57 protein-coding genes, 3 tRNA genes and 1 other RNA gene (2 of these 61 running past the window's edge) are annotated in these 55,868 nt (G+C 47.9%); 39 read left to right on the top strand and 22 right to left on the bottom strand.

Annotated features, from left to right (window positions below; genetic code table 11):
* Both V4534_03720 and V4534_03715 read right to left on the bottom strand, forming a co-directional pair.
* Nucleotides 1-213, bottom strand: partial view of an acyl-CoA dehydrogenase gene (locus tag V4534_03720; GenBank protein MES2503965.1) — the 5' portion only. It extends 918 nt beyond the left edge of the window; 213 of the gene's 1,131 nt are visible here — the first part of the coding sequence; its start codon is at nucleotides 211-213; its stop codon lies beyond the left edge, outside the window.
* Nucleotides 206-988, bottom strand: coding sequence for a 3-hydroxyacyl-CoA dehydrogenase NAD-binding domain-containing protein (locus V4534_03715; GenBank protein ID MES2503964.1), 783 nt, complete (start codon nucleotides 986-988; stop codon nucleotides 206-208). Before V4534_03715 ends, V4534_03720 begins: the two co-directional genes overlap by 8 nt.
* Nucleotides 989-1,066: 78 nt before the next feature.
* Here V4534_03715 and V4534_03710 point away from each other — a divergent pair, with 78 nt between their 5' ends.
* Genes V4534_03710 through V4534_03645 form a run of 14 tightly spaced genes read left to right on the top strand, consistent with a single transcriptional unit; the run spans nucleotide 1,067 to nucleotide 14,576 of the window.
* Nucleotides 1,067-2,782, top strand: a complete 1,716-nt coding sequence (locus tag V4534_03710; GenBank protein MES2503963.1) for a family 16 glycosylhydrolase — start codon at nucleotides 1,067-1,069, stop codon at nucleotides 2,780-2,782.
* 36 nt (nucleotides 2,783-2,818) lie between these two features.
* The gene (locus V4534_03705) at nucleotides 2,819-4,828 is read left to right on the top strand and encodes an anthranilate synthase component 1 (protein ID MES2503962.1); all 2,010 of its coding nucleotides are present in this window, start codon (nucleotides 2,819-2,821) and stop codon (nucleotides 4,826-4,828) included.
* A complete protein-coding gene (gene trpD, locus V4534_03700) occupies nucleotides 4,825-5,799 on the top strand; it encodes an anthranilate phosphoribosyltransferase (GenBank protein MES2503961.1) in 975 nt (324 codons plus the stop codon). The genes V4534_03705 and trpD overlap by 4 nt, the downstream gene beginning before the upstream one ends.
* On the top strand, nucleotides 5,750-7,114 hold the full coding sequence (gene trpCF / locus V4534_03695) for a bifunctional indole-3-glycerol-phosphate synthase TrpC/phosphoribosylanthranilate isomerase TrpF (GenBank protein ID MES2503960.1): 1,365 nt from the start codon (nucleotides 5,750-5,752) through the stop codon (nucleotides 7,112-7,114). The genes trpD and trpCF overlap by 50 nt, the downstream gene beginning before the upstream one ends.
* A 58-nt stretch (nucleotides 7,115-7,172) precedes the next feature.
* Entirely contained in the window at nucleotides 7,173-7,481 is a 309-nt protein-coding gene (locus V4534_03690) for a hypothetical protein (protein MES2503959.1), read from the top strand.
* 46 nt (nucleotides 7,482-7,527) lie between these two features.
* Nucleotides 7,528-8,388, top strand: a complete 861-nt coding sequence (cyoE, locus tag V4534_03685; protein MES2503958.1) for a heme o synthase — start codon at nucleotides 7,528-7,530, stop codon at nucleotides 8,386-8,388.
* Entirely contained in the window at nucleotides 8,373-9,158 is a 786-nt protein-coding gene (locus tag V4534_03680) for an ABC transporter ATP-binding protein (GenBank protein MES2503957.1), read from the top strand. The genes cyoE and V4534_03680 overlap by 16 nt, the downstream gene beginning before the upstream one ends.
* Nucleotides 9,155-9,925, top strand: coding sequence for an ABC transporter permease (locus V4534_03675; GenBank protein MES2503956.1), 771 nt, complete (start codon nucleotides 9,155-9,157; stop codon nucleotides 9,923-9,925). Before V4534_03680 ends, V4534_03675 begins: the two co-directional genes overlap by 4 nt.
* On the top strand, nucleotides 9,910-10,347 hold the full coding sequence (locus V4534_03670; GenBank protein MES2503955.1) for a GreA/GreB family elongation factor: 438 nt from the start codon (nucleotides 9,910-9,912) through the stop codon (nucleotides 10,345-10,347). Before V4534_03675 ends, V4534_03670 begins: the two co-directional genes overlap by 16 nt.
* Nucleotides 10,344-11,519 (top strand): phosphoserine phosphatase SerB, encoded by a 1,176-nt coding sequence (gene serB / locus V4534_03665; protein ID MES2503954.1) that lies wholly within the window; start codon nucleotides 10,344-10,346, stop codon nucleotides 11,517-11,519. The genes V4534_03670 and serB overlap by 4 nt, the downstream gene beginning before the upstream one ends.
* Nucleotides 11,491-12,492 (top strand): bifunctional diaminohydroxyphosphoribosylaminopyrimidine deaminase/5-amino-6-(5-phosphoribosylamino)uracil reductase RibD, encoded by a 1,002-nt coding sequence (gene ribD, locus V4534_03660; GenBank protein MES2503953.1) that lies wholly within the window; start codon nucleotides 11,491-11,493, stop codon nucleotides 12,490-12,492. The genes serB and ribD overlap by 29 nt, the downstream gene beginning before the upstream one ends.
* Complete coding sequence (gene rplS, locus V4534_03655; protein MES2503952.1) at nucleotides 12,485-12,829, top strand: 50S ribosomal protein L19; 345 nt, start codon at nucleotides 12,485-12,487, stop codon at nucleotides 12,827-12,829. The genes ribD and rplS overlap by 8 nt, the downstream gene beginning before the upstream one ends.
* On the top strand, nucleotides 12,816-13,403 hold the full coding sequence (locus tag V4534_03650) for a ribonuclease HII (protein ID MES2503951.1): 588 nt from the start codon (nucleotides 12,816-12,818) through the stop codon (nucleotides 13,401-13,403). The genes rplS and V4534_03650 overlap by 14 nt, the downstream gene beginning before the upstream one ends.
* Nucleotides 13,404-13,451: 48 nt before the next feature.
* Nucleotides 13,452-14,576, top strand: a complete 1,125-nt coding sequence (locus V4534_03645) for an ATP-binding protein (GenBank protein ID MES2503950.1) — start codon at nucleotides 13,452-13,454, stop codon at nucleotides 14,574-14,576.
* Here V4534_03645 and bamA read toward each other — a convergent pair.
* A complete protein-coding gene (gene bamA / locus V4534_03640) occupies nucleotides 14,554-17,268 on the bottom strand; it encodes an outer membrane protein assembly factor BamA (protein MES2503949.1) in 2,715 nt (904 codons plus the stop codon). The genes V4534_03645 and bamA overlap by 23 nt on opposite strands.
* 190 nt (nucleotides 17,269-17,458) lie before the next feature.
* Here bamA and V4534_03635 point away from each other — a divergent pair, with 190 nt between their 5' ends.
* The gene (locus V4534_03635; protein MES2503948.1) at nucleotides 17,459-17,836 is read left to right on the top strand and encodes a hypothetical protein; all 378 of its coding nucleotides are present in this window, start codon (nucleotides 17,459-17,461) and stop codon (nucleotides 17,834-17,836) included.
* Here V4534_03635 and hutG read toward each other — a convergent pair.
* Both hutG and V4534_03625 read right to left on the bottom strand, forming a co-directional pair.
* Nucleotides 17,824-18,642 (bottom strand): formimidoylglutamase, encoded by an 819-nt coding sequence (gene hutG / locus V4534_03630; GenBank protein MES2503947.1) that lies wholly within the window; start codon nucleotides 18,640-18,642, stop codon nucleotides 17,824-17,826. The genes V4534_03635 and hutG overlap by 13 nt on opposite strands.
* Nucleotides 18,643-19,042: 400 nt before the next feature.
* Nucleotides 19,043-19,132: transfer RNA gene (locus tag V4534_03625), tRNA-Ser, on the bottom strand.
* A 107-nt stretch (nucleotides 19,133-19,239) separates the two neighbouring features.
* Here V4534_03625 and V4534_03620 point away from each other — a divergent pair.
* Entirely contained in the window at nucleotides 19,240-21,042 is a 1,803-nt protein-coding gene (locus V4534_03620; GenBank protein MES2503946.1) for an acyl-CoA dehydrogenase, read from the top strand.
* On the opposite strand, the gene V4534_03615 is transcribed toward V4534_03620, so the two are convergent.
* Nucleotides 21,039-21,530 (bottom strand): hypothetical protein, encoded by a 492-nt coding sequence (locus tag V4534_03615; GenBank protein ID MES2503945.1) that lies wholly within the window; start codon nucleotides 21,528-21,530, stop codon nucleotides 21,039-21,041. The two genes, V4534_03620 and V4534_03615, sit on opposite strands and share 4 nt — an antisense overlap.
* Nucleotides 21,531-21,567: 37 nt before the next feature.
* Between V4534_03615 and V4534_03610 the strand changes: the two genes are divergently transcribed.
* The 4 genes from V4534_03610 to V4534_03595 are packed head-to-tail and all read left to right on the top strand — an operon-like array spanning nucleotide 21,568 to nucleotide 24,339.
* Nucleotides 21,568-22,143 (top strand): 2,3-diphosphoglycerate-dependent phosphoglycerate mutase, encoded by a 576-nt coding sequence (locus tag V4534_03610; protein MES2503944.1) that lies wholly within the window; start codon nucleotides 21,568-21,570, stop codon nucleotides 22,141-22,143.
* Nucleotides 22,140-22,733 carry an ATP-dependent Clp endopeptidase proteolytic subunit ClpP gene (gene clpP / locus V4534_03605; protein ID MES2503943.1) on the top strand — a complete coding sequence of 198 codons (594 nt, stop codon included), beginning with the start codon at nucleotides 22,140-22,142 and terminating at the stop codon, nucleotides 22,731-22,733. Before V4534_03610 ends, clpP begins: the two co-directional genes overlap by 4 nt.
* Nucleotides 22,733-23,965 (top strand): ATP-dependent Clp protease ATP-binding subunit ClpX, encoded by a 1,233-nt coding sequence (gene clpX / locus V4534_03600; protein MES2503942.1) that lies wholly within the window; start codon nucleotides 22,733-22,735, stop codon nucleotides 23,963-23,965. Before clpP ends, clpX begins: the two co-directional genes overlap by 1 nt.
* Nucleotides 23,966-24,024: 59 nt before the next feature.
* On the top strand, nucleotides 24,025-24,339 hold the full coding sequence (locus V4534_03595) for a hypothetical protein (GenBank protein ID MES2503941.1): 315 nt from the start codon (nucleotides 24,025-24,027) through the stop codon (nucleotides 24,337-24,339).
* Nucleotides 24,340-24,344: 5 nt separating this feature from the next.
* On the opposite strand, the gene V4534_03590 is transcribed toward V4534_03595, so the two are convergent.
* The 4 genes from V4534_03590 to V4534_03575 all read right to left on the bottom strand — a co-directional run bounded on the left by V4534_03590 (nucleotide 24,345) and on the right by V4534_03575 (nucleotide 27,935).
* The gene (locus V4534_03590; protein MES2503940.1) at nucleotides 24,345-26,330 is read right to left on the bottom strand and encodes a thiamine pyrophosphate-dependent enzyme; all 1,986 of its coding nucleotides are present in this window, start codon (nucleotides 26,328-26,330) and stop codon (nucleotides 24,345-24,347) included.
* The gene (locus V4534_03585; GenBank protein ID MES2503939.1) at nucleotides 26,327-26,824 is read right to left on the bottom strand and encodes a hypothetical protein; all 498 of its coding nucleotides are present in this window, start codon (nucleotides 26,822-26,824) and stop codon (nucleotides 26,327-26,329) included. Before V4534_03585 ends, V4534_03590 begins: the two co-directional genes overlap by 4 nt.
* The gene (locus tag V4534_03580) at nucleotides 26,818-27,846 is read right to left on the bottom strand and encodes a DNA recombination protein RmuC (protein ID MES2503938.1); all 1,029 of its coding nucleotides are present in this window, start codon (nucleotides 27,844-27,846) and stop codon (nucleotides 26,818-26,820) included. Before V4534_03580 ends, V4534_03585 begins: the two co-directional genes overlap by 7 nt.
* Nucleotides 27,847-27,848: 2 nt before the next feature.
* Nucleotides 27,849-27,935 (bottom strand) — tRNA-Leu (locus tag V4534_03575).
* 87 nt (nucleotides 27,936-28,022) lie between these two features.
* On the opposite strand from V4534_03575, the gene xseA reads away from it, so the two are divergent.
* From xseA to V4534_03560, 3 genes are read left to right on the top strand one after another with little or no spacing between them, the layout of a single operon-like run.
* Complete coding sequence (gene xseA / locus V4534_03570; GenBank protein MES2503937.1) at nucleotides 28,023-29,210, top strand: exodeoxyribonuclease VII large subunit; 1,188 nt, start codon at nucleotides 28,023-28,025, stop codon at nucleotides 29,208-29,210.
* On the top strand, nucleotides 29,200-29,394 hold the full coding sequence (gene xseB / locus V4534_03565; GenBank protein ID MES2503936.1) for an exodeoxyribonuclease VII small subunit: 195 nt from the start codon (nucleotides 29,200-29,202) through the stop codon (nucleotides 29,392-29,394). The genes xseA and xseB overlap by 11 nt, the downstream gene beginning before the upstream one ends.
* A 1-nt stretch (nucleotide 29,395) precedes the next feature.
* Entirely contained in the window at nucleotides 29,396-30,031 is a 636-nt protein-coding gene (locus V4534_03560; GenBank protein ID MES2503935.1) for a polyprenyl synthetase family protein, read from the top strand.
* Here V4534_03560 and V4534_03555 read toward each other — a convergent pair.
* Entirely contained in the window at nucleotides 29,986-31,467 is a 1,482-nt protein-coding gene (locus V4534_03555) for an ATP-binding protein (GenBank protein MES2503934.1), read from the bottom strand. The two genes, V4534_03560 and V4534_03555, sit on opposite strands and share 46 nt — an antisense overlap.
* 71 nt (nucleotides 31,468-31,538) lie before the next feature.
* On the opposite strand from V4534_03555, the gene V4534_03550 reads away from it, so the two are divergent.
* The gene (locus V4534_03550) at nucleotides 31,539-31,934 is read left to right on the top strand and encodes a hypothetical protein (GenBank protein MES2503933.1); all 396 of its coding nucleotides are present in this window, start codon (nucleotides 31,539-31,541) and stop codon (nucleotides 31,932-31,934) included.
* Here V4534_03550 and V4534_03545 read toward each other — a convergent pair.
* Complete coding sequence (locus V4534_03545) at nucleotides 31,866-32,216, bottom strand: hypothetical protein (GenBank protein ID MES2503932.1); 351 nt, start codon at nucleotides 32,214-32,216, stop codon at nucleotides 31,866-31,868. The genes V4534_03550 and V4534_03545 overlap by 69 nt on opposite strands.
* A 70-nt stretch (nucleotides 32,217-32,286) precedes the next feature.
* Between V4534_03545 and murI the strand changes: the two genes are divergently transcribed.
* The 4 genes from murI to ssrA all read left to right on the top strand — a co-directional run bounded on the left by murI (nucleotide 32,287) and on the right by ssrA (nucleotide 36,024).
* The gene (gene murI / locus V4534_03540; protein ID MES2503931.1) at nucleotides 32,287-33,084 is read left to right on the top strand and encodes a glutamate racemase; all 798 of its coding nucleotides are present in this window, start codon (nucleotides 32,287-32,289) and stop codon (nucleotides 33,082-33,084) included.
* The gene (bamD, locus tag V4534_03535) at nucleotides 33,081-33,749 is read left to right on the top strand and encodes an outer membrane protein assembly factor BamD (protein MES2503930.1); all 669 of its coding nucleotides are present in this window, start codon (nucleotides 33,081-33,083) and stop codon (nucleotides 33,747-33,749) included. Before murI ends, bamD begins: the two co-directional genes overlap by 4 nt.
* Nucleotides 33,750-33,781: 32 nt before the next feature.
* Nucleotides 33,782-35,608 (top strand): hypothetical protein, encoded by a 1,827-nt coding sequence (locus V4534_03530; GenBank protein ID MES2503929.1) that lies wholly within the window; start codon nucleotides 33,782-33,784, stop codon nucleotides 35,606-35,608.
* Nucleotides 35,609-35,657: 49 nt separating this feature from the next.
* Nucleotides 35,658-36,024: a transfer-messenger RNA gene (gene ssrA, locus V4534_03525) on the top strand.
* A 6-nt stretch (nucleotides 36,025-36,030) separates the two neighbouring features.
* Here ssrA and V4534_03520 read toward each other — a convergent pair.
* On the bottom strand, nucleotides 36,031-36,387 hold the full coding sequence (locus tag V4534_03520) for a DoxX family protein (protein ID MES2503928.1): 357 nt from the start codon (nucleotides 36,385-36,387) through the stop codon (nucleotides 36,031-36,033).
* Between the two features lie 33 nt (nucleotides 36,388-36,420).
* On the opposite strand from V4534_03520, the gene V4534_03515 reads away from it, so the two are divergent.
* Nucleotides 36,421-37,464, top strand: coding sequence for an NAD(P)-dependent alcohol dehydrogenase (locus V4534_03515; GenBank protein ID MES2503927.1), 1,044 nt, complete (start codon nucleotides 36,421-36,423; stop codon nucleotides 37,462-37,464).
* A 5-nt stretch (nucleotides 37,465-37,469) separates the two neighbouring features.
* On the opposite strand, the gene V4534_03510 is transcribed toward V4534_03515, so the two are convergent.
* The gene (locus V4534_03510) at nucleotides 37,470-37,883 is read right to left on the bottom strand and encodes a hypothetical protein (protein MES2503926.1); all 414 of its coding nucleotides are present in this window, start codon (nucleotides 37,881-37,883) and stop codon (nucleotides 37,470-37,472) included.
* A 119-nt stretch (nucleotides 37,884-38,002) separates the two neighbouring features.
* On the opposite strand from V4534_03510, the gene V4534_03505 reads away from it, so the two are divergent.
* Nucleotides 38,003-38,989 (top strand): DUF3078 domain-containing protein, encoded by a 987-nt coding sequence (locus V4534_03505; GenBank protein ID MES2503925.1) that lies wholly within the window; start codon nucleotides 38,003-38,005, stop codon nucleotides 38,987-38,989.
* A 13-nt stretch (nucleotides 38,990-39,002) separates the two neighbouring features.
* Entirely contained in the window at nucleotides 39,003-39,485 is a 483-nt protein-coding gene (locus V4534_03500; GenBank protein ID MES2503924.1) for a DoxX family protein, read from the top strand.
* Here the strand turns inward: V4534_03500 and V4534_03495 are convergent.
* Complete coding sequence (locus tag V4534_03495) at nucleotides 39,449-40,336, bottom strand: prolipoprotein diacylglyceryl transferase (GenBank protein ID MES2503923.1); 888 nt, start codon at nucleotides 40,334-40,336, stop codon at nucleotides 39,449-39,451. The two genes, V4534_03500 and V4534_03495, sit on opposite strands and share 37 nt — an antisense overlap.
* Nucleotides 40,337-40,384: 48 nt before the next feature.
* Here V4534_03495 and dusB point away from each other — a divergent pair, with 48 nt between their 5' ends.
* Both dusB and V4534_03485 read left to right on the top strand, forming a co-directional pair.
* Nucleotides 40,385-41,383, top strand: coding sequence for a tRNA dihydrouridine synthase DusB (gene dusB / locus V4534_03490; GenBank protein ID MES2503922.1), 999 nt, complete (start codon nucleotides 40,385-40,387; stop codon nucleotides 41,381-41,383).
* Between the two features lie 9 nt (nucleotides 41,384-41,392).
* Nucleotides 41,393-41,788 carry a TraR/DksA C4-type zinc finger protein gene (locus V4534_03485; protein MES2503921.1) on the top strand — a complete coding sequence of 132 codons (396 nt, stop codon included), beginning with the start codon at nucleotides 41,393-41,395 and terminating at the stop codon, nucleotides 41,786-41,788.
* On the opposite strand, the gene V4534_03480 is transcribed toward V4534_03485, so the two are convergent.
* Entirely contained in the window at nucleotides 41,737-43,035 is a 1,299-nt protein-coding gene (locus tag V4534_03480) for an FAD-binding oxidoreductase (GenBank protein ID MES2503920.1), read from the bottom strand. The two genes, V4534_03485 and V4534_03480, sit on opposite strands and share 52 nt — an antisense overlap.
* Nucleotides 43,036-43,091: 56 nt before the next feature.
* On the opposite strand from V4534_03480, the gene V4534_03475 reads away from it, so the two are divergent.
* Nucleotides 43,092-46,058 carry a phosphatidylserine/phosphatidylglycerophosphate/cardiolipin synthase family protein gene (locus tag V4534_03475; GenBank protein MES2503919.1) on the top strand — a complete coding sequence of 989 codons (2,967 nt, stop codon included), beginning with the start codon at nucleotides 43,092-43,094 and terminating at the stop codon, nucleotides 46,056-46,058.
* 13 nt (nucleotides 46,059-46,071) lie between these two features.
* Here the strand turns inward: V4534_03475 and V4534_03470 are convergent, their stop codons facing one another.
* From V4534_03470 to ahcY, 3 genes are all read right to left on the bottom strand, one after another.
* Nucleotides 46,072-47,097 (bottom strand): hypothetical protein, encoded by a 1,026-nt coding sequence (locus tag V4534_03470; GenBank protein ID MES2503918.1) that lies wholly within the window; start codon nucleotides 47,095-47,097, stop codon nucleotides 46,072-46,074.
* A gap of 74 nt (nucleotides 47,098-47,171) precedes the next feature.
* Nucleotides 47,172-47,879 carry an enoyl-CoA hydratase-related protein gene (locus V4534_03465; protein MES2503917.1) on the bottom strand — a complete coding sequence of 236 codons (708 nt, stop codon included), beginning with the start codon at nucleotides 47,877-47,879 and terminating at the stop codon, nucleotides 47,172-47,174.
* Between the two features lie 45 nt (nucleotides 47,880-47,924).
* Nucleotides 47,925-49,235: an adenosylhomocysteinase gene (gene ahcY / locus V4534_03460; GenBank protein MES2503916.1), complete on the bottom strand. Its 1,311-nt coding sequence runs from the start codon at nucleotides 49,233-49,235 to the stop codon at nucleotides 47,925-47,927.
* A gap of 59 nt (nucleotides 49,236-49,294) precedes the next feature.
* On the opposite strand from ahcY, the gene V4534_03455 reads away from it, so the two are divergent.
* Nucleotides 49,295-49,369, top strand: a tRNA-Gln gene (locus V4534_03455).
* Nucleotides 49,370-50,314, top strand: coding sequence for a ribose-phosphate pyrophosphokinase (locus V4534_03450; GenBank protein MES2503915.1), 945 nt, complete (start codon nucleotides 49,370-49,372; stop codon nucleotides 50,312-50,314).
* A gap of 299 nt (nucleotides 50,315-50,613) precedes the next feature.
* Here V4534_03450 and V4534_03445 read toward each other — a convergent pair whose 3' ends face one another.
* Nucleotides 50,614-52,278, bottom strand: a complete 1,665-nt coding sequence (locus V4534_03445) for a hypothetical protein (GenBank protein MES2503914.1) — start codon at nucleotides 52,276-52,278, stop codon at nucleotides 50,614-50,616.
* A gap of 68 nt (nucleotides 52,279-52,346) precedes the next feature.
* On the opposite strand from V4534_03445, the gene V4534_03440 reads away from it, so the two are divergent.
* Nucleotides 52,347-52,757, top strand: coding sequence for a single-stranded DNA-binding protein (locus V4534_03440; protein ID MES2503913.1), 411 nt, complete (start codon nucleotides 52,347-52,349; stop codon nucleotides 52,755-52,757).
* On the opposite strand, the gene V4534_03435 is transcribed toward V4534_03440, so the two are convergent.
* Nucleotides 52,708-53,265, bottom strand: coding sequence for a DedA family protein (locus tag V4534_03435; GenBank protein ID MES2503912.1), 558 nt, complete (start codon nucleotides 53,263-53,265; stop codon nucleotides 52,708-52,710). The genes V4534_03440 and V4534_03435 overlap by 50 nt on opposite strands.
* 22 nt (nucleotides 53,266-53,287) lie before the next feature.
* Complete coding sequence (locus V4534_03430) at nucleotides 53,288-54,751, bottom strand: glycerol kinase (GenBank protein MES2503911.1); 1,464 nt, start codon at nucleotides 54,749-54,751, stop codon at nucleotides 53,288-53,290.
* Nucleotides 54,752-54,792: 41 nt separating this feature from the next.
* On the opposite strand from V4534_03430, the gene V4534_03425 reads away from it, so the two are divergent.
* Complete coding sequence (locus V4534_03425) at nucleotides 54,793-55,791, top strand: isocitrate/isopropylmalate dehydrogenase family protein (GenBank protein MES2503910.1); 999 nt, start codon at nucleotides 54,793-54,795, stop codon at nucleotides 55,789-55,791.
* 34 nt (nucleotides 55,792-55,825) lie between these two features.
* On the top strand, nucleotides 55,826-55,868 hold the 5' end (the start) of the coding sequence (locus V4534_03420; protein ID MES2503909.1) for an FHA domain-containing protein. 665 nt of this gene lie beyond the right edge of the window; only the first 43 of its 708 coding nucleotides appear in the window; the start codon lies at nucleotides 55,826-55,828; its stop codon lies off the right edge, out of view.

Here is a 55,868-nt window from a genome sequence, read left to right as displayed (position 1 = left end):
GGCAATGGCATAAGCTAGTGCGTCCAGGCCAGCGCCGCCTTCGGAATCCGGGATGAATACGCCCATCAAACCTAGCTCGCCCAGCGCCTTGATTTGCGCTTTTGGATAAGCGTGTTTTGCGTCCAATTCGGCTGCGACAGGCTTTAGCTGATTGGTAGCGAAATCACGGCAAGTTTTGCGGAGCAATTCGTGGGTTTCAGACAAATCAAACATAAGAAAAAACTCCTCGGCCTGATTTTTTTCCAAGCCATCCCGCGTCGACGTACTGCTTTAGCAGAGGGCAGGGCTTTTTGTCCATGGTTTCCAGGATCCATACGCAAGTATCCAGGCCAATAAAATCTGCCAGCGCGAGTGGACCCATTGGGTGATTTGCACCTAAACGCATGGTGGTGTCAATGTCTTCAGCGCTCGCAAGATTTTCCTGCAGCGCAAAAAATGCCTCGTTAATCATCGGCATCAGAATGCGATTGGCGATAAATCCTGGCATGTCTTTGGAAGTGGTGGTGATTTTGCCAAGCGCCTGAGCGGTTTGTTGAACCGTTTGATAGGTCTCATCCGAAGTTTGCAGGCCGCGAATTAGCTCTACCAGCTTCATCACGGGCACTGGATTCATAAAATGCATGCCCATGACGCGCTCAGGATTTTTGGTCCATCCTGCAATTTTGGTGATGGAAATAGAGGACGTATTGCTGGCAAGGATGGTCTTGGGCCTAGATAGCTCATCCAATTTAATGAATAGCTCTCGCTTTAAGTCTTCTTGTTCGGGTATTGCTTCAATGATCAGGTCGCACCCGGCCAACTCTTCTAAAGTTACAAAATCAGGTTTGCGAATACTTGGGTCTGTTTTTCGATCGAAATAGCCTTGGGCCTTCATACGAGCGGCGGGCGATTCTTCGAAAATATACGTTTCAAAGCTACTTTGAGCGCAGACGAGCGCTATCCCTGCTCCCATCTGTCCGGAACCTATAACGCCAATCTGTTTGATCATAAGGACTTAGCTTTCACTTTTAAGAAAATTGGGCAAGAGCGTTGACTGGGTTTGGTTGCATGAAATATTATATTAATTATGAAGGTAATATTTTGTTCAATTTTTACTTTTTTAATTCTTAGTTGCTCGAAAAGTAACCCAGGTGCTCCACCTGGCCCACCTGTTACACCGCCTTCACAACCCGGAGCTTGTACGGCTAATTTGGCAGTCGCGGGCACCGGTTCTCCAAGTGGAACGCCCGATTGGACTTATGATTTCACTCAGCAACAGGCGCTGGATACTAGAATATGGACGCCAGAAGTAACTATGTCTGGTGAAGGTAACTTTGAATTCGAAGCTTATCTAAATAGCCCAGGAAATATCGCCTTCGATCCCGTCAATGGTTTATCAATCAAAGCTGATTTGATGCAAAAACATGTACTGGGATCGGGCGAAACCTTGGCAAATAATGGCAATCCTGAAACGCAGTTTTCATTGGCGGCGGTATTAGGCTGCGGTAGAAGCTCAATTACGGAAAGCCCAAATAATATTGGAGATATTTGTCAAGGTGTGATTGGAAATTGGAGCTTTAGTACCGATAGCATTGGTTCAAATATTGCTTGCACGGACAATGGCGCGGCAGATGGGTTGACGTATGATGGATGTGGTAGTGGTAGCGGATATAATGGTGGTGGAGGTATTGGCAATGGGCTGCCTAAAAGTCCGGCAACTGTTAACACCGCCTTGGTTGCCCCAACAAGTCACACCCCTGCTGGTACGATTATTGCACCTGTAACTTCAGCCCGGATTTCTACGAAGTCTGCACAAAAACCAGCCTCTGGCTATGATGTTTCCAAAGGTTTTTTATATGGCAGGATTGAAATCGTGGCCAAAATCCCGAAAGGAGACTGGCTCTGGCCAGCCATCTGGATGATGCCTCTCAATCAGACGGGATCTATTGGTCTTACAACGCCGCTAGGTGCTGGCGCGTATGGTGTTTGGCCTCGAAGCGGTGAAATAGACATTCTAGAATCTAGAGGTAATACGGCGAGCTGTTCGGAAGCCTATATTAATGCCAACGGCGGGGCATTTGGCGGCGTGCAGTCTTACGCTTCAACGCTGCACTGGGGACCAGTTTATAGCGAAAACGCGTTTATTAAGACCCATACAGAGTATTACGCTGACAAGGGATATGCGACTCCTGTAACGGCAACGGCGCCAACACTTGACCAAGATTTTCATACTTATGGCCTGAGATGGAGCCCACAAGGAATTTACACTTACATTGATAACGACTCCAACCATGTGTTAGAGGTGGATTTCAGTAAACGAAGTTTCTATCAGCGAGGCACTTCGGCTTCGACGAATTGCTTACAGAAATATGCAAAACAAAGTGGGGTCAATACGGCAGCGGGCTCATGCCAAACGATAGCAAATGACGCTGGCAGCAGTGCCTGGTCAGACAACCCTTGGTCTAAAGTAAGTTGCAACGAAAATGCTGCTCCGTTTGATCAACCATTTATATTGATCATGAATTTAGCAGTCGGTGGCACAGCCGGCGAGGGAACCTCTGCCTATTTCCCTGATGGCTATTGCCAAAAACCATGGCATAATCCGTTAGGCCCCACCGACACATGGAGCTATCCCGTTGCCAATTTTTTCAGTGCTATTAACGGCGCAAATTCCTTTTCGGGCCCCGGCTACGGTGGCTGGATGCCGAGCTGGAGCGCACCAACCTTGCAAGTTAAGACTGTTAAATATTGGACCGAATCTAATGCGGGTGCGTTTGGTACATTGAGCCCGAACGCTAGTTGATTGCAACCGATATAGAGCCATGGCAAAGATTAATTTATGAATCCAGTCGATCCCGTCGCTCTATTTGCACATCTGACTCAGCAGGGCCAAAATAGCAATTGTGTTTTGCTAGAGGCTGCTGATGTCAAAACAAGACTAGGCGAAAAAAGTATCCTCATGCCTAGAGCCGCGCTTAAGGCGACATGCCGCGGCCTTGAGGTGACCCTTGAAGCGCTCACTGAGTTTGGTGAGGTGAAGCGTCTGGAAATTATTGCCAAGACGCCGCTTGTATTTTCTCCGGTAGATCGAAGTCAAAGCTTAGAAGCCCAGCTCAAGCAGCCATCACCGCTGGATGTGCTCCGGGTGATGAGTCAGCTATCTGGCGTCAAAATGACTTTGGGCATGTTTTCATACGACTATGTTGATCTGGTTGAAGACCTGCCGGCAGCAAAAAGGGATTTGTTCGATCTGCCTGATTATGTGTTTTGGATTCCGGAAAGCTTAATCATTGTCGATCACGTTAAAAACCATGTGCGTATGTGGGAGCAGGGCGAACTGAGTGATAAGCCCTTCGAGCTGCCGCAATTTAAAAGAGAAGCGAGCGTTCAAAAAGCCTCCGGTGGGCAGATTAGCGTGGATATATTGGACGCTGATTTTGCAGACATTGTTGTGCAAATGAAGCGGCATATCGTCGCAGGCGATGTGTTTCAAATTGTTCCATCCCGAACATTTAGCGCGCCTTGCGAGGATCCTTTTGATGCTTATCTGCGGCTTAAGCTTGCGAACCCTAGTCCTTACATGTTCTATGTAAACGGCGGCGATTTTACTGCCTTCGGAAGCTCCCCAGAGACGTTTATCCGCGTAACTGATGAGCCCAAGAAGGTCGAAATTAGTCCAATTGCAGGTACGCGCACGCGGGGGGCAAACTTAGACTCGGATTCACGCAAAGAAGCTGAACTGCGCCTGGATACAAAAGAGCAAGCTGAGCACATGATGCTGGTTGACCTCGCTCGCAACGATATTGCAAGAGTATCGAAAAACGGCACGCGTTTTGTGCGAGAACTGTTGACCGTGGATCGTTATTCGCATGTCATGCATCTGGTTTCGCACGTGCAAGGGGAGCTGCGTGACGATTTGGATGCGCTGCATGCCTACCAAGCATCGCTTAATATGGGCACTTTGGTCGGGGCGCCCAAAGTTAAAGCAGCCGAGATTTTGAGAAAAACAGAGCACTCTAAGCGCGGCATCTACGGCGGCGCGGTCGGATATCTAGACAACCACGGTAATCTAAATACTGCAATCATGATTCGCTCTGCGTTCGTGAAAGACAAAGTTGCCTATGTGCGCGCCGGCGCCGGGGTAGTCTACGATTCGGACCCAGCGTCCGAAGTACAAGAGACCCATAACAAAGCGAAAGCCGTATTAAATGTTTTACTACCCTCTCCAGTTACTGGAGAGGGGCTGGGGGAGAGGTTTCCCGACAACCCCGTTTCAATCTTACTAATCGATAACTTCGACTCCTTCACTTTCAACCTAGAAGCCGAATTTAAAAACCTAGGTTGCCATGTGTCTGTCTGGCGCAACACCATTTCGGCTGACGAAGCGTTAAAGCTCGCCCTGGCAATGCCTGAGCCACGCATGATTGTGCTTTCCCCGGGACCTGGCGCACCCGCAGATGCCGGATGCATGATCGAGCTTATTCAAAAGTGTGGCTCCCGGATCCCGGTATTTGGCGTTTGCTTAGGCCATCAAGCGATGATCGAAGCTTTCGGCGGTGTCGTTGGACTTGCAGAAGCCACCGTTCATGGCAAAAGTGCTTTGATGAGCCATGATGAGCAAGGTGTGTTTAAAGGGCTCCCAAACCCAATGCCTGTGGCACGCTATCACTCACTTGCTGGGACGCAGATTCCCTTTGAGCTGGAACCTATTGCTTGGTGTGATGATACCAATATGGCTATTAGGCATAAGAAGTATCACATGCTCGGGGTTCAATTCCATCCGGAGTCGATCTTGACGCCGGAGGGCTCGAAGCTGATTCGCAACATTTTAAAATGGGCTCGGTCATGATTCAAATGTATTTCGATAAAATCATCAAAGGTGAGCTTGCTTTGGATGAAATCAAAAAGTTTTTGATGGATCTGAAAGCTCGAGGCGAAACCTCAGGAGATATTTCCGAAGCGGCACGGGCTTTATTAGCTGCAGCGCGGCCGTTTCCCAGGCCGGATTATTTATTTGCTGATTTGGTTGGAACCGGTGGTGATGAGCAGGGCACCTACAATATTTCAACGGCAGCATCCCTGGTTACGGCAGCCATGGGTTTGCCAGTGGCGAAACACGGCAATCGCTCGGTTTCTTCTAAATGCGGCTCGGCCGATGTGCTCATGAGTCTGGGCGCTAATTTAGAGATGCCCGCAGAGCTATCGCGCAGAAGTTTGGATGATATTGGGTTTTGTTTTCTCTTGGCGCCCTTATATCACCCGGGCATGAAGCATGCTGCGGCTGCGCGTAAGGCCTTAGGGGTTAGAACGATATTTAACGTACTCGGGCCGTTGGTGAATCCGGCGCGGCCTCCCGTGCAGCTTACCGGCGTGTATAAGCCTGAGTTATGCAGGCCTATGGCCGAGACTTTGCAGCGGCTTGGCGTAGATAAAGCACTGGTTGTTCATGGCGGTGGACTGGATGAAATTGCTATTCATGCGCCTACTACCGTGATGATTTTGTTGGCTGGCGAAATTACACAAGTCCAGTGGCAGCCGTTTGAACACCATTCGATAGAAGAGATAAGAGGCGGCGAGCCTGCTGAGAACGCTGCGTGGTTGCAAAGGTTGCTAAAGGGTAAAGCTGCACCGGCTCAATCCCAAGCAGTCGCGCTCAACGCTGGCGCTTTGGTTGCTCTTTCGCGCGCCCAAAACGCACAAGATTTAGGTGAAAACTCCCGTCAAACAGGATACGAAGAGGCGCTGGACACGATTTATTCGGGGAAAGCCTATGACAAACTCGACGCCTTTATTACGTATTCTAGAGAACAAGCGGTCTGAAGTCTCGCGCAGAGAAAGCGATAAGCCGCTCGAGTCTTTTAAGCGGAGCTTGGCGCGTTCAAATAGGCGCTTTAAAGGCGGCTTTATTCTTGAATGCAAAAAGGCCTCTCCTTCAGAAGGATTGATTCGCCCGGACTTTGATATTGAGCAGATCGCTCGGATTTATTCGCCCTTTGCTGGCGCTATTTCTGTGCTGGCGGATGAGAAGTTTTTTCAAGGAAGCTTGGATTATTTGCCGATCGTTCAGCAGGCGGCCAACTGCCCGGTGCTTTGCAAGGATTTCGTAATTGCGCCCTATCAAGTTTATGAAGCCCGGGCTTATCAAGCAGACATGATTTTGCTGATGCTGTCGGTTCTGGATGATGAGACTTATCGCGCTTGTGCAAAAGTCGCCCATGAGCTGCAAATGGATATTTTGACCGAAGTGCATGATGAGCAAGAGTTACAGCGCGCTCTGGCATTGGACGCACGCATTATCGGCGTTAATAATCGCGATTTTAAAACACTTAAAGTTAGCCTGGATGTCTCCAAACGATTGTTGCCGTTGATTCCTCGAGACAGGCTCGCTATTGTCGAATCAGGCATAGCTTCACACGCAGATATACGCTCGTTTAATATGGAGCCAAGACCGCCCGATGGCTTTTTAATCGGAACCTCTTTAATGAAGGTCCCCCGAATAGATTTGGCGCTTCGGGATTTAATGTTTGGCCGCGTCAAAATTTGCGGCCTGACTTCCGTTGAAGATGCCAAAGACGCCTACGATGCCGGTGCTGGTTTTGGGGGCTTAATATTTGCGCCCAGCTCACCCAGATGCATTGATATTACCCCGGGCAAGCAAATCAGCGATGCTGTACCGCTGCGATGGATAGGCGTGTTCGTAAACGCTCCGGTTGCCCAAGTAGTTGATTACGCCAAAACGCTAAACTTATACGCCGTCCAAATCCACGGCGAAGAACCCGAAAGCTACCTAGAAGACCTACGCAATCAGCTCCCGCATAATATAGAAATCTGGCGCCGCCTAACCCCTGACTCACCTGTGGGAGAGGGCACCCGCTTCGTGTTCGACACCCCCCACCCAACTCTGCGAGGCGGCACCGGCAAAACTTTCGACTGGTCGCTCATTCCAGATACTTTACCCAAAGATAAAATAATCCTAAGCGGCGGCCTCAATCCTAATAACGTCGTGCAAGCAGACGCCCTGGATTTTTGGGCCCTTGATGTCAACTCCGGCGTTGAAAATGCCCCAGGCAAAAAAGACAAAGAGAAGCTAAAAAAATTATTCGCAAATATCATGTTATCGACGTCATCTCGGTAGATCGCCCGACGCGCGCTCCTTCAGGAAAATCTAGATTGATTGCTGGAGGAAGACAAACATGTTCAGACTGCTCAATCTCGGGGTGCTTTTAGGCTCAATCCTGTTTTTCACGGCGACCAGCGCATCGGCTCACCCAAGCATTTCTTTTAACTGGGGAAACAGAACACCTAATAGACCTTATGTTGCTTATGCAGGACAAGCCTGTAGTAACTTCCCAAGGGGTCCGCATTGCGCGCCAGGCCTAATGTGTGTTGGCAATATGGGTTATGGCATTTGCCAGATGCCATACAGAGGCGGCCGTGGTGGACGCGGTGGCCATGGCATTCCGAATGGCCATGCAAATGGTGGCGGATTCTGGCGTCGTTAAGATATTGACGCTTAGGGATGCTGTTGTTAGTTCCTAAGCACTTATCATGACGCTCGACCTTGTCGCTCTTACCAAACCTCGTATTACCCTCATGACTCTCCTGGTGGCAGGAGGTTGTATGTTGTTGGCTGAGGCGACACTGGCTCCTGTTCAAGCGGCGCTCGCTTTGCTGGGGATCGCACTTTTAGTTTCCGGCTCAAGTGCGTTCAATATGTATCTCGAAAGAGATTACGACGGCTTAATGGCGCGAACCGCAACCCGACCCTTGCCTACCGGTAGACTTCAACCCGGTTGGGCATTGGGGGTGGGTTTTTTGACTTCACTATTAGCGATTCCTGTTTTATGGGTTTCGACCAACTTATTGACCGTCATGCTCGGTATGGCGTCACTCGTTGCTTACGTGTTGATTTACACCCCGATGAAAAGACTCAGCACCTGGGCCTTGGTTGTGGGGGCGTTTCCTGGCGCTATGCCGGCTCTCATGGGTTATACGGCAGTGTCTGGGCAGATTGATGCGGCAGGGCTGGCTTTGTTTGGGCTCGCTTTTTTTTGGCAGCTGCCGCATTTTATTGCCATAGGTATTTTTCGAAAAGAAGAATATATGAAAGCTGGTTATCCGGTGATTGTGCAAGTTACTGGTGAGCCTACGGCGATTGCTTTGACGATTTTAACCACCGTGCTCATTGTTGCGAATGCAGGTTTGTTGTGGTGGCTTGATGTCGGCGGCATGTTCTACGGTGTTATTAGCACGCTGTTGGGCTTTTGGTTTTTGACGCTGGCTGTGCTGGGCTATTTTTCTAAAGATATAAAAATCTGGGCTCGCAAATTATTTCGGGGCTCACTCATTTATCAAAGTGTTTTGTTTTTGTTGCTGGCGATCGACGGGCTCTTATGCAAGTTCATGTAAAGGACCTTTGTCATGCATATGGCAAAAAGGCTGTTTTAGATGCTGTCTCGTTTAATGTGAACTCCGGTGAAGTGGTTGGCATCTTAGGTGTTAACGGCGCAGGTAAAAGCACGCTACAAAAGCTTTTGTGCGGTTTGTTGCCGGTGCAGCAAGGTTACATCAGCCCCATTGCTAAAGAAAAACTCGGCGTGGTGTTTCAAGATGCCAGTTTGGATCCAAAGCTCACGGGCTTCGAAAATTTAAGGCTCTTTGCGGGTTTATATGCCGATGCCGTTGTTCCTGATACAGTTTCCGGTGTCGATTTAAACGTGCCGGTGAAACAGCTCTCGGGCGGTATGAAACGCAAGCTGGAAATAGCGCGTGTATTTGTTCATAATCCTTCTTTGGTACTGATGGATGAGCCGACCACAGGTTTAGATTTGCGGGCTTTCGAAGAGTTTTGGCATAATTTAAGATCTCGATCGGCAACGGTCTTGATTAATACGCATAAATCTGAAGAAGCCGAGCGCTGTGACCGTTTGTTGGTCATTCATGAAGGTCGCATTTTATTGTCCGAAACACCTGCAGAGTTTAAAAAACGGGTGTCGGGCGATCGCATTATCTTGCGCGTTAAAGGCGAGGGCGAAAAAGTGGTTATTGCTGAAGATGGGCATACTTTGGTGCCTCGGTTGGTGGAGTCCTACCCCCCGCAGATGGTGGAGTCTGTGGAAGTTCGTAGGCCCACTTTAGCAGATGCTTTCCTGCACGTGACCGGAGTGTCTCTCACATGAGCAACTGGCGAATGATCCGTGTGCTATTTGTGCGCGAGCTTCTTAAAATGGTTAAGGAGCCGTCCAGGTTGGTTGGAATTATCGTTCAGCCTTTAATTTTCTGGGTGGTTATTGGATCGGGGTTTGTGCCGAGTTTCAGGGTGGCAGATAACGCGAGCCTTGGTTATCAAGATTTTTTCTTTGTCGGCATTATTGCCATGGTGATTTTATTTTCTGCCATTTTTTCGACCATTACATTGATTGACGACAGAAATTCTGGGTTTATGCAGGCTGTGCTGGTCGCGCCTGGGGGTAGATTCGCTTTGGTGCTCGGCAAGGTGTTGGGCATTTCGGCTTTGGCAATGATTCAAGCCAGCCTTTTGATTATGATTGGCGCGTTATGCGGTTTTTCGATGGCGCAAACCGATTGGGCTCTTTTGGTCTTATTTCTGTTGCTGGGTAGCATGGCGCTGGCGTCTCTTGGCTTCGTGTTTGCTTGGGGTAGCTCGTCTACAGCGGCCTATCACGCGCTCATGGGCATGATTTTGATTCCGTTGTGGATTCTATCCGGTGCCATGTTTCCGCCAGATACCGCTTGGATGAAAGTGGTGGTACTTGTTAACCCCATTGCTTGGTTGGTTTCTGGGCTCAGGGCAGCTTTTGCTGGCGGGGTAGCACCTTTAGGAAGTGTGGTGCCGGCGTTAACGATGGATGTTTGCCTTATCGCACTAGCAATATTTGCCGCGGTCATGATAGGCCTAGGTAGCTGGCTATGTCGAAAAGGCTAACGAAAAACGGCTATGAACGCCTGAAATCTGAATATGAAGAGCTGCTTTTTGTCAAACGACCCAAAGTGGTTGGTGGCATTGCTACAGCTGCAGCCGAGGGCGATCGCTCTGAAAATGCGGAGTATATCTACGGCAAAAAACACCTGAGAGAGATTGATAAGCGACTGGCCTATCTGGGGGGTCTGTTAAAAGATGTCAAAGTCGTTGCAGCGGATCAGTTGGCTTTGGTAACGGTGAAAGACGAAGCGGGTGAAACCCGGGTTTTTCGTATTGTTGGCCAAGGCGAAACGGAATTTTACCCGGGTAGCATCTCCGAAGACTCGCCGATTGCTAAGGCCGTGCTTGATAAAAGGGCTGGTGAAACGGCAGAAGTGCATCGACCGAAGGGTCTTTGGCAGCTTGAGGTGGTTAAAATCGTATGAACTGGTTGCTGACCGTCACAGGCCCAGATGCGCCCGGCATCACTTCTGCTTTGACCGAGATCTTGGCGAGAGCAAACGCGCCTCTAAAAGACATTGAGCAGGTGGTGGTCCAAGGGCAGCTCACTTTATGTTTGTTGGTTGATACCAATTTCGAAAATAGTGCTGGGCAGGCGCTTTTAAACGAGCTGGTTTTTTATGCCAAAAAGTTGGGTCAGGAGCTGTCATATCGGTTAATTCCTGATGTTTGGCCGCAGGATGATAAACGGCGCTACGCACTAACCGTTATGGCTGAGCCAGTGACCGCTGAGGTTATGCATCAAATTTCTACTTTGCTGGCGAGTCACCGAGCGAACATTGAAGGTATTCGGCGCCTGAGCCATGGTGACTTATCATCGCTTGAAATTGGTCTGTCCATTTTAGAGTCTGATGCTGCAATATTGAAGCAAGCTTTGCTTCGAGAGCTTGCGGAAAATAACGTCGATATTGCTTTGCAACGTGAGAGCTTAACCCGGCGTAATAAGCGCCTGGTTGTGCTGGATATGGATTCGACGCTCATCCAAAATGAAGTCATCGATGAGCTCGCCCGCGCCCATGGCGTTTACGAAGCTGTGAGCGCCATCACGCACAGGGCCATGAGTGAGGGGTTAGACTTTGCTGAAAGTCTTCGGCAACGAGTAGCTTTATTAAAGGGTTTGCCTACCAGCGCAATTAATCAGATTGTTAAAGGCCTTGAACTTAGCCCGGGCGCGAAAGACCTTATCCGTGTGCTGAGAAGGCTCGGTTATCAAATCGGTATTATTTCCGGCGGGTTTGAGCAAGCAGCTTCTTATTTAAAAGATCTGCTCGGGCTCGATTTTTATTACGCCAATAGATTGGAAGAGAAAGATGGCCTGCTGACAGGCAAAGTAATAGCACCTATTGTGGATGCTCATCGTAAAGCTGATTTACTAGACACCATTGCGCAATCTAAAAAAATCCCGCTCGAGCAAACGATTGCCATTGGCGATGGTGCGAACGATGCTTTGATGCTGGCAAAAGCTGGGCTTGGCATTGCATTTCATGCCAAAGCAATCTTGAAGCAGTCAGCGGACACCACCATTAGTGCTGGTGGTCTTGAAAGGATTCTGTATTTATTGGGTATCCATGGCCGAGAAATACATGAGTTTTTGTGAACTAATTTTTGATTCAGTAGATGCTTCGACAGATCCTTTTGCCGTAGCATTGGAGCTGGCGCGAAAGGGGCTTGGTTTCACGCGCCCAAATCCGCCGGTCGGCTGTGTGGTCACCAAAAACGGTCAAATCATTGCGACGGGCCATCACATGAAGGCGGGTGGATTGCATGCTGAGGCGCAGGCCTTAGAAGCCGCCGGCGAGCACGCTCAAGGGGCAACGCTTTATGTCACGCTTGAGCCTTGCAACCATTTTGGCAGGACGCCTCCGTGTACTCAGAAAATCATACAGAGCGGGATTCGCAAAGTGATTTACGGTGTGATCGATCCAAATCCGCAGGTTCAAGGCGAGGGCATTAAAGCTCTCAAGAATGCCGGTATTGAAGTGACGCAGGTTGCAGACACCATTTTACGCCAAAGAGCTGAAGCGTTGATTCTACCGTTTAAAACTTGGATAGAAAAAAAGCGCCCTTACGTGATCGCTAAGATTGCTACTTCTTTAGATGGTAAGATTGCTTTCAAAACGGGTGAGCAAACTTGGATTACCGGCACTCAGACTAAGGCTCTAACGCACAAGTTGCGTGAAGTGATCGATATAATTGGTGTTGGGTCAAACACGGCTTTGGTTGATAAACCTGCGTTAACGGCTCGTTTTAATGAACGTGCAGCCCATCGCCAGCCTGATACCATCACTTTTCGCTCCAAAGATGGTTTAACAGATACTTTGGAAGATTTAGGCTCCAAAGGATATACCAGCCTACTCTTAGAAGGTGGCGGGATCATGCTGACCGCTTTCTTAAAAGCAGGTTTAGTCGATGAAATTGCATGGTTCACTGCCCCTAAGATTTTGGGGAACCAAGGCGTGCCAGCCATTCAGGAATTAAGCGCTCTCTATGACTATTCAAAAGAATCGTTTCTAAGGCAGGTGGGGGTTGATTTTTTGACCATTGTCTGCAAAAAGAGCACCCATGGCTAACCTCATTGATTTAATAGAACAAAAAGAAATCCGTACGGATCACCCGAAGTTCCGCGTGGGAGATACCTTGCGCGTTTCTTTTAAGATTAAGGAAGGCGAAAAAGAACGCGTCCAGGCTTTTGAAGGCGTATTGATCGCTGAGCGTGGCGCTGGCAATCGCAAAGCGATTACCGTTCGTAAAGTAAGCTTTTCTGAAGGTGTGGAACGTATTTTCCCACTTTCCAGCCCTCGAGTTGAAAAAATCGAAATCTTGCAAAGCGGCTTTGTCCGTCGCGCTAAGCTTTACTACTTGCGTGAACTTCGTGGTAAGAAAGCTCGTATTCGTGAACGAACCTAATTGGTATATCGCCGGCCTCGATGAAGCCGGCCGGGGCCCATTAGCCGGGCCCGTTGTTGCCGCTGCGGTGATTTTGAATCCAAAACGCCGCATATCCGGTTTATCAGACTCCAAAAAATTAAACGAAAAGCAGCGTGAAGCGCTGATTGAACCTATTTTTGAGCGATCTTTAGGGGTCGGCATCGGCATCGTATCTGCCGAAACCATCGATCAAATTAATATCTTACAGGCATCTTTGTTGGCGATGAAACTTGCTGTGCAGGATTTAAAAATCCCGGTCCATGAAGTTTGGGTAGACGGTAACCAGCGCGTAAAGTTCGAAATCGATATTGTCCAAAAGACCTTTGTCGGTGGAGACGACTTGCACCGCTGCATCATGGCCGCATCTATTGTCGCAAAAGTTCACAGAGATCGCCTGATGCTGGCCTACGCTGAGCAGTTCCCGGTCTATGGATTTGAACGCCACAAAGGCTATGGAACTGAAATGCATCTCAGCGCTCTGGCTCAATTTGGCCCATGCGCTATCCACAGAAATAGCTTCGCGCCTGTACGCAACCTGACTGTTTTATCCTGAACTACAAAATGGTCTTGACTATTTTGTGCTTCGGTCCAAAATAGTCATATGAGATACTTGACCCCTTATATCCAAAAGGACCTGCAAAAGAAGATGGTTTTTGTAGGCGGGCCTAGGCAGTGTGGAAAAACCACTTTGGCTAAGAGCCTGCTTTCTGGAGCTTCAGGACAGTATTTTAACTGGGATTATGACCAGGATCGTCAGGCAATCCTTGAGCAGCTATGGAAAGATAGCGATCAGTTACTCATATTTGATGAGCTTCATAAATTTCCCAGATGGAAGAATTGGATTAAGGGGTTGTATGACGTTCAAAAGGAACATCATCGGTTCTTAGTAACTGGCAGCGCGCGTTTGGATATATATAAACGAGGAGGCGACTCGCTTTTGGGCCGGTATCATTATTGGCGTCTTCATCCTTTTTCTCTAGCAGAGATTCCTAAGGGTATATCTGAAGCAGACGCATTAGAGCGCTTGATGACAGTAGGTGGTTTCCCTGAGCCCTTTTTGGACAATGATGAGACCCAGGCCAGAAGATGGCGTCGGGAACGTCTGGATCGCATTATCAAAGATGATGTCAGGGATTTAGAGCCCATTCGTGAACTCCAAACTTTGTCGCTTTTTGTGGATCAACTGAGATCTCGAGTAGGGGGCATGGTGGTTCTATCTAATATTGCCGAAGACTTACAGATTTCGCCAAAAACAGCTAAGCGATGGCTCGAATTGCTGGAGAAGATGTACCTGGTATTTACGGTTTACCCCTACACAAAGAACCTGCCCCGAGCGACCCAAAAACCTCCTAAGGTTTACTTTTTTGATAACGCAGATGTTCTTGGGGACGAAGGGGCAAAGTTCGAAAATTTGGTTGCGACGCATCTATTGAAGGAGTTGCAATTTAAGGAAGATCGAGATGGCTACAAATACGAACTAAAGTACATCCGGGACAAAGAGAAGCGAGAGGTAGACTTCGCGATTCTTAAAGATGGCGTGCTACATGAACTAATCGAAGTCAAATATTCCGACAGCGATATTTCGCCGGCTCTAAGCTATTATGCCGAGAAGCTCAGCCCCCCTAAAGCGACGCAGATTGTTGCTCGTTTAAAGCGCTCTTATTCCAAGGGTAGGTTGGTGGTCGAAACACCCTTTGAGGTGTTTAGAAACTCTGACCGATGGTGAACAGAAACTGCATGGCGGAGTCACCTGCAGGCATGCCTGGGGTGCCGTGTGGTCTTTTGACAAGCGGGAAGCCCCATTCGAAGCGTAGGGCGCCCATGGGGCTGAACCAGCGAAGTCCTACACCTGCAGCGCTATACAAACCTAGGCCATAGAAAGTCCCCAGGGGGTCATGATAGCCGGGGTATTTTTGGCCGATGTCTTTGTTGCCAATGTAGAAAAGGCCTTCTCCGGGTCCATACACGTTCCCCATATCGAAAAATGCAACGCCGAAGAGGTTGATTTGCTTAAGCAGCGGAAACTCAAGTTCTAAGTTTGCCAAAAACTGTTTGTTTCCACCCACCACAAGCTGTCTAATAGGACCTGGGCTAAATTGCTGCCCAACGTTTAGCACAGGGCCGATTGACTGGAAGTAATAGCCTCTAAGCCCTGTTTGGCTGCCAAGTTGGACACCGCCCAAGCGATAGTTTTCGGATAAAAGCGGCACGCCAAAAGTGTCTAAAACACCTAAATCGACATTCAGCTTCAACACCCAATTAGGCAAGAAGAACCAGGAGTTAAAATTATAGTAGCCTCTCATCGTTGAGCCATAACGGATGAAATTATTTGCCTGGGCATCTTGCCTCAAGAAGTTCAGACCACCGTTAATGCCTGTTGGCTTATTGTCCTGCGCGATTTTATTTTCCAAATCGGCCAACAAAATCGATCCAAAATAAGAGCTGGCAAACTCAGTCCTAAACTCTAAGAAATAGCCGGCCGTCGGAAAAATTCGATTGTTACGCTGATCCATTTGCAGAATAGGTCGCAGAGAGGTCGTGTAGCGCGCCTGATGCAAATGCCATCCCCAATAATTGACCCCGCCTTCAAGGCTGTCTTCAATGCGCACGCGTTCGCCTGTGAAGGATAAGAAAAAGCGTAAGTTTTCGAAATCGGGGACGTAAGGTTCAAAACCCCGAGAGGCATTTTGATACCATCGCTTGGACACGTCGCCCAAAAAATGCCCGATGGGATAGCCGAGGCTGGCTTCCCCGCCTGTACTGGCGCGGTAGTAGTCGCCGAAATATCGTTGCGTATCGTACGCCCTTAAAGAGAGCGATAAAGGCGCGTTGGCAACGTAGGTGATGTACGGGTCGATAAACTGCAATTCAAAGATGCGGCGATAGGCTGACCATTGAACGCTCCCCGTCAGAGATTGCCCACGGCCAAAAAGATTGTTTTGGCTGAGTTGAGCTTGAAAGAGAAAACCTTCGCCGCCGGTTCCATAACCGCCACCGACCTGAATGGAGCCCAATCTTTTTTCTTTTACTTCGATTTGGACATCCATGACATCAGGCTCATCACTTGGCTTCGTGGTGATTTTCACGCTTTCAAAATAGCCAAGCTGATTTAGCCGCTGTTCGCTTAAACGAAGCAGGGATGCTGAGTAAAGCTCGCCTTCATAGATGCGGAGCTCACGACGGATGACGTCGTCCATGGTGACTGCGTTGCCTTTGATGTCTAAGCGGCCAAAGTAAACCAAAGGGCCTGGGTCAACATCGAGTTTTAAATCGATGGTGGCTTCGCTTTCGTTGATGTGACTCTCTGGGGTGATATTCACATAAGCGTAGCCTTCGTCCTGGAATACCTCTTGGATGGCGCTGAGGTTTTGAACGAACAACGGCTTGTTGAAGGTGTCGCCGCTTTCTAGGTCAATCTTTTCTCTGAGGGATTCTTCCGAGTGTTCTAGTAGGTTTCCAGTGACTTCGAGTTGACCGAGTTTAAAAGATGGGCCTTCAACTAGGGAGATAAAAACCGAGATCCGCGTTTTATCAGGAGACAAAGTGGCTCTGGGTTTGCCGACTTGAACGTTCAAAAAGCCATGTTCTTGGTAGAATTGCTCAATGAGCAAGCCATCGATTTCGAGCATGTCTTCGTTGAAGATACCCCATTGCGTGACAAAGCTTAAGGGATGCTTTTCTTTGGTTCGCATGTGCGCTTTGATTTCGTCTGCGGAAAGCGACTTGTTGCCCAAAATGGTTATTGCTTCGACGCGAATCTTGGATTCTTCGTCTATGTGAAAGATAATATCCACAAAATCGGGTGCTTTATTTTTATCGGTGACGCCAACGTCTTCTTTTGGGGTCTTTTTGATTTCGTAGGCGACATGGGCCAGTAAAAAGCCTTTGTCTGTGTAAAGTTTTCGAATCTTTTCTGCATTTTCTTTGATTCGATTCATATCTGCGATTTGGTATGGCTTTAGATCGATTGCGCCGTTTAGGTCTTCTTCTGAGAGGTCGTCGTTTCCTTCGAACCGGATTTTAAAGATGGTGGCTTTTTCTTGTAATTTGTAGATTAAGATGAAGCTACCGTTGGGGCCGAGCTCTCTTTCTACAGAAATATCGGTAAAAAGGCCCATTTTGAAGATGCGGTGGATGTCTTCGGCGATGGTGGCTTTATCGAAGGGCTGGCCTATTTCAGTTTTTAATAAAACCAAAACAGCTTCGGGTTCTGCTTTTTGGGCACCTTCGATTTTAATTTCGTAGATATGCTCGGGCAGGGCTGACGCTGCTCGGAGTACGCCTGGCAAGTTGGAGCGCTTTAGGGCCTCTTCAGCCAAAGGAGACAGCTTTCCGACCGGTAGGGCTCTGGAAATTGCTGGATCTCTGACATCGCTGGCCTTTTTTTTCTTGCTTGGTACGGGCGGTTGCGCGGGCATTCCCATCTGTCCGTGGGCCAATGGCAAAAAAATACAGAGGCCTAAAAATATTTTCAAGGACCGATTCATCACGCATTCGGATATAGAGTGCTCTATGATCTTGGTCTATAGCCTCCTCTCAGAAAATCGTGATCAGATCGCGAATCAATTGGCCAGCTATCTCCGCTCAGAAGCAAGGCCTTATGCTCGGATGTCGCGATTTGAGCTCAAAGAGTCCATGACTGGCATTTTAACTGCTTACTCAGATTATTTAATCTCCGAAAATAGGAACAAATTGAAAATCGTTTTAGGGTATTGGGTTAAGCGCCGCCTTTCGCAATCTTTCCAGGCAGGTGATATCTTAAAAGCGACTTTGAGTTTCGGTCCCGTATTGAGAGTTTTTTTGCAGGAAAGCTTTAGAAAGATGCCTGATGATCAAGGCGCAAACTTCAATAAAGCCATGAAACTTATCGAAGCTTCTGTGTTTAACATGGCGGATATTGTTATCGAATTGCTGGATGACCATAAACAAGCACCTCGTCCACCAAAATCAGTCGATTTATCCAAGATGATGATTTATCGAGGTTGAGCTATATACGCGGCCAAAGTAGCAGCAAGCTTTGCCGTAGTGTTTTGACGGTCATAAGGCGGCGCAAGTTCCACAATGTCTATCGCTATCACTTTGCCACTATCTCTAATCTGCTTCAGTAGAGGTAATACGGCATGCGGTAAAAGCCCGAGGGCTTGGGGCGCGCTCACGCCAGGCGCAAATGCTTCCGCAAAAACGTCTAAACAGATGCTTAAATAGATTTGCTCATGTTTGGCTAAGAAAGCCTCTATTTGAATGGAGGCCTCTTGCGATAAGTTTTCAGCCAACACATATGCAACATTCAACTTTGCAGCCGCTTCAAATAGAAAGTCAGCGTTGCCATAGGGTTGAATGCCTAAAACGAGATAGTCGAAAGTTAAATTTTTTTGCGCTCGTTCTGCAGCGATCTGGGTAAACGGGGTCCCGGAAGTTCCCAAACACCCATCCAACAACGGGCGAAGGTCAAAATGGGCGTCAAAATTAATAATCCCGCAGTTGTTGGCATCACCTAGGTAATTCGAAATGCCTTGAAATGTGCCCCAGGCGGTTTCATGTCCCCCGCCAATAACGATTGGCGTTTCGTCGTTGCGTAGTATTTCTGTTACTTGGCGTCCCAGTTGATATTGAGCGTCTTCTAAATTCTGATCTGCACAGTAAATATTGCCATAGTCATTATGGGTGACCTGAATTTTTGTTAAAGCCTCACGAAATGCGTCGGGCCCACTCGCTGCGCCTACACGCCCGTTATTGCGGCGTACACCCTCGTCGCAGGCAAAACCGATCAAGGCATAATTAATTTTTTCCATGGTGAATTATTTAGATCTAGCATGAGTTGCTGAAGTCCGTAAAGCCCGGTGCGGTGTGCTTCAGAAGAGACACTGCAAAAATTTGACACCTATAAAATACTTGATAGAATGACGTCGTGGCTTAAGTAAATCTTATAAGAAATATTCAGGCCTTGATGAGTAATGTTTAATGTTAATTAAAATGGAGGTTTAAATGGTTACCAGTAAAAATAAGAAAAATCGTCATGATAGTAAAGATAAACGTGGTTCCCCGGTCACGCCACCGACGATTCGCAAAAAGACAGAACTAAGCCGTAGTGGCGTGCGTTCTCACTAATGGACTAGAAATAAATAGTAAATAAATACGAAAAGCCAGCTAATATAAGCTGGCTTTTTTAGTTGGTGACGGTGGGTTTTTAGGTGGCGGAGAGAGAGGGATTCGAACCCTCGATACAGTTTCCCGTATACGCCCTTAGCAGGGGCGCGCCTTCAGCCACTCGGCCATCTCTCCAAAAAATCCAGCCTCTCGCCTATCAGCATTGATACGGCCCCGTCAATAGACTTGTTTCTAAGCCAAAATCGTTTTAGGAGTTCTATTCAAAGAGAGGCAATGACAAAATGACGATGTCGAACCACTACAAAAGTAACCTTCGGGACATATTTTTCAATTTATTTGAAGTGTTGGGCGTTCAGGAAAAAGTCCTTGGACAAGGCGTCCATAAAGATCAAGACGAAGCGATGGTGAGGGAGACACTGCAAGCTTTTGATGCTGTTTGTCAGGAAAAAATTGCGACAAGTTTTGCAGAAGGCGACAGAGTTCCGCTTAAGCTAGATGCCGAGGGTAACGTTAGTTTGCCAGAAGGCATGAAAAAGAGCATCGAGGCCTTTTATGCAGGCGATTGGCATCGCTTTGATGCGCCTGAGAGTGCAGGGGGGTTTCAATTTCCAAAGGCAGCCTACTGGGCATTTTTTGAACTTCTAGTCGGCGCGAATCCGCCGGTAGCGCTGTATACTTTCGGTGCTTGCGGTGCTGAATTAGTAACGCGTATGGGCACACCTGAGCAAATTAAGCGCTTCGAGAAAAACTTCATGGATCGCCACTGGGGTGCCACCATGGTGCTCACCGAAGCAGATGCCGGCAGTGATGTGGGCTCAGGCCGTGCTAAAGCACGACATATTCAAGGCGATGAGTGGGAGATTGAGGGCGTCAAACGCTTTATCACCAATGGCGATTTCGATACCGCCGAAAACATTCTGCATTTAGTGCTGGCCAGGCCAGAAGGGGCGGAAAGCGGGACCAAAGGGCTTTCGCTGTTTATTGTGCCTAAGTTTTGGGTTGATGAAAACGGCAAGATGGGCGAGCGCAATGGTGCCTATTGTACCAATATTGAAAAGAAGATGGGTATTAAAGGCTCAGCAACTTGTGAGATGACTTTCGGCGAAAAAAAGCCGGCCCGTGGTCTTTTGATGGGCAATGTGCATGACGGCATCAGACAGATGTTTAAAGTTATCGAGCGAGCCCGGATGGCTGTAGGCGTTAAGTCGATGTCAACTTTGTCGACCGCCTATTTGAATGCGCTGGATTATTGCCAATCACGTGTGCAGGGGCCCGATTTGGCTAATGCTATGGACAAGAACGCACCGCGCGTTCCAATTATTAGGCACCCAGATGTTCGTCGTATGTTGATGTTCCAAAAGAGTTATGCGGAGGCCATGCGTGCGCTTTGCTCATACGCTGCACTTATGCAGGATATTTCTTTGATGTCTGGCTCTAAAGAAGATGAGCGCATGCTGGATTTCTTGTTGCCGTTGGTAAAGGGTTACAATACGGACAAAGCCTATGAGATTCTGGGCACGTCTTTGCAGTGCTACGGCGGGTCCGGCTACCTGACCGACTATCCAATTGAACAGTATATTCGGGACCAAAAAATTGACTCGCTCTATGAAGGCACAACGCACATCCAGGCTTTGGATTTGATCTTTAGAAAGATCGCTAAAAACGGTGCCGCTACCCTTCAGGTGCTGCTTGAAAAGATGCGGGATACATTGAAGAACAAAGCCGCCAAAGATGTGTTGGCGCCTGAGTATGCGCTTTTGGAGCAAGCCGTTACCGATGCTGAAGGCGTCTTAATCCTGATGATGGGTAAGATGGGTGAATCGCTGTATCACGTAGGTTTGCAAGGCAATCGCATTCTCTTTGGCATTGCCGAGCTGGTGATGGGCTGGCTTATGATCTGGCAGGGCGAGGTTGCTGCGCAAAAGATGGCTTCTGCTACCGGCAAAGACAAAGCCTTCTATGAAGGCAAACTGGCCTCGGTCAGATTCTTTTGTAAAGAGGCATTGCCGAATCTAGGCATGACAAAAGCTGCCATCGAAAAAAGCGATTTAGGTTTGATGGCCATGTCAGACGAGGCGTTTTAAAACGATAGTTTGCTTTGCAAAGCCGGCACCAGACCTCTGATGTCCGGCGAGCTGCAAATCAAAAGCAAGTTTTCAAGCCGCGTTTTCAAAAGACGCGGATTTTTAGAACTTTGCTTGCTGAGTAGTTCGCTGAGCTTATTAAGCATCGTCACGACAACTGATTCGTCGCGATGAATTAACGCCTTGGATAAGATATCTTCATCTTGAGGAATTTGGTGACCCGATTCCAGTAGCGCATCGATGGTGCGCGTGACTTCGTCAGGGGTCACAGACCTTTTGATGGCTTCAAGAAAAATCTCATAGCTAAACAGTGGTGTCCCCGACAGGCGTCGGTTGGATTTTTCCACCGCTCTTTTAGGCGCAGCGACGATAGGCGTGCCGTCATTATCTGGAATGATAAGACGTTTTTTACCATCGAAAAGCGCATTCAAGTTTGCTTTATATTTTTCGTAACTTTGAGTTGAACGAGTAAACTGCCCTTGGGACATATTGTCGATTATGCCTTTCTCATCTATCAAAGTCAATATGAGACGACTTATCTTACTCAGACATGGTCAATCCACTTGGAACCAAGAAAACAGATTCACGGGGTGGGTTGACGTGGATTTAAGTGAGCAGGGCGTTTCAGAGGCAATCGCCGCCGGCAAGCAGCTTAGGGATACTCAGATCGATCAGGTGTTTTGCTCAAATCTAAAACGCGCACTTGATACGGCTCTCATAGCGCTGGAAGCGGCTGCTCAGGAAAATTGTCCGATTATTCAAGATGCGGCTTTAAACGAAAGAAATTATGGTGATTTGCAGGGTCTTAATAAAACCGAAGTCGAAAAGGAATATGGCGCTGACCAATTTAGGCTATGGCGCAGAAGTTATGCCACTCGCCCGCCCGGTGGTGAGAGCTTGCAGGATACCTATAAAAGGGTAATACCTTATTATAAAGCCAGCATAGAGCCATTGCTTAATGCGGGTAAGACTGTTTTAATTGTAGCCCATGGCAACTCACTCAGGGCTTTGCTAAAAGAATTAGAGCAGATTTCTGATGATAAAATTTCAGAACTCGAAATCCCGACCGGCCGTCCAATATTTTACGGAGAAGACAAATGACTTATTTTCCACCTACCGTTATCGAACAAACCCCTCGCGGTGAACGCGCCTATGATATTTGGTCGCGCCTATTAAAAGACCGCATTATCTTTTTGGGCACCGCGATTGATGATCATATTGCGAACTCCGTGGTGGCGCAGCTGCTATTTCTTGAAAGTGAAGACGCCAACAGGGACATTACTTTATATGTTAACTCGCCAGGCGGTTCGGTATCAGCGGGCTTGGCTATCTATGATGCCATGCAATATGTGAAATGTGACGTATCTACCATCTGCGTGGGCCAATCTGCATCCATGGGCGCTGTCTTGCTGGCCGCGGGTGCCAAAGGCAAACGTTTCATTCTGCCTCATTCCCGGGTGATGATTCACCAACCATTGGGCGGTGCGCAAGGGCAGGCCACGGATATCGAAATCCAGGCTCGTGAAATCCTAAAAATTAAAAAGCTTATCAACGAAATCTTAGTCAGACACACCGGAAAACCAGTTGAGCAAGTTGAGCGCGATACTGACCGAGATTTCTTCTTAGGTGCAGAAGAAGCCATTGCTTACGGTCTAGTTGATAAAGTCGTTGCACGGCATGAGGTTGGTTGATGTTGGTTGGGCGTAATGATGGCGGTGATTTAATTTGTTCTTTTTGCAATAAATCGCAAAAAGAGATTAAAAAGTTGGTTGCTGGCCCAGATGTTTATATTTGCGAAGACTGCATCGCTCTGTGCAATGATATTGTAGCGGATGAAATTCAAAAGCGTTCTGAACACGCCGAAGAAGAGCAGTTGCTAAAGCCTTTTGAGATCAAAGACATTTTGGACAAGTATGTCATTGGTCAAGAACGTGCCAAAAAAGTCTTAGCGGTAGCCGTTCATAACCATTATAAACGCATCATCAGCACGCTCGATACAACGGATGTTGAGCTGTCCAAAAGCAACATTTTACTGCTTGGCCCTACCGGCAGTGGCAAAACTTTGCTGGTGCAGACTTTAGCCCGCATCTTGAAAGTGCCATTTGCGATGGCAGACGCCACCAGCCTCACGGAAGCCGGCTACGTGGGTGAAGATGTTGAAACCATGATCGCCAATCTGCTTCAGGCTGCAGATGGGGATATCTCTAAAGCTGAGCGCGGCATCGTTTATATTGATGAAATCGATAAGATTATTCGAAAAAGCGAATCTCGGAGCATCACCCGGGATGTTTCCGGCGAAGGGGTTCAGCAAGCGTTGCTAAAGCTCATGGAAGGAACCCTGTGCAATGTGCCTCCCCGCGGCGGCCGCAAAAATCCACAGCAAGAGTTTTTGAAAGTTAACACCGCCCAAATCCTGTTTATCTGCGGTGGGGCTTTTGATGGTCTCGAAAAGATTATCGAAAATCGCGTTGGCCAAAAGGGCATCGGTTTTGGCGCTAAGGTCATGTCCAAAGGTGAACAGCGCCCCGCGGACTATTTGAAGCAGGTCCAGCCCGACGATTTACTGCAATATGGCCTGATTCCAGAGTTTGTGGGACGGCTCCCGGTCATAGCGACTCTAGAAGAACTCACCGAAGAAACTTTGATCCGCGTTTTGACTGAGCCACGCAATGCGCTGACGAAACAATACACCAGGCTGTTTGAAATAGATGGCGTTGCGTTAAAATTCACCGAAGAAGCTTTGAAGACGGCTGCCAAGCAAGCACTAGAGAAGAAAACAGGTGCTCGGGGCCTGAGAAGCATTCTTGAAGCTGCCATGCTTGAAGTTATGTACAACATTCCGAGCGAGAAAGATGTCACCGGAGTGATTGTTGATGAAGAAGCGATTCTGAAAAAGCGCCAGCCGGAAATCGTTCGTAATTAGGAGAGTTGCTTTCCGGATTAGTTTCTCGCTCCTTTTTGTTTTATAAGCAGGGAGTTCACATGAAACTAATCTCGAAATTAATAGCCGTGATGATGATGGTCGCTTCTATGTCTTTTGCGCATGACGAGCAATCAGCACCTGAGCCACAATGCACTTACTGTCAGAGCATCGGCAATGCAATGGTTGCGGCATTTGGCGCAGCTTCGTATACTTACGCATCCGCAAAATGTGCAACGTTGCAAAGTTTCAACGCTGCCGCCGTTGATAAAATTGATGGTTTGGTATTTGCTGCTTATACGAAAGTCATGCCATTGCTGAGCGGCTTGGTTGCTGCTGCTTCGGCCAAATGGAAAGGCGCTTCTAAGACCGAATAAACTTCTTAATAAGCAAGCAACTCTAAAGCTGCCAGCTGAATTTGCGCAGGCTGTGGCAGGGTTGCTGTTTCCAACACTTTAGAAAAACCGATGGGTATATCCAGTGCTGCGACTCGCCGTACTGGCGCGTCCAGATATTCGAAACAGTTTTCGTTAATCACCGACGTGATCTCGCCCGCGATGCCGCCGAAGCGGTGGTCCTCATGGACAATCAATGCACGGCCGGTCTTTTTTACCGTCTCTGCGATACCAGCGACATCCAGCGGCTTGATGGAACGCAGATCGAATACTTCGATGCTGTGGCCTTGCGCTTCCAACTCTTTGGCAACGTTCAGAGCCATATGAACGGTGTTGCCGTAAGTGATGATGCTCAAATCGCTGCCAGGATTTCGGACGCGGCCTTGGCCGAAGGGAATGGCATGTTCTGTGCCTAAGTTAGGGCCTTTGGCTTCAGCGCGATTATAAAGATATTTCGGTTCTAAAAAGAAGGTCATGCCTTGGGATCTGAGCGCGGTTCTAAGTAAACCGGCTGCGTCATCTGCAAAAGCTGGATACACCACTCGAACACCGGGCAAATGGCTCATGATGGCTTCAACGTTTTGTGAATGGTACAAACCACCAGTGATATAGCCGCCGGAGGCCAGTCTGAGCACCACGTTTGGTGCAAATTGGCCTTTGGTGCGCCAGTATTCGTGGCTCATCTCGACAATCTGTTCCATCGCGGGCCATACGTAGTCGGCAAACTGCGCTGCTTCAACCACAATGCGAATTTCAGGCTTAAAGCGTGATAATCCATTCGCGGTGCCAACGATAAAATCTTCAGCAATGGGTCCGTTATAAATGCGCTTGGGTCCAAACTTGGACAGCATGCCTTTGGTTAAGTTAAAAACTCCGCCCTTGTCTTTGGAGGCAACATCCTGACCCCATAAAAAAGTGTCCGGATTATGAGTAAACTCTTCGTGCAACGTCCGAGTAATCGCCTCTCGAAGCTTCTCCGCTTCAAGTCCCTCTCCAGTCGCTGGAGAGGGATTTAGGGTGAGGTCCGGCTCATATGCCGGTGGCATCGCAAACTCAAATACCGATTCAGCCGTTGGTATTGGCGCGGCTTCAGCATCTAAAGCTGCTTGGTCAAGCGCTGCAGCAACTTCTTCTTCGATCTTGGCTGCAACTTTGGGTTTCAGCATCGCCCTAAGTTTAATCAGTGGGTCTTTCTTTTGAGCGTCTTCAATGTCTGTTTTAAGGCGGTACAGATCGTGCGCATCGGAGTTTGAATGCGCGCCCATGCGGACACATTGGGCGTGAACCATGGCGGGGCCTTTACCACTTTTGATATAGGCCAGTGCTTCTTGCACAGCCTTATGCGAATCTTCAAAGTCGGTCCCATCGCAGCGAACGATGAGCATGTTTTTAAGGCCCGTGTAGTTGTCCACGACACATGGGTTAGCCGTCTGCTCGGATACAGGCACCGAAATGCCGTAGCCATTGTTTTGGATAACAAATAGGACCGGCAGCTTCTCTCTTGAGGCGCCGTTATAAGCTTCGTAGCAATAGCCTTCGGAGGTAGAAGATTCACCTTGAGAACAGAGCGCTACGCCGCCAGTTCCGTAGTAAACAATGCCTCGCGCAACACCGACCGCATGCAAGGCATGATTACCGGTACATGATGAAACGGATTGAATCCCGATGGAAGGCTTCGCAAAATGATTCGACATGTGCCTGCCGCCAGAGCCCGTGTCATCGTTTTTAGATAGGCCATTGAGCATTAACTCGTATGGCGTCATGCCTGCGGCTAGAACGGTTGCTGTATCGCGATAGTAGCTGAACAAGAAATCTTGGTCGGGCCTAAATGCCAAGCCCAAGGCAATCTGAATGCCTTCGTGCCCTGCGCATCGTGCGTGATATGACCAACCCATACCTCGGCGGATGTAAAGTGCAGCACGTTCATCTATTTGTCTTGCAGTATAGGCTAGGCGGTACCAACGTTCATTCACTGATATGTCCTCACGATCTCATCACTACATCCTCGAGCTGCCAGCCAATCAGCGATTTGAGCTTGGGGATATAAGGTTTTGAGGCACGTTAGAACAATCTGGGCTGCTTGGACAGAGTAATTGAGGTCCAGAAGGCTGAGTTTGTCAGCCGCTTCCTGCAATGGCTTAAGCCGCTCGCGCAACGCTGGTGAGTAGGCATCAATTTGAATAGGGGATTCAATAAAGAGATCACCCGATTCCAATGAATTTTCTAAGAGCGCTGCAAAGCCGGGGCCGATACGTCCTAAATCTTGGTGCAGATCTTCCAGCGGTCTGAAATCATATTCTTGTGGGGTCGGACCAAGCATTAAAATCGCTTTTTTGGCTGCGACGAGGCTTTCGGAATTCGACATGAGCAAGGCCAATGATTCGAATATCTCATTAACGAGTGAGTTTAGGTTGTCATGCTCTTCAAATAAAAGATGACGAAAAGGTCTAGGAAGCAAAGTTAGCATCGTGGTGTTTTCTCAATCGGTTCTAGCGTCTTGATGTTACTTCCGGCTTCGAATTCGCCCAAGTCGGTCATCTGACGGGCGCTCACCAGCACCCGGGTTTCGAAGCTTGCTACCGCTTGATTATAACTTTCCACTGAGTTTTTAAGATTTTTTCCGAGCTTTTCGAAGTGTTCCACCAAGACGCCAAGCCGGTCGCAGACTTCTTTAGCTTTAGCGGCGATGCGCTGGGCATTGTCATTGGAAGCTTCTTGTCGCCAACCGTAGGCAATAGCCCTGAGCATGGCGATCAGGGTCATGGGCGTGGCTAGGATAACATTTTGAGTTGCTGCGAATTCAATTAGATCGGCATGATGTGCCAGGGCGGTGGTTAAGAAAATCTCACCGGGCAAAAATAGGACCACAAACTCAGGCGATGGCTCAAAATGCTTCCAGTAGGCCTTTTTGGAAAGCTGCTGAATATGTTTTTTGAGCTGCGCGGCATGTTCGTCAAAACAATTTTGTTGATGGACTTTATCGTCCGATTCCACTGCGCGTAAATAGGCGGAAAGCGGGACCTTGGCGTCAACCACGATACATTTGTTACCGGGCAGTTTAACCACCAGATCCGGGCGAATGGTGTCGTTGTCGGTCGTCTTAACAACTTGCTCCTCGAAATCGCAATGAGACATCATGCCGGCTAGCTCAACCACGCGCTTAAGCTGAAACTCTCCCCAGCGTCCACGCGCCGTGGGTGAGTGAAGTGCTCTGGATAAAGTTTCCGTTTCTGTCTTCAGCAAGCTCACCTGATGATGCAAGGCTTGATAGGCACCTTCACGGCTTTTTTCCAAATCACGGATATGCTCATTCATTCTTTCGAGCGAGTCTTTAAGCGGAGATAAAACGCCCGTTTGAGCCAGCCCAATAAACGAATGGTTGTTTGCCAAGAGCGCTTTGGCCGATAGGTTTTGAAACCAAAAATAAAAAAGCACTGCCCCAAGCAATAGGCCTAGAATCAGCGCAATCGAAATCATTAGTATTTGCATGATGGTGCCGGAGGTCGGAATCGAACCGACACGCCCGTGAGGACACTGGATTTTGAGTCCAGCGCGTCTACCAGTTCCACCACTCCGGCAACAGCTTTAGCTCTTAAGCTGGTATTGGACGGCCGTCAATAGCCCCTTGATTGTTTTGTCTAAGGCAAACATAAGTTGTGCTGCCCATGGAAAATGCCTTAACCGTTAGCCAACTGATTGCCAGCGTGCGCCTAGATTTGGAAGCCAAATACCGATCGGTGATGTTGATTGGCGAGATTTCGTCATTTAAACCGTGGCGGTCTGGTCATTGGTATTTTGATTTGAAGGACGATCAGGCGATTGTTCCGGCTGTCATGTTTAAAGCTGCTTGTGACAGAGTGAAATTTGAAGCGGCAGACGGCATGTTGGTTTGTGTGAAGGGCCGAGTGTCCGTTTACGCCCCTCAGAGTAAAATTCAGATTATTGTTGAGCAAATGGAGCCGGTGGGCGCTGGTGCGTTGGCGTTGGCTTTCGAGCAACTCAAAGAGAAACTGCACAAAGAAGGCCTCTTTGATCCAAGCATTAAAAAGCCATTGCCATTTTTCCCAAGGACCGTGGGGCTGGTTACATCGCCGCAAGGTGCAGCCTTGCAAGATATGCTGCGGATTTTTAGGCAGCGCATGCCTGGCGTTAATATTTTGCTTGGGCCGGCCCGTGTTCAAGGGCAGGGCTCCAGCGTGGAGCTGGCTGAAACTTTGCGTAAGTTGGATAATAGCGGTGAATGCGACGTGATTATCTTAAGCCGCGGTGGTGGGTCTTTGGAAGATCTTTGGGCATTTAATGAAGAAGTTCTGGCCAGAGCGATTTACGCCTGTCAAACGCCGATTATTAGTGCAGTTGGGCATGAAACGGATTTTAGCATCGCAGATTTCGTGGCTGATTTGCGTTGTGCGACGCCGACTCATGCCGCTCAAACGGTCGTCCCAGATAAGGCGGAGCTCCTGCAGCGCCTGAGTGTCTATGAGAACCGCTTTCATAAGCTTGCCAAGGCGCTGGTTTCTAAAGTCCAGCTGGCTTTGGCAAATTTTTCGAAACGATTAATTTCACCGCAGGCAATGTTGCTGCAGTTTGCACAACGTTTGGATGTGCAGGCGCAGCGCCTGGAAAAAACGATGCAAAGGCGCATGCAAAGAGCGAAAGAGCGTTTTGGCGTGGCAGCTGCACGGCTTGAGGCTTTATCGCCTTTGAAAGTTCTTCTTCGTGGGTACGGCGCAGTCTATCATGAGGATCATATTGTTTCACGGATAGAGCAGGTCAAAGTAGGAGACTCCTTGAGCCTTCGGTTGTCGGACGGAAGTTTAGGTGTCACAGTGAGAGAGAAAAATGGAATTTGAAACAACTTTAAAAACCTTAGAGACCCTAATTGGTCAACTTGAAAAAGGCGATCAGCCTTTGGAAAAGAGCTTGGAAATTTATGAGCAAGGCGTGAAAGCGGTTAAAGACGCAGAGAAACGCCTGCAAGAAATGCAAGGTAAAATCGAACAGTTGATGGCCGATGGAACTAAAAAGCCACTTTGAAATGCGCCTTAAGCGCAGTCTGGATGAACGCTTTGAAGGCAACAAAACGCCTGCCGCCAAGCTTTTGAAAGCAGCCATGAGTTATGCGCTCTTAGGCGAAGGTAAAAGAATTAGGCCGCTTATGGTTTTTGAGGCAGCAGAGCTCTCCGGCAAGCATGCGTTGCGCTTAGCTATGCCCGCTGCGCTGGCAGTGGAATACATACACGCATATTCGCTCATACATGACGATCTGCCGTGCATGGATGACGATGACTATCGCCGCGGTAAACCCAGCACACATCGAAAGTTTGGCGAAGCGATTGCGGTTTTAACTGGGGACGCGCTTTTATCTGACGCTTTCAGGTTTGTAGCAAACGCAGCCGTTCAACCAGCTAGGCAGTGTTTGGTTTTGTCCGAGGCTATCGGCAGCTTGGGGATGATTTTGGGCCAAGTCGATGACTTGATCAGCCCTCGAAAAACTGTGGAAACACTCAAAAATAAGACCGGCAAGCTGTTTGAATGCGCTTGCCGACTAGGTGCAATTTCAGTGGGTGCCAGCAAGGCACAGGAAGAAAAAATGGCCCGTTTTGGTGCCGATTTTGGCCTTCAGTTTCAGTTGGCTGACGATGCTGCTGATGGCGAGTCTCCGATTTTTTGATGCACGAAACGATCTAAAGCTCTGATTTGATTTCGAAATCCTGGATCTTGGCCGGTTGTTTCTAAAACGGCATGCTCGGATGCGGCGATAGCGTCTATCGCTTTCCAGTCTTGCTCGGTGAAATCGCCGAGTCCAATTATGTTTTGATATTGCGATAAAATCTCAGGCAAAAAGCGTTCTTTGGCCGCAGCAATGCGATAGCTTTTCGTGTAGTTTCCAAAAGTCACCAAATCCAGCCGACTTTCTAAAGCGGCATTTTGAAGCATTTGGTTGCCAGCGAGAATACAGGCAAAATGCCTGATATCGATGTCGAAGCCAAAATATGAATTGTGAAGCGATTGAGTTTTGCCTTCTAGAAGGTCTAGCATGAAAGATACGAATTCGTGACTTTGTCCTTCATGTCTACGATTCAGGACCTGGTCGGCTTCGTCGAAAAATAGGATGACATTTTTAAACGGCTTACCCTCACTGGATAGTCGTATCAACTCTTCTGCAATATAGCCCGGAGTACACTTCGATACTCCAAAATATTCGCATTTACTTCCCTTCAGGTCGGCAATGCTATGAAATTCGGCTAGATTTATTTTGATTACTGGAATGTCTAGAGCTGCACCTAGTCTGAAAACAGCTTCTGTTTTGCCAACGCCGGGTGGGCCTTGAAGATAAAGGGACGTTTTAAGCTTTAGATTTTGATGTGTGCTGGCTCTGGCAAGCGCACGGCCAAACCTCTCGAAATCATGAAATGGGTTGCCAGACATCATTTCTTGGTAAGGCGCAAATTGCCTCATGAACCGGGCTTGATCGTAAGTAATCTTTTTAGGGAGTCTGGGCAGAGAAAGCGCGTTTCGCAAAAAGAGTAGAGCTGGGTCTTCTTTTTGCCCGGAGGTTTCGATCATCCGCATGGAATCCGGCTTTCTTAATTTTCGGAAATGCCATTCGATGGCTCCACTGGCGCTGCTTGAGTATTGAGGTTTGGTTTTAACATACTCGATTTCAAGTTGCTGAATTTCATCATTGGGGGGGCCGGAAAATATTCGGCGCGCAGACTCAATAAAGCCAGTAATACTTTGCTGCAGCTCCAATGAGTACGGTTGTGTGATGGTTTGAACGATGCCTGAAAAAACCGTTGAGAAAAAGAGTGCTGCACTGCCGAATCCAACAGCAGCAGCTGCAGGTGGCCGATTAGCTCGATGTGGTAGTGAAATATAACCCACATAAAGGGCGCCCCCCATGATCATGGGAGCAACGGCAGAAGCAACGACTTGTTGGTAAGCTTTGGCTTTACGTTTGAGGAATTCGGCCTCTCGCTCATGGGGCGTTGCATTGACCGAAAGCCCGCTTTGATCGAAAAACACGCTGGCATTGTAGCTATATATGTGATCTTGAAAAACTTTCTGGGCTTGGCACGTAAATCCGTAGGCGCATATGACTAACATTGTCCATCTATTCATCTAAGGTTAACAGTTGGAACGCGCGTTTTATTTCGGTTTTATGTTATATATTATATATGGAATACATTAAAAATGTTTCTGTGTCCGAATTTGGAAACATCAAAGCCGGACTTTTAAGCCATTTTTTGACGGCAATGCTATGTGTCAACGCCATTTCGATTACGGTGGCGATTAGTGTGCTCGATCAAGGTATGATCTATCCGCAAAACCTAGGTATCGCATTGAGCGTATTTTCAAGTGCTGGCGCGGTATTTCTATTTTTTTTATTGAAGCGCTATATCGAGACAATTAATTACAAATTTTATCAGGTTGACCAAAAGCGACTTGAATCGATCGCTCGAATTGCTAAAAGATTTTTTACGCCTTTTATGATTTCGATGCTTTTAGACATTATTTTCGCTGGCCTCGGTGGGGTAACTTTGATTCTGGCTTTGTGGAATCAGGCTGCTTAAGGCTTCTCTTACTTGAGCGACCAAATCAACCGTAGAAAACGGCTTTCTTAGAACGACCACCGGGCAAGGTGTCCGACTTAGATTCGTGCATAATTGATGAGCAAGCTCCGCATCCATCAGTGTGAACACCGGTTTTAGCAAATGCATTTTGTTCAGCGCATCAAAGCTATTGATAGCAGTGGCCAGGATGACATCTGGAGACTTGGCAAATATCATTTGTGCGGCCAGTCGGACCGTCTTATTGGGGTCGGCAATCAAAATGCGATGAGCCATATGGGGCATATCGGCTGAAGGTCCAATTTGTTTCGCCCCAGTTGATTTTTTGCAATATTTATATAGTATATCAGCGAATATGGCAGACAATAGAAGCATTGGGGTATTTGACTCGGGATTAGGCGGTTTAACCGTTTTATCTGCGCTTTTGAAGAAATTCCCTAATGAATCAATGGCTTACCTGGGGGATACCGCTCGCGTTCCCTACGGCACCAAGAGCCCTGAAACAGTTATTAAGTATGCTTTAAACAATGCCAAAGCTTTAATGCGTTCGGTAGATCTTAAGCTTCTGGTGGTGGCTTGTAATACGGCGACTGCTCATGCTCTGCCTGCGTTACAAAAAGAGCTTTCGATCCCGGTGCTAGGCGTTATTAAACCAGGCGCTTTTGAAGTTTCGAATCGGCCCGAAATCAAGTCGGTTGCGGTTTTAGCAACCACAGGAACCATTGGCTCCAATGCCTATGAAAAAACTTTGAATAATCAGGGGTATAAGGGCGAGGTATTTTCATTGGCTTGCCCATTGTGGGTACCGCTGGTAGAAGAAGGTCTGATTGAAGGCCCCATCGCTGAAAGTCTAGCGCGGCACTATTTGGATCAGCTGCCGAAGCTTCCTCAGGCTGTTATTTTAGGCTGTACGCATTATCCGATGCTATTGACGACATTGAAGAAAGTGATGCCAGCTGAAACGATTTGGATCGATAGTGGGCACGCCACAGCGGCATTGGCGCAGTTTGAACCGTCAAATAGAGACAGCGGTGAGCTTAAAGTTTATGTTACCGATGCGCCTGAGCGGTTCAGAGCGCTATCGAGTGTTTTTTTAGGTTATTCTGTCCCTGAAAGACAGATTGAACTCATTGATGTAGGAGTGTCGGAATGAAAAGCTTTGCTTTGTTATCGCTTGTATTGCTCGGATCTTGCGCCGGCGTTCAAACTGGCCAAACGGTTTCCTACCAAGACAACATTAAAGGCACCTACGAAGCTGCAGAGAAAGCATTTGCGGCCAAACTTTACGAAGACGCACACAAGCATTTCGAAGAAGTTCGAAGTAAATATCCCTACTCGAAATATGCCGTTTTGAGTGATTTAAGACTGGGCGATCTGTATTTTGCTCAAGAAAAATGGTTGGAGGCAGCTGACGCCTATGATTTCTATCTTCGTTTCCATCCAAGACATGAGCAAAACGCTTATGCTTGGTTTCAAATCGCCAAGGCTTACTACAATGCCATTCCAGAAAATTACTTCTTTCTTCCCAGCAATTACGTGAAAGACCAGACGGCTACTGCCGAAGCTTTAACTGCTTTGGACAAATATTTGGCTCAGTATCCTGAAGACAAATCGGTGGAAGAAGCCCGAAAGATGCGTCTGCAACTCAGATCTCAGCTTGCGGCGAGAGATTTACACGTCGGTCAGTTTTACTTAAAGCGAAACAAAGTTAAAGGCGCGGCCGCTCGCTTTGAATATGTGAGTAAAAACTTTGCAGACACCCCAGAAGGCGAAAAGGCTCAGGCTGCGCTTGAGCAAATCATTCAAGAAGATACTTGATTGTCAGTTGGATCAAATTATATGCTAATTATGTGCGCCTAAATTTGATTTTCTTCGGATTGCTGACAGTACTTATTCTTGATTGCTCGAGCGGATCCGGTTCCCAAAATCCAAATACACCGTCTAATCCTTCCGGCTTAGACGGAACGAATTGGGCGCTTTATAGCAATGATGCCGCTGATCAGGTGCTTTGGGGCTCTGTCTATACGCCTGAATTTTTGGCAGCGTGGCAGGAAAACGGATTAACCGATGCGCTCAACCAAATTGGTCAGGCTAATTGGTCCGCTGCGATGGCTTATCTGAAAGCTGCTCCAAGGTTTAATACGATTACGAGTTTCACAGGCTACGACCGAAAGTTGCTTGATGTGTTTGAACGCCCCGTTAATGCCAACTGTTCGATTGTAGATCAGTCAAATTATGCTGCGGCAGGAATCCCCGTGAATGCTTTCAAAGCCTGGCTTTGTCCTGTTGGTGCCACGCTCAATTGCCCTGGCTGTCCTACCGTCAACTCTGCGGTGGGCAATAATTGTTACTTCTATGTAATGACTTCAGGGGGAACCGTTTCCCAAACGGGTACGTGTTCTATTCAGAATCAAAGCCAAACTGCACCGGGACAACAGATCACACCTGCAGGACCAATAGTCGATAGCTGTAAGATTGATAGCAGCTTTGCCAACGGATTTTCCTGTCAAAACTGGGTTAAAACAACGACCCCAATGGAGTCCATAAACCTGCAGGTCAAAAATTTGTATGACTCTGGCAAACCTCTTGGGTGCATGTCTCCAGCGACGATTGTGAATGCTCCAACTGTCTGGGGCGGCCTCGGTATAGGCAATCAAATTACTTATGAGGATCCGAGCATCGTTGTTCCGGTGGAAGTGCCTACTTATTTGGACGCGACCCTTCTCTATGCAAACCCTTACAGTAACGATGATATCAGTGGTCAAACGTCTCCGGTGCCGAACGTTGCTGGCAATACGAATTACTCTATTTTAAATGCTTGGGGCAATTTTTGTGGTGATAACAGAGGTTTTTGCTTCGCAGCGAATGGTGGTGCGTCTACTGGGGGGCTGGCACATATTATTGGCGCCATGGGACCATTATCGAGATCTAAGTATGTGGCCAACCTTAAGGCTGTCAATCCCAAAGGGTATTATACTTGGCAATACGACGATGCTGCAGGCCAAACCGTTTGTAACTCGGCGAAGTCAAAGAGCATTGCTATATTTTGCCCAGGCTCAGCCGTTTTATCCAATGCGCAACTCAGCACCATCTTTGGGACGTCTGATTCCAGATTCGGGGCATACAACAACTGCAGTTATCCTATTTGGGTGCAGGCTAAACCAGTGCCCGCGGCCGCTCCTGTTCCAGCTTATTGTGTGCCACCGCCTACAGGCGTCCCAAATATGACTGTCAATGCTGACGATTGTTTAATTTCGTTGGCGCCAGGAAGTAGTCACCGCTATAAGACGCAGGCAAAAGGCCTGCAAAGCTTTAATATTTGGTCGAAAACTGGATGTGATCCGACCGGATTTAATTGCGCGACAGGTGAAACAGGAGATAATGGCGGTTATACTGGACGTTCGTACGGGCCTCAACCAGATATCGAAACGGCGGTAGAGGGCACTTTCGGTTGTACGCTTGCGAATACCGCGGGATGTGAACAAACCGGTAATGGCAGCACGCTAGGGCCTACGACTTATTTAGACGTGACCTTTGTGAACGGTTTTACGAGGCCTGTTTGGCTGCAAGTCGTGCCAGGGACGGACGAAACGAACCCTGCTTGTGTCACAGCGGCAGCCCCCAAAATTGATATGTCCATTTGCCCCACGGATGAAGATCTCTCAACCAGGCCTTAGCCTTGCGCTTTGGCGAATTTAAGCCTAAAATGGTTTAGTAGGACGCCATGGGGGCGACCTGGTTTCGACGGGGAATAAGAACGAAAAATGGCACGTCGCGGGTTTTCAGTAACCGTGTTAAAAAAACTGGAAAAATATAAACGCTAACAATAACAGCGCTAAACTTGCTGTCGCCTAAAAAACGATAAGTAGTTCATCGCTCCCCGGCACCGTCTGAGCGGGGGAGGTCGATGCATCAATCAGGCTGGCCACTCTTTTTTCTTCGATTTTCAAAGGGTGGTGAGGAGATAATCGAAGGCGCCATTCATCGCCCGCCTTCGGGCTTGTTGAATAGCGAAATTATACGAAGGCTAAACGTGTAGAAGTTTTTTGAGACGATTTTTCGGACGCGGGTTCAATTCCCGCCGCCTCCACCATTTGTCCTAATTTTTTGATCTGCCATAAGCGACAAACGCGCTGATGGCTGCAACCACCAACCAATAAATCATCTGACCATGTTGTGGGTAGCCTGAGTATAGATGCACGCCACAAAAGGCCAGCATTTCAGCTGTAATGGCCAGCGCGGCAGCTGAAGCCAACTTGTTTAGGCGCTTGATTATTATCGGTAGGATTAGCCCTAAGCAGCAGAGCAATTCTAGGATGCTTAAAGCCAACCATAAATTTTCAGGGATGATGCTCAATGACGGGATGATCTGTGCTGGATTCGAAAACTTCCACACGGCGCCAACAGCGGTATGAATAGCGAGAAGAACTTGCAAGATAGTTAAGAAAATGTTCATGATTTTTTCCTGCATTAACGATAAGGCATCCACATGATCAATGCCAAAGGGATTGCCGCTTTTTCTTCAAAAGAACCACTTGCCCCATATGCTTTCGAACGCAGAGAGCCCAAAGAACGTGATGTCGTTATTGATATTAAGTTTTGCGGCATTTGCCATTCGGATATCCATACGGTGCGTAGCGAATGGGGCAATGTCACCTATCCCCTTGTGCCGGGGCACGAAATTGCCGGCATAGTCCGCGCCGTTGGATCAGGCGTCACTAAGTACAAAGTTGGTGATCGGGTCGGTGTTGGGTGTTTGGTAGATTCCTGCAGAGCATGCTCAAGTTGCGAGCAGGATCTAGAGCAATATTGCGTTAAGGGTGGGACATACACTTATAACTCACCCGATCCACATACGCAGGGTGTCACGCAAGGCGGGTATTCAGACACGATTGTGGTTGATGAAAATTACGTTTTGCGAATTCCTACTTCACTTTCGCTTGAAAAGGCAGCACCTTTGCTTTGCGCTGGGATCACGCTTTATTCTCCGCTCAAACATTGGAAGGCGGGTCCGGGCAAGAAAGTGGCGATTTTAGGTCTGGGAGGTCTTGGCCATATGGGGGTAAAGCTGGCCGCTGCCCTGGGAGCAGAAGTTACCGTTTTAAGTCACTCGGAAAAAAAGCGTGAAGATGCTTTAAAAATGGGCGCTCATCATTTTGTTCTGACTCATGACGCTGAGGTGTTTAAACAATATGCAGGCCATTTTGATTTGATTGTTAATACCGTGTCGGCTGATTTGAATATGGGCGATTATTTGGGAATGTTAAAATTGGATGCGACTCTAGTTGTTGTGGGAGTGCCAGAAAAGGCGCCGGCAATTCACGCCTTTCCGTTGATTGGGATGCGCCGCTCATATGCAGGATCTTTAATCGGTTCGCTGAAAGAAACCCAAGAGATGCTCGATTTTTGTGGCAAGCATGAAATTACCCCAGAGATTGAGCTGATTTCACCGGCAGAAGTAAATGCAGCCTATGAGCGTGTTGTTAAGAGTGACGTTAGGTATCGATTTGTCATCGATATGGCAGGTCTATAAATCCGCTATTTATAGCTTGCCACGCACTTGGTATTGAGACCGAAATCGGCATAGGTTTCTTTAAAGCCTGATAAAGAGATTTCCAGGCGATTTAATGTGATGAGGCCGTTGGGTGAGATATCCAGCATCAAATCGACCCATTCGGCTAATTCAAATTTTTTTGCCTGTCTGGTACGGATGGTGCCGATAAAACTTAGCCAACGGGTGTCTTCGTGGAATCCAAGGCTCATCACCGTGGCCGACTGCATTTTTGCGTTATTTCGCTGTTCGGAAAAAACGCGCTGAAATCGAATGCGGCCGCGCTGGAATGTGGCGATTAGTGCATTTCCTTCTTGAGCAATTTTTAAGACAGCTTCCTGGCCGGTGCATAGAATATTGACTTTAGAGAGGTGTTTTATCTCTTCAGCTGATGCGGTCATAGCCAAGAGACTTAAGCAGAACGCCATTTTGTAAAATCTGTTCATCTTCAATATAGGCTGGGCAGCCTGGATTTGGCCTTTTGTGGAACAAATTGATTCGCAAATCTGTTGGTAAACTTATGCGGAAAATTATTCTCTTAGCTGCGTTGGTTGCCGTTTCCCTGAGCGCTCAGGTTACTCAATTAGATCTGAAGTCTTCTGCGACCCCAGCTCTTAAACCTTGGCAGTTTAGCGGAACTTTAGGCGCGACATTCTCTTGGACGGCAACACAAAATTTTGTGGGTACGAGCAGTAGAAACACGGCGGTATACCCATCGCTTCAAGGAAATATGGAGCTTAAGTATAAAGATGGCGACCATGAGTGGCGAAACAACTTGGCTTTATCATTGGGCTACTCATACTACCCGCTACCGTATGCATGGCTTAAAACGTCAGATAATCTAAAGATTAGCTCGATTTACCTTTATCATCAGCTCCCTTGGTTCGGATATTTCGCGATGCTGAATATGAAAACTTCGATGCTGCCAGGTAAAGATATAGAAAGCGGTGAGAATAATTATTTAATAACGGATGTGCTGACTGGCCAAAAGACAACCGTTAATAATGTAACCAGCTTGGATTTGAGCAGCGCATTTGCTCCCATGTTCTTGGAACAATGGTTGGGTCTGTTTGCCCAATTCGTCGATAAGCCAGAGGTGTTTTTCGAGTATCGTTTGGGCGCTGCTTTTCGTGAAAACTTGGGGGAAGGACAGCGTGCTATTTCTTGTAACGGTGCCTGTGATCCCAATTATATTGATGTACAGCAACTGGCCAATGTTTACGAAATAGGGCCGGGCAGTGGGATTTTGTTCAAAACCAACTTCTTTGATAAAAAGCTGTCTTATCGTGTCGATTTCGATGTTGTCTATGCATTGATGCAAACGCCGCAAATAAAGCCCCCGGGCAGTTGGAGTCGTTTTAGCTTTGATTTGAGCAGTACCCTGGGCTGTAATTTGCTATCTTGGCTTTCACTAAACTGGACTTTGAGGGCACTGCAAAATCCAGCGGTAATCGATCAGGTGCAATTTTTAAGTAACTTATCGCTTGCGGCTAACTTTACTCTTTAGATACTCTTATGGAATGGAAAGAGAAATAAAAGAGATACGAGTTATTGATGATGCCTTTTTAAGAGTTGACCATTGGGCGCAAACGCCGGTGCTCTTTTTGACACGCGTCTTATGGGGCGTGCTGTTCATTTTGGAAGGCTGGTATAAATTCACCCACGTTGAATCGAACGTCGCTTATTATCATAGCCTAGGCTTTGGCTCTCCCGAGTTTATGGTTTATTTATCAGCGTCAGCCGAGTTTTTTGGTGGGATTTGCTTGGTGATAGGCTTTCTTAGCCGTATTGCTGCGATCCCGCTGCTCATCACCATGGTGGTCGCGGCGGTGATGGATCCAACTAAATATTACTTTTTGGGCCACGGTTCTGGCCAGACAGAAAGCTTCCTGGCTCAAATCCCATTGGTATTTGCCTATGCTTGCTTGATGATTATCGTATTCGGGCCTGGCAAATGGTCTTTGGACTATCGGTTGAAAGACAGGTTCTTCTTGTGCCGATAGGTCATTATAGCGCTTGTTAAGACAGCAATCACGACGACGCAGAGTGAAATAAATTGGCTGGTCGTCAAAAGCCCGTTGAACATGTAGCCACGAGCGGCGTCGCCTCTAAATAGCTCCAAGCATGAGCGCATCACCGAGTATAGGACGGCGTAGGCCAGCAATACTTGACCATGGAACTGCTTGCGCTCGCTTAACAGCACCAGCAACCCGTAAATGACCAAAGCACCAAAGGCTTCTACCAGCTGGGATGGAAAAAGCGGCCAGGTGTGCGCATGCTCGATCATGTAGTTTTTAACGTCCCCGGAGCTGGAGCCTACCAAGGTGTCGAACGCCGCAGAGCCTGGCGGAAACAAGATGCCAACCGAGTGTTCTGTTGCTAAGGGTTGCCCATAGCAGCATCCTGCTGCAACGCAGCCTAAACGGCCAAAAATCTGAGCCAATGGCACGCCAACGACCATAATGTCAAAAAAGTGCAAAGAGGGTAATTTGCGAACCAACGTGAAGATAATGCAGGCAATAAATCCGCCTAGAAATCCACCCCAGTAGACTAAGCCGCCCTGCCAGAAGGCAAACACACTCGGGATCTCAATGCCTAGACTATGGATTTTAGTGTAGGGGGTATGAACGAAGTAATCTTGCCATTCAACGGCAATAAAAACCAGGCGAGCGCCAATAAGGCCGCCTACCAATGCCCAAAAGCCAAAGTCCAAAGCGTCCAATTCGTACTTGCCTAGCCGTTGGCAACGCCACTTCGCCACTTGAAGCGCCAATAAAAACCCAATGACAATGAGAGCGCCATAGCTATGGATGGGTTGGTTGATGAATGGCAGATCCAGTAAGACAGGATGCATAAAAGTGACCTCTCTAGACAAAATAGATACAAATTTTTATGTATCAGTATGTTCAGTATTGGCCAACATTTAATTCGGACGCCATATTTTTTGGCGCCCATGGCAGGTGTCAGTGAGATGCCATTTCGGGTCATGGCTTTTGAGTTGGGCGCCGGTCTTGCTACCACTGAATTGATTTCCGCCAAAGGCATCTGCTATCAAAATGAACGTACGCAGCGCTATCTGAGATATAACGCTGAAAAAGAAATTCCTTATTCTGTACAGCTGTTCGGTGGTGAAGAAAAAGCCATGGCCGATGCGGCGGTTTATGCTGCCAAACATGGCGCTCAGATTATTGACATTAATATGGGCTGCCCTGTTAAGAAAGTCACGCAAACGGGCGCGGGCTCTGCGCTGCTTTGCGATAATATCAGAGCGGCTTCACTGGTGAAGACCATGCGCAGCGCTTTAGGACATGAAGTTCCTGTGACGGTAAAGATTCGCACGGGTTGGGACGCTCAAAATATTAATTGCGTTGAAATGGGGCTTGCTTTGGAAGATGCAGGTTGCGCAGCTTTAGCGATTCATGGGCGTACGAGAGCTCAAGGCTATTCGGGTTTGGCAGATTGGAATGTTATTAGGCGAGTTAAAGAGCGCCTTCAAATTCCCGTCATTGGCAATGGTGATATCACCACCCCTGACGAGGCGCGCCAGCGCATGCAGGAAAGTGGGTGTGATGCAGTGATGATTGGTCGCGGCGCTTTGGGCAATCCTTGGATTTTCAGAGAGCTGCTGGGTGGAGCCAAAGCATCGACGTCGGAACGACGTGACTTAATTCTGCGCCATTTTAAGGAGCATCTTGAAGTAAATTCTTTACGCGCATTTAGAACACATCTGGTCTGGTATTCTAAAGGCTTTAAAAATGCAGGTATTTTTCGAGAACAAGTGATGCATTTGGATCATCCTGAAGCGGTGGAAGAAGCGGTTCATCGGTTTTTTGATGAGCAATCGCCTATTAATGACCAGGAAATGACGGATTATATTGATTACCGGCAGGCTTTTGGATAAGTAAGTCGGATGGCTTTATCCAAATCAACTGAAAGAGCTTTAACCGACACACAGCAACGTGAGCTGGTTAATATGCTCGAAGAAATGCGCACTGAATTGCAAGAAAAATTGAAAAAACGCCGTAGTGGTACTGCCTCTGAGCAAACACCCGGTGACGAGGCTGACCTTGCGTCTGAAGATGCAGAAATTTCTCTAGAAGCTCGCCTCATGGACCGCGATGCGAAATTGCTTCGTGAAGTAGAGCGCGCCATCGACAAAGTGGACAATGGCACCTTTGGCCTTTGTGAGGGTACAGACGAGCCTATCGGGTATGCCAGGTTGAAGTTGCGTCCATGGACTCGTTATAGCGTTACTTATAAAGAAGAACTGGAACGTGAAGAAAAACGTTTGGGCAGCGGCGAGTAGTGTCCTGGCGATAGCATATGGTCAGGGTCTATCAGATCCTTAATTTGTGCATAAAGCGCGTTGTCTTGACTTGCCCAGTAGGATTGTAGTCCAAGCCTAAAGGGTGGGTAACCCGCGTGTATGAGTTTCCCTAAAACTTTGTCATGGCAGTTTTGAGCGATGTCATCCATCCCGAAATCTTCTCGGTTATAGATAATGGCGATGACTAACTTAATTCGCTGGCAGTCGTTAGCGATCAAGCTGATTTGCGGCGCGAGGCCTGCAGCTAAGAAGTCATGTTCGATCAGTTCCATGGCCCTTTGGACATCGATTCCCTTAAACGGAAGAGCACACGTGATCCATATGAGGCCGCAATGCTCTCGAGTAGGATCGACCGCCTGTATATTTTCAAAGGCGTTGAGGTCTATTTCTTGCTGGATGATCTGAACTTTAGGCATTTGTTTTCTGACGCAAGCTATTTGAGCGATGGCTATTTCTTGATTAAAAGCGAAAAGCGCCCCGAAGCCCGCCCATGCTGGCAGGTGAACATCTAAAGCTTGCTGACGTGCGGCAATCTTGTGGGAATTCCAAATCGATGCGTAAGAAATTAGTTTTTGTTGATATAGCGTTCTCAGGCAATCGATTTCCAAGGCTAAAGCATTGGTACTGTCCGAGCTAAATTGCGCTTGATGATAAAATTTTGGCTTTTGCTCTAGGCAAAGAGTCATTTGGGTCACGATGCCTAAGTTGGATTGAAAAAATAGACCTCCGAGGCTGGGGCCACATGATTGATCGAGGCGCATGATGCTTCCACTCGGCAAGATAACTTCGCGAACATTGGCGTAGCGAGAGCGCTCGCCATGTGCGCCGAATCCATCGCCTCGCTCTAGAATATTTCCAACCAGACTTGAATCTAAGGAGCTCCCGGTCATCGCGGGCATCAGATTTGAATTTTTCTCCTGCAGAAATTGCAGAAGTTGCCTTTGGGTCACGCCAGGCTGAATGGTAACCAGACCTATAGATTCATCAAAATCTACGATTTGATTTAGAGCGCTTAAATCGAGTAAGGTGCAGCCGTCCTGCCAGGGAACTTTGGTCCCGTTCCCCCAATTCTTGCCGCTGCTGAGCGGGTAGAGAGGTGTGCGATTTTGAAAGGCGCTTTTGACTATCTGCTGCGTTTCATGGATAGAACTTGGTTTTAGAATATCGATCGATTTGTTGGTGGTTTTAAAAGTGGCTTGATTCGCAGCGTGAAGCTCAGCGCTCATGCAGCCAATCTAACACGGGTTCCGCCAAAAAGTAGACACTATCGCAATAAAGTCCCATGAAGATTCAATCCGCCAGTCAATCGGTATTTTGTCCGCCCGAGCAATCTATGGAGGAGCCGGTATCAGAGCAGGTGGATTTCGGAGCCTTGGCGGATTTATTTGACGGGCGCTTTGGCGTCAAGCAACTCGATCTCAATAGTATTCAAAATGGCATTTTACACATCAGCATCCCGCTTCGAGAAGGCAAACATGAGATGCCCAGCCAATTTAAAAGCGCTAAAGTCAGGGTGCAGCCAAATACCTCTGCTTGGTTAACGATGGTGTTAACGCGGGATGAGAATCACAAATCCAAAATTGCAAAGCTTTCGGTGCAGATATCTCCTCCTTTGAAAATTTGTAATCCGGCGTCAGCGTTTCAAAAACCTGTTTGGAGTAGTGGCCTTAAAGATTTCTTCGCGGATGTCATCATATCTGGCGTTGAAATCGGGCCTATGGGCGAGGTGTTGTTTCAGGGGAAAATCAAAAAAGGCTTCAGTTGCGCGCATATCCAAACTGAGTTTAAACCCGAAATGTTTCCTAAATTAGAGTTGGTGCTGGAAACGCTGGCAAATAAGCCAGCAGATTTGACCAATATGAATCTCAGCGCCATGCTCGACAAGGTATCTGCGCTTTTTGGAGAAGCAAAGTGCTCACTTCAATTGCATACGGATGCACCCATTTTGACGATTCCGAGTGAGTCTATTCAAATCCATTCAGCTCATCCCCAAGCGGACCTGAACGTTCACGTCAATGCTTCTCTTGCGCCGTCTGGGCTGGTGTACGTCAGAGAAAGTCCCGAGTTTCAAAGCTCTCTTCAGCTGGCATCTTCACGGGCTATTTTTAACGGCAATGTTGTGATTGCCGGTTTACCAGCTGGAGAGCCCGCTGTTAGCGGCTTTGTCGCAGGCGATTTGGCGTTGCAGCCAACTGGCTTTTTGGTGAACGTGCAGGAAAATGCTCAAGTCCCGATGGTGATAGGCGGCGCAGGTAGCCACGTCCAAGCCTCGGCCCGGCTCAATTCTAATCACCTTTCGAATGTTCAAACTGATTATCTCGTTGACGCCCATGTTGCTGAAATAGATCCGATAGAGATTAGGGCGCTAAGAGCCAAATTTGAGCGCGCATTTTTTCGCGTGCAAGGCAAAAATACCAAAGCAAATGCGAAATTAACGGTGTCGCATCCGCATTTTGTTTGGCGCGGACTTCACAGTCAAATGCACGGCGATTTGGACGTCGAAGTCAACGCCGATAGTCTGAAACGTGGCCGCATTACCTATCGTATTAATCCAGAGCGATTAATTCCTTTTGAGCGCGAACTAAACTATGAGCTCTTTTCTGGCTACCGACTTGCCTTACGACCAAAAACGACCGGGGTGAGCAGCTTTTTAGATCCGCTGAATCGCTTTGTCTGGGCAAAAGAAGAAATTGCCGATCCTTCTAAGCCTGCAGCGGGCCCTCTTGGCAGTGCGACTTGGCGAGCGTGTATGGAACGGGCTGGCGAATCTGCAATCCAGTTAGACAATGGCGTCTCTTTACTTCGAGACGGCAAGGCTTCCTTTCCCAAGCGCTTGGAGCTAATTGATGGCGCTCAAAAATCGATTTTCTTGCAAAGTTTAATTTTTAAAGACGATGAAACAGGCATGGCCACTGCCAGGGCTCTGGTCGATGCACATAAGCGAGGTGTCGATGTTTATGTGATTGTCGACAGTTTGGGAAATCTAGAATCGATCGACGACGTGATTCGGGATAATCGGGTTTATAAGATGTTGCAGGAAAACGGCGTTCACTTGCAGACCTATAGCAATCTCGCCATGCGGGGCTTTGCGTCCATCGTTTCCGTGGTAACCCGTCATTTAACGCTTCAATCACTTGGCGGCCTTAACGATCTGTCAGACCCAAGAGAAACCTTAGCCACTTGCGCTCATTTAGCCAAAGCTGCCTTGGGAAATGTTGATATCGGTTTACCGCCTGAAGACCGAAAACAGCTTCATCAAGGGCTAACGATGATGTTTGGCGATAATGAGAGCGCGGCAAATACCGTTGAACGCTTAGCTCATATTGACCTTGCGCATCCGGTGAACATCTCCGAGTTGCTGGCCATCTTCAAACAGCTGCTTAATTTAAATCACCGCTGGCATGAAAAATATTTAGTGGTAGATGGCCACAGCGCCATTTTAGGAGGCATGAACATTGCGGACGAATACCTCCAAGGCGGTCTGAATAAAGAGATAAAAGCTGCCGGCAATGTGCGCCCTGCTTGGCGCGACACAGATGTGTTGATTGAAGGTTCAGGCGCCGGTCAAGCAGCAGGTTATTTTGCTCGAAACTGGAAGACGCTTACTTTTGAAGAGCTGGATTTGCCATCACTGTCGCTAGTCAAGCTACAGCAAGGAAATCAAAATATGGACGTTCAAGTCATTCAAAGCCGACCTGAACATGGCATTGCGCATCCAATCACCAACTCGAAAATAGAAACGTTAAAGGCGCTAAAAGCCGGTGATAAAGCCTACGAAGCGTCTGCTTACTTCCTGCCTCTCGGAGGCCTGCAAGCCTACGGTGAGGCTTTAAAACAAGCGGCCTTGCGTGGCGTTGACGTGCGCATCGTAACCAACAGTATGGAAAGCACCGACTTGCCTCAAATCAACGCCGCCGCAACCTTATGCTGCTATCGAGATCTCATGGCAGCGGGCGTGAGAATCTTCGAGCGCACCGGCAAACGCACCATGCATCAAAAAACAGCATCTTATGGCGGGAAAGTGGCGATGGTAGGCTCGTTCAATCTAGATAACCGCTCCGCAAGCCTAAACTCAGAAAGCTTGGTGGTGGTTCATAACGATTCTTTTGCGACCGATATCGAAAAGATGATTTTAGAAGACATGGCATCCGACGTTGCCGTCGAACTTAAGAAATCAGACATCGAATCATCCGATATCTTCCAGGAGTTCAAAAGCAGCGCCTGGGCGATGTTAGGAGATCTCATGTAAGATGTGTCCACACCTATCGTTGCGCTGCCCCATCGCCATCATCATAGGGCCTGTTTCGAGGCATTGCTGCATAAGGATTATGCCAATATGGTCCGCTTCGAGGTGCCCAGCTTCGGTTTGATTGGTTGGATACAGAAATGGGAGTTTCAATCACTGGATTTTGTACGGCATCGGGTTTGTCGTCATCCGCCGCCGCACCTCCAAAGTTATCAGGCCCTACGGGACCTGGAAAATGAGGGGGGCCACTGGGGGACATGACTTCCAATAATCGCAAAGGTGAGTGTATCAGCTCTATCCCTAAATTATCTTCGCTGGAGTTTTCAAGAACGAAAGTTTTCTTGAGCATATTAATCTTAATTCGACCGTTTAACGCCAATACTTTTTCAACATCGGATCGAGCGAAAGCTACGATTAGGCTTCCTCTGCAAATCCTGAAATGTATTGTTTCAATACCTAACGCAAAAAAAACACCATTTAGCTTCTGCAAAATTAATTCATTTCCAATGTCAATATTAGCTGGCAAATTGGTCATGCGTACCTCAGTCATCTTGTCGATTTCCTCCTCGGTGACGGGCGCCCAAGACCTCCTACTAACTGCTTTGACAGCAAACGGGATTTCCTTTGCAGGCAGTTGCACGCGCTGGGGATTCTCGACTCTAGGCTTAGCTATTTGAATGGCTACCGACTTTCGGGTGTTGCCTTGCCTTTCTGCACATATCTCGTAAGTCATTTTTTTAAAATTAACTCTAATTCGACGATCGAGGGCAATTGCAGCTTCTACGCTCTGCCGACCGACACAAATGTATATAATATTACCAACCGGTCTATAAGAAATTGGCTCAAGCCCAAGCGCAACGAAAAGACCTGTTGCCACTCCGACCTGATCTTCTTCAGCTAAAAGTAAATTCGATACGTGCAACTCCGTATTTTGAGACAGGTCAGGGTTTAAGTTGTAACTAATGCTTTTGCTGGTAAAAGAATGTTCCTCTGCGAACAGTGAAAAATTTAATAAAATTTGAAAACAAAAAAATCGGATCATTGCGCAATGGTAAATATGCCGCAAATTATTGCAATAGGGTTTATTGGTTCAAAATAATCATTAATCAGATACGGTTAAAAAATTGGTTTTCTCTTATCAATAAACGCGTTTAAACCTTCCAGTCTGTCTGGTGAGCTGAGAAGCGCTTCATAGTGCTCTGATTCGCTCCGTGTTTTTAAGGCAAGTTTAGCTTGCTTTAAGCTTAGGCTGGAGCAGGCGGCTATCTGATCAGCCAGGCGGAGAGGGGACGCGTCGATTTGATTGACGAGGTCGATTTTTAGACATTCTTCTGCGCTTATTTTTGCAGCTGAAAAGATAAGCTCCGCTGCTTTGGCTGGGCCAACGATTTGAGGCATACGAATGCAGCCGCCAGCACCTGGCATAATGCCCCATGAGCACTCGGTCAGGCCTACTTGGGCGTGCGGGGCCATGACGCGTATATCGCAGGCGAGGGCGAGTTCGAGCCCGCCACCGAAAGCGACGCCGTTGATAAAAGCGATGGTGGGTACGTCAAAGTTGGCCACGGCGTCGAAAACTAGGTTGATTTTCTTTAGAAACGCTCGTGTTTCATCCACGCTCATGCTTGCACGTTCTTTCAGGTCTGCGCCAGCGCTGAAGGCTTTTTCACCTGAGCCGGTGACAATTAAAACGCGAAGGTCTTGCTGCTTCGCAGTTTCTAAATCCTGCGCCAGCGCATCCAGCAGCGCGTGGTTAAAAGCATTAAGCGCCTTGGGCCTATGAAGCGTAATCTGACCAATATGCCTAGCAAGAAGTTCAAACATAGTGTTTTCCTCCCTCTCCATTTTATGGAGAGGGCCGGGGTGAGGTTAATACCGATAGTTCTCTGGCTTAAATGGCCCATCCACAGGCAGGCCAAGATAAGCTGATTGCTTGCTATTAAGCTTGGTTAACTTGACGCCTAGACGGTCCAGGTGCAAAGCGGCCACTTCTTCGTCCATCTTCTTAGGCAAAACATAAACTTCGCCGGATTTGAACCGCTGATCCTCGTTTTTCCAAAGAGCGATTTGCGCCAGAACTTGATTTGTAAACGAAGTCGACATGACAAAACTTGGGTGGCCATTAGCGCAGCCTAAATTCACGAGGCGGCCTTTGGCGAGCAATGTTAGTCGCTTACCGTCTGGGAAAATATATTGGTCGACCTGAGGCTTAACGTTTTCGATTTTAACTTCCGGGTTATTTTCTAGCCATGCAACGTCGATTTCGCTGTCGAAATGGCCGATATTGCACAAGACGGCCTGGCTTTTCATGAGTTTCATATGTTCGCTGCGGATGACATCGCAGCAGCCGGTTGCCGTGACAAATAAATCGCCTTGAGAGGCAGCTTCTTCGAGCGTGACAACTTCGTAGCCTTCCATGGCCGCTTGCAGGGCGCAGATGGGGTCGATTTCGGTGATCAGCACGCGGGAGCCCATGCCTCTAGCAGATTGAGCACAGCCTTTGCCAACATCGCCATAACCGCAAACAACAACAACCTTGCCCGCCATCATGAGGCCAGTGGCGCGCTTGATGCCGTCAAGTAAAGACTCGCGGCAGCCATAAAGATTGTCGAACTTGGATTTGGTGACGGAATCATTCACGTTCATCGCTGGGCACATGAGGGTCTTTTTTTGACCCATTTCGTAAAGGCGCCTTACGCCAGTAGTGGTTTCTTCAGATAGTCCACGGATGGCGTCTGAGCCTGAAAAATATTGTGGGTATCGGGTGTGAACGATGTGCGTGAGATCGCCGCCATCATCCAAAATCATGTTGGGTGCCTTACCGTCTGTGAACGCTTTTAACTGCTCTTCAATGCACCATTCGTATTCTTCTTCGCTCTCGCCTTTCCAAGCGAATACGGGCACACCGGTCGCCGCAATTGCAGCCGCAGCATGATCTTGCGTGGAGTAGATGTTGCATGAAGTCCAGGTTACTTCGGCGCCTAGCGATGTCAGAGTTTCGATTAATACGGCTGTTTGAATGGTCATATGCAGACAACCAGCGATTCGGGCGCCTTGCAAAGGTTTGCTTTGGCTGTATTGTTTTCGCAACGCCATCAGTCCTGGCATCTCAGATTCGGCAATGGTAATTTCTTTTCTGCCCCAATCTTTCAGCGATAAATCAGCAACTTTATGGTTCATGTGGCGAAACTCCTCTTGACAGGTACGGGTTAATTGGTAATTCGAGGCTAAGACTTTTTTGGGGCGTAGACAAGCGGTAAGTCATCGGCTTTTGATGCCGACATGCGAAGGTTCGAATCCTTCCGCCCCAACCAATGCAAGACCCCATCCGAATTTTTGCCGGTAACTCAAACCCGCAGCTATCCCAGCGCGTGGCTGAGTACCTGAAGCAGCCATTAGGGGCTAGAAAAATCACTCGTTTTGCAGATGGGGAAATCTTTCTCACCATCGAAGAAAGTGTTCGTGGGCATCACGCTTATATCTTGCAGTCGGTAGCACCACCAGCCAACGAAAACTTGATGGAAATGCTGATTATGATCGACGCCCTCAAGCGCGCTTCAGCAACTGAAATCACCGTGGTCGTTCCCTATTATGGTTACGCACGGCAAGATCGCAAAGCGGGCCCTAGAGAGCCTATAACGGCTAAACTGGTTGCTGATCTTTTGGAAGCTGCCGGTGCAACCAGATTGATTTCACTCGATTTACACGCCGCACAGATTCAAGGCTTTTTTGACGTGCCGGTAGATAATCTCTATGCGACGCCGATTTTCTTGGAAGATATTGAATCCAAATTTGATCCGGAAGAAATCGTGCTGGTTTCTCCCGATGCCGGCGGCGTAGAACGTGCACGTTCATATGCAAAGAGACTGCATACGAATTTAGCCATTATCGATAAGCGCAGACCTAGAGCTAATGTGGCCGAAGTCATGAATATTATCGGCGATGTTAGCGGCAAAACGGCCATCATCATTGATGACATGATTGATACCGGCGGGACTCTAACGAAAGCGGCAGAAGCTTTAATAGCTGCTGGTTGTACAGGGGTTTGGGCATATGCCACGCACGCTATTTTTTCGAATCCTGCCATTGAGTTGATCGAGAAATCGGCTCTGACTGAAGTCGTGGTCACTGACAGCATCACTTTGCATGCAGATGCTCAAAAATGCTCCAAAATCCGAGTGCTGTCTTGTGCATCTTTGGTGGGTGAAGCGATTAGGCGTGTCCATACCGGCACAAGCATCTCCAGCCTGTTTCTTTAAGTTGCCAGAATAAAAAGATGACGGTTTTTCCCAAAGTAGCCTATTTTTTGGGGCGGCTCTTCAAATCCTTTCACGCCTATCTTCCAGTCGCATTGAAAGCGCCTGCACACCGCAGGTCTCACTTCATAAATGCTGCAGCCATTGCTGGTCAAATACTTGCATTTAACGCCGGCTGCTTTGGTTATATCTTCACCGTTGTCAAAACGCGTGGATAGTCCTGGAACGGAGTCTATTCGCAGAGAAACGCAGCAGGCGGAACACGAAGCACAATTTTTAGTTGCCACGCCTTGGAGCGTAAATCAGAAGGCTTGTCCAAGTCCGAAAGAGACCAAAGTATTTTTCATCCCTGCGAATGGTCCTGCAACAGGCACCGCGGCGTCAATGCGTAAAAGTACTCGATTCCATGGAACCACCAAAATTCGCAGCCCCAGCCCCACATCATGGCTAGGGTTAAACCCGGTTTGGTCACTGAAGGCGGCACCAAAGTCATAAAATGCGTCTAGCCCAAGCCTTAAAATCCAGGCGGGCAATGAAACCGTGCGAAACTCAAGATTTGTTCGAAGCAACTGAGTACCTTGATAGTAGCGAAAGGGCACGCCGCGAAGTCCAGTGGATACACCGAGGGTTGACTGCAAATTATTTTGGTTGTTCCAAATATTTGAATAGAGGCCACTCAGGACAAACCGCCCTACGCCAGCGATGGTTGGCAGCACGGCCGTTAAGCTAGTAGAAGCCTGGTTATTAAGAAGGCCATCTTGAATGCGTGTTTGCCCGCTGCCAATCAGGCTCACAATACTGTCTTTGCCTAAAGCGAAAGTCTGCCCAAGCGCGAGTCCGGGCCTATAAAACGAAAAGTCGCTACCTAGAAATCTTAAACCCACATGATTCACGAAGTTGATGCTGGCACCAAGTTGCTGCCATTCGGTCATCGCAAAAGTATTATAGTTATACAAAGCGATAAACTTATTTTGAAAATAGTTATACCCAAAAATTAGATAGCTTTGCAGCTCGTTCCTGGGGAGCACGCGCTTGATAAAATCTTCTGTCACTGGCTCCAAAGCTTCGTATTTTCCCAGGTTGAGCCCAAAGCCTGCACTGAGGTTGTTTTTGTAGGTGGTTCCAAAAGAGCGAGTTAAAGTCAGATTCGGCACGATTTGAAATTGGTGATATTGCCGTGCCTGACCTTCATAAAGTCTCAGCTTGTCGCCTTGAAAGTCATAAATAGGTTGGTAACTATAGTTAATAGCCGCTGAATAGCCCCAACGAACGGTTTCGATCATAAGAGGGTATGTCAAAAGCATCGAGCCATTGACGCCTTCATAGTGTCCACTGTGCCTATCGAGAACGACGCCTTGCTGAAGGGTCAATTGATTCTTGCTCGAAAACAAACTGGGATCAAAATAATAGGCCGACAGATTGAGCAACGCCTGATCTAAGGCTGCATTAATACCAACGGTCTTATTTAGCCCAAATAAGTTGGTTTGAGCCAGCCCTAAGGAAAACTGTGTTAAATTACTGCCGGAACCAGATAGGTTATAGGTTAGCTGCCAGTTAAAAATATCTTTGCTCACAATTAGCAAATCGACATCGCTTTCAGAAATCGCATTGGCTTTTTGCACGGGGAAAATCAGAACAAAAGTTCTGACCGCTGGGTTTAATAAAATACGCTCGTTTTCGATTATGATTTGTTCTCGGTATTTTTCGCCCGAATAGGCCCACAGCTGATTTTTGAGGGCAATGTCGCGCGTTCGAAATTGGGTGTGGTCTAGCCAAGCCAAAAGCTTATCGGTTGGATCAAAGGGCCCCTGGGTGTAGAAATAAAAGTTCCGGATTGTTTTTCTACTTGGGTTTTTATCTATAATAAGATTGTTATTTTCTAAGCCAATATTAACAATCGATTTCTCGAAATCAGACAATTTTTCATGATTGGCTCCCCAGCATGCAAATGCCGTTAAAAAACTCAACAAAAGATATTTACAAGCCAGAGCATTCATCCTAAAGCTATATCCCTTGAGGTGATAAAATGGCTGGCATGAGCAAAATGACGATTATTGGTAATATGGGCGCGGATCCTGAAGTTCGCTATTCTCAAAGTGGCACAGCTATGTGCAACTTGCGCGTTGCGGTAACTGAACGCCGCAAAGAAGGCGAAACATACGTTGACCATACCGAATGGTTTACTTTGATCTGTTTTGGAAAAACAGCTGAAAATGCTCAGCGCTTTTTGAAAAAAGGCCGCCAAGTTTATGCTGAAGGTCGTTTCCAAGCCCGTAAATGGATGGACAAAGACAACCAAAGCCGCACCAGTCTAGAAGTGGTTTGCGATAAATTGGTGTTTTTGGGTACGGCTAGAGAAGAAGGCGGCGCGCCAGCAGGATCTTTCGGAGCACCTGCTACTTTTGAACCCGGGGACGGTTATATGAACGAGGACGTCCCATTTTAAAGAATAGCCATCCGATAAACAAAATACCCAGCAAGATGAGCACCGTTTTGCTGTAGGTTCCCATCAGCTTCAGTATCTTTTCAATGCTGTCGCTAAAAATAAAACCTAAAGCAATCAGCAGCGAGTTCCATAAGAGCGCTGAAACAGTTCCCCAAATTAAGATGGGTCTGATTGGCATTTTAATGAGGCCTGCCGTAATCATAAACGCGCCTCTGAGGCCTGGAATGAACCGGTTAACGATCAAAAGCCAGATGCCAAAACGCTCATAGCCACGTTTAACTCTGTCTAGATAATCGACGTTAATTAATCGGCGAAGGCCAAGGCCATGATAGCCAATGGCCCAACCCACCACGCAACCAGTCACTGAGCCCAAAGTCAGTACCGCAAACGTTAGGGGCAACGGCAGGGCCCCTTGCGCCGCAAAAAAACCGCCAGCAACGAGCAGTGTATCGCCAGGAAAAGGGGGCAAAATGTATTCAATCCAAGCTGCAAAGAATAAAAGCAGCATGGAAACCCAAAGCGGGGAGGTCTCAACTAATTGCACCAAGTCCATTTAAAGCATGTTGCCACTTTTGTTGCAGCTTGTCGCGCTCTTCTTGGGACATAAGTGGCCTAAAGACGGTGCATTGTTCGGATAATTTATATACCGCGCTGGTGTCCGTAAAAATCCCAGTGGCAAGACCTGCAAGAACCAGCGCTCCAAGCGCTGTCGTATCCAGGCAAGGCGATCTTAAACAAGGGATTTGCGATAGATCAGCCTGGAGTTGGACCAGCAGATCGTTCGCAGCCGCCCCACCATCAATTTTTAGCGAAGAAAGCGCCCCAGTATCGGCTTTCATGGCTGACAGCATATCTTGATTCACCAGCGAAATGCCTTCGAGCACCGCCCTGGCAAAATGGGATCGATTGGTGTCACGCGTGATGCCCATGAAAGCGCCACGGATATCTGGCTTCCAATAAGGTGCGCCCAATCCAGAGAGGGCAGGAACGAAAACCAACTCTGCGCTATGTGTGCTTTGTTTGGCCAAAGCTTCAAGCTCGCTAGCGTCCGAAATAAACCCGAGTCCTTCTTTGAGCCATTGAATCGCAGCGCCAGCAATAAAAGCAGAGGCTTCCAAACAATAGGTGGTCTGTGTGGGTGTTTTCAGCGCAACGGAGCTTAGTAGCCCGCGGGTTGAAAACACCGGCGTATCGCCCGTATTCAGAAGAATAAAGCACCCCGTGCCATAGGTTGCTTTCGCTTCGCCTTTTTTAAAGCATGCCTGACCGAATAAAGCGGCCTGTTGATCGCCTATTAAACTGGCAATTGGGATGCCATCAGGCAAGAAATCTAAGCCCTTGGTGTGGCCGTAAACTTCGCAACTGCTGCGAATCTCCGGAAGACAGCTCGCAGGAACTTCCAATAGGTCTAAAAGCTCAGGATCCCAAGCAGTAGTATGTAAATCCATTAAAAGCGTTCGGGAAGCATTCGTAGCATCCGTCGCGTGAACTGCGCCTGCCGTGAAGCGATAGAGCAGCCAAGTATCGACCGTTCCAAAAAGGGCTTTTTTAAGCTGCGGGTAGTTTCTAAACGCCCAGGTGAGTTTGGTGCCCGAAAAATAAGGATCAAGCAGCAAGCCGGTTCTTTGGCGGAATTTTTCTTCTAAACCTTGCTCTTTAAGTTCTTTACAAATCGCCGTGCTGCGGCGGCATTGCCAGACAATCAGATTGTGAAGCAGGTGGCCTTTGGTATCGAACAGCGCTGTGGTTTCTCTTTGATTAGTAATACCGATGGCGCTAATCTGATTGGGCTTAAGATTGCTTTTTTCCAGGCATTCAAGAACCGATTGACGAACTGAATGCCAAACATCCTCACCTTTGTGTTCAACCCAGCCTGGTTTGGGGAAAATTTGTGGAAATGGAATATTGCTTTTAGCAACGATCTTTAAATTCTCGTCGGCAATAAGTGCCGTCGTTCCAGTTGTTCCTTGGTCGATGCTTAAAACAAATTGCATGGGGCTTTTGTTGTGGCATAAGCATGTGTGAGGTTCAAGTCATGTCGTATTCAGTCACGTTAATCCCTGGCGATGGAATCGGTGAAGAAATTACACATGCGATGAAACAAGTCGTTTCAGCCGCTGGCGTAAAGATTGACTGGGACCTCCAGCCGGCTGGCCTGACAGCAATCCAAAGTCTGGGAAGCGCGCTGCCGCAGCAAACTTTGGACTCCATTCGTAAAAATCAAGTTGCATTGAAAGGCCCTACCACCACACCCGTGGGAACAGGTCATAAAAGCGCTAACGTTTTGTTGCGCCAAGCTTTGGAGCTATACGCTTCGGTTAGACCGATTAAGAGTATTCCGGGTCTTAAAACGCGATACGACAACGTGGACTTGGTAATTGTTCGCGAAAATACAGAAGGGTTGTATTCTGGCCAGGAAGTACAGGTGACACCGGGCACCATTATCTCGCTCAAAGTGGTTACGGAAAAAGCGACCTTACGCATTGCGAATTTTGCTCTCGATTTTTGTGTACAGCAGGGCCGCAAAAAGCTGACAATCGGTCATAAAGCCAACATCATGAAGCTCGGCGATGGCTACTTCTTAAAGACCGCCTACGCCCAGAGCGAAAAATACCCGCAGGTTCAAACCGATGATTGTATCGTTGATGCCTTGTGCATGAAACTGGTCATGGACCCTACCAGGCTCGATGTTATGCTGCTGGAGAATCTCTACGGCGATATTTTGTCCGATTTGTGCGCTGGTCTGGTTGGCGGCTTGGGCCTAGTCCCTGGTGCGAATTTGGGCGAAAATATCGCTGTTTTTGAAGCGGTGCATGGTTCGGCGCCCGATATTGCTGGCAAAAATTTAGCGAATCCGACTGCGTTGATTCAAAGCGCTGTCATGATGCTGAGGCATTTAAGCGAGCATAACGCTGCTTTACGCATTGAGACTGCTTTGCACGGCACGCTTGAAAATCCCGCCACTCGCACACCCGACTTAGGGGGCAGTTTGGGCACCAAACAATTTACCGAGCAGGTAATCGCCGCACTTTAGGAATGATTTGCCGAGGCTTTCTGTTGGAACCCATGTGTTCGAGCACACCGAAACCCACGCCCTCTACAAAAGACCAT

It is taken from the genome of Myxococcota bacterium, from assembly GCA_040387835.1.
Taxonomy (GTDB): Bacteria; Myxococcota; UBA727; order UBA727; family JABDBI01; genus JAZKCZ01.
This window is presented reverse-complemented; position numbering and strand designations above follow the sequence as displayed.

Excerpts from the sequence above, each read along its gene's own strand:
- V4534_03675 (MES2503956.1), top strand. The coding sequence starts at position 9,155 with ATGAGCAACTGGCGAATGATCCGTGTGCTATTTGTGCGCGAGCTTCTT.
- V4534_03505 (MES2503925.1), top strand. The coding sequence starts at position 38,003 with ATGCGGAAAATTATTCTCTTAGCTGCGTTGGTTGCCGTTTCCCTGAGC.
- V4534_03495 (MES2503923.1), bottom strand. The coding sequence starts at position 40,336 with ATGCATCCTGTCTTACTGGATCTGCCATTCATCAACCAACCCATCCAT.
- V4534_03580 (MES2503938.1), bottom strand. The coding sequence starts at position 27,846 with ATGCAAATACTAATGATTTCGATTGCGCTGATTCTAGGCCTATTGCTT.
- V4534_03430 (MES2503911.1), bottom strand. The coding sequence starts at position 54,751 with ATGCAATTTGTTTTAAGCATCGACCAAGGAACAACTGGAACGACGGCA.
- V4534_03610 (MES2503944.1), top strand. The coding sequence starts at position 21,568 with ATGAGACGACTTATCTTACTCAGACATGGTCAATCCACTTGGAACCAA.
- V4534_03560 (MES2503935.1), top strand. The coding sequence starts at position 29,396 with ATGCGCCTTAAGCGCAGTCTGGATGAACGCTTTGAAGGCAACAAAACG.
- V4534_03465 (MES2503917.1), bottom strand. The coding sequence starts at position 47,879 with ATGTTTGAACTTCTTGCTAGGCATATTGGTCAGATTACGCTTCATAGG.
- ahcY (MES2503916.1), bottom strand. The coding sequence starts at position 49,235 with ATGAACCATAAAGTTGCTGATTTATCGCTGAAAGATTGGGGCAGAAAA.
- clpP (MES2503943.1), top strand. The coding sequence starts at position 22,140 with ATGACTTATTTTCCACCTACCGTTATCGAACAAACCCCTCGCGGTGAA.
- V4534_03615 (MES2503945.1), bottom strand. The coding sequence starts at position 21,530 with ATGTCCCAAGGGCAGTTTACTCGTTCAACTCAAAGTTACGAAAAATAT.
- dusB (MES2503922.1), top strand. The coding sequence starts at position 40,385 with ATGTTCAGTATTGGCCAACATTTAATTCGGACGCCATATTTTTTGGCG.
- rplS (MES2503952.1), top strand. The coding sequence starts at position 12,485 with ATGGCTAACCTCATTGATTTAATAGAACAAAAAGAAATCCGTACGGAT.
- V4534_03690 (MES2503959.1), top strand. The coding sequence starts at position 7,173 with ATGTTCAGACTGCTCAATCTCGGGGTGCTTTTAGGCTCAATCCTGTTT.
- hutG (MES2503947.1), bottom strand. The coding sequence starts at position 18,642 with ATGGAAAAAATTAATTATGCCTTGATCGGTTTTGCCTGCGACGAGGGT.
- V4534_03475 (MES2503919.1), top strand. The coding sequence starts at position 43,092 with ATGAAGATTCAATCCGCCAGTCAATCGGTATTTTGTCCGCCCGAGCAA.
- ribD (MES2503953.1), top strand. The coding sequence starts at position 11,491 with ATGGCCGAGAAATACATGAGTTTTTGTGAACTAATTTTTGATTCAGTA.
- V4534_03595 (MES2503941.1), top strand. The coding sequence starts at position 24,025 with ATGAAACTAATCTCGAAATTAATAGCCGTGATGATGATGGTCGCTTCT.
- trpD (MES2503961.1), top strand. The coding sequence starts at position 4,825 with ATGATTCAAATGTATTTCGATAAAATCATCAAAGGTGAGCTTGCTTTG.
- V4534_03620 (MES2503946.1), top strand. The coding sequence starts at position 19,240 with ATGACGATGTCGAACCACTACAAAAGTAACCTTCGGGACATATTTTTC.
- murI (MES2503931.1), top strand. The coding sequence starts at position 32,287 with ATGGCAGACAATAGAAGCATTGGGGTATTTGACTCGGGATTAGGCGGT.
- V4534_03510 (MES2503926.1), bottom strand. The coding sequence starts at position 37,883 with ATGACCGCATCAGCTGAAGAGATAAAACACCTCTCTAAAGTCAATATT.
- bamA (MES2503949.1), bottom strand. The coding sequence starts at position 17,268 with ATGCCCGCGCAACCGCCCGTACCAAGCAAGAAAAAAAAGGCCAGCGAT.
- V4534_03710 (MES2503963.1), top strand. The coding sequence starts at position 1,067 with ATGAAGGTAATATTTTGTTCAATTTTTACTTTTTTAATTCTTAGTTGC.
- V4534_03485 (MES2503921.1), top strand. The coding sequence starts at position 41,393 with ATGGCTTTATCCAAATCAACTGAAAGAGCTTTAACCGACACACAGCAA.
- V4534_03480 (MES2503920.1), bottom strand. The coding sequence starts at position 43,035 with ATGAGCGCTGAGCTTCACGCTGCGAATCAAGCCACTTTTAAAACCACC.
- V4534_03545 (MES2503932.1), bottom strand. The coding sequence starts at position 32,216 with ATGCCCCATATGGCTCATCGCATTTTGATTGCCGACCCCAATAAGACG.
- V4534_03705 (MES2503962.1), top strand. The coding sequence starts at position 2,819 with ATGAATCCAGTCGATCCCGTCGCTCTATTTGCACATCTGACTCAGCAG.
- V4534_03645 (MES2503950.1), top strand. The coding sequence starts at position 13,452 with ATGAGATACTTGACCCCTTATATCCAAAAGGACCTGCAAAAGAAGATG.
- V4534_03680 (MES2503957.1), top strand. The coding sequence starts at position 8,373 with ATGCAAGTTCATGTAAAGGACCTTTGTCATGCATATGGCAAAAAGGCT.
- serB (MES2503954.1), top strand. The coding sequence starts at position 10,344 with ATGAACTGGTTGCTGACCGTCACAGGCCCAGATGCGCCCGGCATCACT.
- V4534_03425 (MES2503910.1), top strand. The coding sequence starts at position 54,793 with ATGTCGTATTCAGTCACGTTAATCCCTGGCGATGGAATCGGTGAAGAA.
- trpCF (MES2503960.1), top strand. The coding sequence starts at position 5,750 with ATGACAAACTCGACGCCTTTATTACGTATTCTAGAGAACAAGCGGTCT.
- V4534_03670 (MES2503955.1), top strand. The coding sequence starts at position 9,910 with ATGTCGAAAAGGCTAACGAAAAACGGCTATGAACGCCTGAAATCTGAA.
- xseB (MES2503936.1), top strand. The coding sequence starts at position 29,200 with ATGGAATTTGAAACAACTTTAAAAACCTTAGAGACCCTAATTGGTCAA.
- V4534_03440 (MES2503913.1), top strand. The coding sequence starts at position 52,347 with ATGAGCAAAATGACGATTATTGGTAATATGGGCGCGGATCCTGAAGTT.
- V4534_03470 (MES2503918.1), bottom strand. The coding sequence starts at position 47,097 with ATGATCCGATTTTTTTGTTTTCAAATTTTATTAAATTTTTCACTGTTC.
- xseA (MES2503937.1), top strand. The coding sequence starts at position 28,023 with ATGGAAAATGCCTTAACCGTTAGCCAACTGATTGCCAGCGTGCGCCTA.
- V4534_03520 (MES2503928.1), bottom strand. The coding sequence starts at position 36,387 with ATGAACATTTTCTTAACTATCTTGCAAGTTCTTCTCGCTATTCATACC.
- V4534_03550 (MES2503933.1), top strand. The coding sequence starts at position 31,539 with ATGGAATACATTAAAAATGTTTCTGTGTCCGAATTTGGAAACATCAAA.
- V4534_03715 (MES2503964.1), bottom strand. The coding sequence starts at position 988 with ATGATCAAACAGATTGGCGTTATAGGTTCCGGACAGATGGGAGCAGGG.
- V4534_03585 (MES2503939.1), bottom strand. The coding sequence starts at position 26,824 with ATGCTAACTTTGCTTCCTAGACCTTTTCGTCATCTTTTATTTGAAGAG.
- V4534_03555 (MES2503934.1), bottom strand. The coding sequence starts at position 31,467 with ATGTTAGTCATATGCGCCTACGGATTTACGTGCCAAGCCCAGAAAGTT.
- V4534_03435 (MES2503912.1), bottom strand. The coding sequence starts at position 53,265 with ATGCTGCTTTTATTCTTTGCAGCTTGGATTGAATACATTTTGCCCCCT.
- V4534_03500 (MES2503924.1), top strand. The coding sequence starts at position 39,003 with ATGGAAAGAGAAATAAAAGAGATACGAGTTATTGATGATGCCTTTTTA.
- V4534_03450 (MES2503915.1), top strand. The coding sequence starts at position 49,370 with ATGCAAGACCCCATCCGAATTTTTGCCGGTAACTCAAACCCGCAGCTA.
- cyoE (MES2503958.1), top strand. The coding sequence starts at position 7,528 with ATGACGCTCGACCTTGTCGCTCTTACCAAACCTCGTATTACCCTCATG.
- V4534_03635 (MES2503948.1), top strand. The coding sequence starts at position 17,459 with ATGTCGCGATTTGAGCTCAAAGAGTCCATGACTGGCATTTTAACTGCT.
- clpX (MES2503942.1), top strand. The coding sequence starts at position 22,733 with ATGTTGGTTGGGCGTAATGATGGCGGTGATTTAATTTGTTCTTTTTGC.
- bamD (MES2503930.1), top strand. The coding sequence starts at position 33,081 with ATGAAAAGCTTTGCTTTGTTATCGCTTGTATTGCTCGGATCTTGCGCC.
- V4534_03515 (MES2503927.1), top strand. The coding sequence starts at position 36,421 with ATGATCAATGCCAAAGGGATTGCCGCTTTTTCTTCAAAAGAACCACTT.